Origin of the sequence: Streptomyces sp. NPDC012510, assembly GCF_042955065.1 — a bacterium.
GTDB lineage: Bacteria > Actinomycetota > Actinomycetes > Streptomycetales > Streptomycetaceae > Streptomyces.
This window is the reverse complement of sequence record NZ_JBIBEN010000011.1, coordinates 207874-265544: the sequence shown is the minus strand read 5'-3', so window position 1 is coordinate 265544 and position 57671 is coordinate 207874. Positions and strand designations below refer to the sequence as shown.

The following is a 57671-nucleotide window of genomic DNA, read 5'->3' as shown; positions in this document are numbered from 1 at the left end:
CAGCCAGGTGGTCAGGGAGACGTTCAAGGTTCCTCCGGGTGCGGGTGGTGCACAGCAAGCGTCACCGGCCGCCTGCGCGACCACCACCCGGTTCCGGTGAAGAACTTTCGAAGGTCTGGTGTGTTCCGTGGTGGAAGACCCCTCTCACGGGGGCCTTCCGCCTGGTGAGGGAGATCTCGGGGAGGCGGTTACTCGCCCGCGTACGCCTTCTCCAGAGCGGCGATGTCGAGTTTGCCCATCGACATCATCGCCGCGGTCGCGCGCGCCGCCTTCTGCGGGTCCGGGTCGCTGATCATGTCGATGAGCCGGCTGGGGACGACCTGCCAGGACACGCCGAACCTGTCCTTGAGCCAGCCGCACGGGCCGCCCTCGCCGCCACCCTCGGTCAGTTTGCCCCAGTAGTGGTCGACCTCGTCCTGGTCCTCGCAGAGGATCTGGAAGGAGATGGCCTCGTTGAACGTGAACTCCGGGCCGCCGTTCAGCGCGACGAACCGCTGGCCGTTGGCCACGAACTCCACGGTGAGCACGGAGCCGGCCGGCCGGGGCGCGCCCTCGCCGTAGTGGATGACCCGGCCGACCCGGGAGTTCTTGAAGATCGAGACGTAGTGGGCGGCCGCCTCCTCGGCCTGGCCGTCGAACCACAGGCAGGTGGTGAATCCGTCGCTGGACATGTGCGCCTCCTTCGGCGGGGTGTGTCGTCCCTGTGTCGACCGATCCTGGTCCGGAAACTCATCGGTGGCGCGGGCACGAGTCGCGGCGGACGAGGCCGGCCGGGCGGCGCTCTGCTGTCGGCGAATCTGCCGCGGGCAGAGAAGGACCAGGTGAGGGGCTGTTCCTGGGGAGAGTGGAGAAAGCGGCCACCGAGGTCGCGTCCATCCGCAGGGAGGAACCGTGGCTCCACTGATCACGGGCCGGGCACCGACGCTCGCCCCGCGCGCCGAGGAGGGCGACACCCCGCCGTCGCGCTTCGACGACCATCTCGCCGCACAACTGCTCGCACAGCGGATCGTCTTCCTCGGCACCCAGGTCGACGAGGTCTCTGCGAACCGGGTCTGCGCGCAGTTGCTGCTGCTGTCGGCGGAGGACCCGCGTACCGACATCAGCCTCTACATCAACAGTCCGGGCGGCTCGGTGACCGCCGGCCTGGCCATCTACGACACGATGCGGCTGATCCCGAACGACGTGTCGACGCTGGCGATGGGCTTCGCCGCGAGCATGGGCCAGTTCCTGCTGAGCGTGGGCACGCACGGCAAGCGGTTCGCGCTGCCCAACGCGCGGATCATGATGCACCAGCCGTCGGCGGGCATCGGCGGCACCACCGCCGACATCGAGATCCAGGCGGAGAACCTGGAGTTCACCAAGAGGGCGATCGAGCGGATCACCGCGGAGCACACCGGCCAGACGGAGGAGACGATCTCCCGGGACGGCGACCGCGACCGCTGGTTCACGGCCGAGCAGGCCCGTGAGTACGGAATGGTCGACCGGGTCGTGGAGTCCCTCGACGACGTGCGGCCGGCCTCTTCACGACGACGTATGGGACTGCAGTGATGGGGACGTACACGATTCCGAACGTGGTCGAGCGGACCCCGCAGGGCGAGCGGTCGTACGACGTGTTCAGCCGGCTGCTGTCCGAGCGGATCATCTTCCTCGGTACGGAGATCGACGACGGGGTGGCGAACGTCGTCATCGCCCAACTGCTCCATCTGGAGGCGTCGGCGTCGGAGAGCGAGATCGCGGTCTACATCAACTCGCCCGGGGGGTCGTTCACTTCGCTGATGGCGATCTACGACACGATGACGTTCGTGAAGGCTCCGATCTCCACGGTCTGTGTCGGGCAGGCGGCCTCCACGGCGGCGGTGCTGCTGGCGGGCGGGGACCCGGGGCGGCGGTTCGTGCTGGAGCACGCGCGGGTGCTGCTCGGCCAGCCGGCGAGCGGTGGCCGTCAGGGGACGGTCTCCGATCTCGCCCTCCAGGCCAAGGAGATGGTCCGGATCCGGGCCCAGGTGGAGCAGGTCCTCGCCCGGCACACGCGTCGCGAGGTGACGGAGCTGCGGGCCGACATGGACCGGGACAAGGTCTTCACGGCGGAGGAGGCGGTGGCGTACGGGCTTGCTGACGAGGTGTTGAGTCGGCGGGCGGTGGGAGTCTGAGGCTGCGCCGACCGAGGAGAGTTCCTCGGTCATGCGGCGACCACGGGTCGCATGGGTCGCTCGCGCGGTCCCCGCGCCTCTTCATGGGGCGCGGGGGGAGCGTCAGGCTACGAGGCACAGTCCGTTGTAGGGAGTCCCGGCCGGGTTGCGGGGAGCCTCGGCCGGGTTGCGGGAAGCCTCGGACCTCTTGCGGGTCAGTTCCGTCCCGGCCAGTGACAGCAGGTCGCCCAAACCCAGGCCGAGGGCTTGGGCCGCTGCCGCGAGAACCTCCGACGAGGCCTCCTTGCGGCCTCGTTCCACCTCGGAGAGGTACGGCATGGAGATACGGGCCTCGTCCGCCACGTCCTTCAGCGTGCGGTCCTGGGCGAGCCGCTCACGCCGCAGGACGTCGCCGACCAGGTCGCGCCACAGGGGTTCCTTTGCGGGTGGGCCCACGGGTGGGGCCGCTGCCGGACGCAGGGGGATGACTCGGGCTTCGTTCGACGCTTGTTGGCTCACTACTCCAGCCTAGGAACCGCGGCCCGCAGGGGAAGGGGGCGGCGTTGCGCCCTCAGGGAAATCCGGTCAGGGAGCGTCGGGTTCGAGGACGTCACTCGCCGATGCGGCCGTCGACGCGTTCGCGCAGGAGGTCGGCGTGACCGTTGTGGCGGGCGTACTCCTCGATCAGATGGACCAGGACCTCGCGCAGGGCGATGGGTTCGTCGTCGTGCCGGCCGGTGATCCCGAGGTCGGGGGCGGAGGCCACGAGGCGTTCGGCGAAGGCGACTTCCGAGCGCCAGGTCCGCCATGCGTCGGCGACCGCTTCGGGATCGGCCACGGCGCCGTTGAAGTCGCCGTCGGGGTCGTCGCCCGCGCGGTAGTGACGCGGCGCCGGCTCGCCCGCCAACGCCTCACGGAACCAGTACTGTTCCACGCCGGCCAGATGGCGTACTAGCCCGAGCAGCGACATGTTCGACGGCGGGACGGAACGGCGGGCCAGGGCCTCGGCGTCGAGTCCGGCGCACTTCAGCTCCAGGGTCAGCCGCTGGTTGCGCAGATACCCGACCAGCGTGGCCCGCTCCCCTTCGAAGCCTCCGTCACCGCGTGGGTCCGCTTCGGGGCCGACGAACCTGTCGCCCCACCCCGGCTTCCGCTCCGGCAGAGGTCCTTCGTCGAGCCCTGTTCCAAGACTGTCGCTCATGCGGAGGAGCATCGGCCGTCACCGCGTGGGTCCGCCACCGCTTTTCACGGTCGGAAGTTCGGTGGACTCCCGTACAACCCTTGTGACCCATGCGATGTCAAACAGGGCGCCGGACAAGGAACGGGCCCTTTCCGGACACCCCCGCGCTGCCCGGCCGTTTTTACCGTCTGGAGCCGAACATGCGCAAGAACCGTTCGACCGCCCTCGCGGCGGCCACTTTTCTTCTCGTCACCGGCGCTGCGATTGCCGCCGCGCCGTCCGCGTACGCCGGGGTGCCCGGCGGGACGCAAGCCAGTGACCGCAACAGCGACTTCAACGGCGACGGGTACGAGGACGTGCTGGTCGGCGCGCCCGGTGCCACCGTCAGCGGCAAGAGCGGCGCGGGTCTGGTGACCGTGCAGTACGGCTCGGCCAAGGGCATCGGCACCAGTGCTGTCGCCCGGTTCAGCCAGTCGACGGCCGGGGTCGCGGGCGCGGCCGAGGCCGGCGACGGCTTCGGCCGGGCCGTGGCGACCGGTGACCTGGACGGCGACGGGTTCGACGACGCGGTGGTCGGCATCCCCGGCGAGGACCTCGGAACCGTGAAGGACGCGGGCGGCGTTGCCGTCCTGTGGGGCTCGAAGGCCGGGCTGAAGGGTGCGGAGAGCGACTGGCTGCAGACCGAGGAGCCCGCCCAGAACGAGCGGTTCGGCCTCGGCCTGGCCGCCGCGCGCTTCACCGCGGAGACCGACGGGGACCTTCTCGCCGTCCTCGACGGGTACGGCGTGGAACTGTTCGCGTACGACGCCGCGGCGCCGAGCTCGATGCGCCGGGAGTCCACCCAGCGGCTCGGCGCGAAGGCGGAGGACGGCACCGAGGCCCGCGACATCCAGCCCAAGTCCATGACCACCGGCGACTACGACGAGAACGGATTCGCCGATCTGGTCGTGTCGGGGCTGAGCACCGGTGACGAGCCGGGTCACGGTTGGTCCACGTATCTGTCGGGGAACGCCGACGGGCTCAAGTACGAGCGTGATCTGCGCGGTGGACCGGTCGCGGCGTCCGGGGACATCAACGACGACGGCTATGACGACCTGGTGACCGGCGAGCCGAACTCACCGGACGACCAGCCCGGTGAGACGCAGACCGGCGGTCTGGTCGGTGTGCGCCTCGGCGGCCCGGACGGCCCGGCGGCGGAGCCCGACTGGTGGGTGCAGGACTCCCCCGGTGTGCCGGGGGTCGCCGAGGCCGGGGACGGCTGGGGTTCGGACCTGTCGGTCGCGGACACCGACGGGGACGGGTACGCGGACGTCGCGATCGGCGCCGCGGGCGAGGACATCGGCACGGTGGCGGACGCGGGAGCCGTGTGGGTGCTGCGCGGCTCGGCCTCCGGACTGACCTCGAGCGGCGCGAAGTCGTGGGACCAGAACTCGGCGAACGTGCCGGGCGTCGCCGAGAAGGGCGACAAGTGGGGCGCCCAGGTCCGGCTGACCGACCCGAACAGCGACGGCCGCTTCGGACTGCTGGCCGCCGCGCCGGGCGAGAACACCGGTGACGGCCATGTCTGGGTGCTCTCGGCGGGCACGGGCGGCGTCACGGCCTCGGGGTCGTGGACGTACAACGGCGCGTCCCTCGGGGCGCCTCACGTGGACGCGCTGTTCGGGTCGGCCATCGACGAGTGAGGAGTGAGTCACGGGGCGCCGGGCCGCTTCCGTGACCGGTCAGGAGCCCGGGGTGCCGGTCGGCTCCGGGAGGCGGTGCAGGGATGCCGACCCGGTCGTCGTGGTGTCGCCCGGTGGCTCCTCCGTCTCGGGGCTCTGCGACTCCGGCTCCGGCTCCGGCGCGGGCTCGGAGGTGTCCGGCTCCGGCTTCGGTTCCGCCGAGGTGGACGTGGGCGGTGGCACCGAGGACGACGAGGGACACGGGCTGGTCTCGGAGGCGTCCTGGCGCCGGGCGCCCTCGGGGCACGGCTCGGGCGACTTCGAGGGGGGTTCCTCGGAGAACGACGTCGACGCGGACGGGGAGGGCTGGTTGACGGGCGGGTTCGTCTTCTTGTCCTTCCCGCCCGTGTCGCCGGAGGGGCGGGTGAACCAGTCGTCGTGCTCGGGGTCGTAGAGGACGAACACATCGATGATCGTCGTCGAGGGCTCGACGACCACGACGTTCTGCGGCCGGTACGACGGCCAGGAGTCGCCCTTCGGCTCGGGGGTGGTCCTCAGTGCCACCGGTGGCTTCAGCGGGTTGCCGCAGGCGCAGCGCACCCGGGGCACCCCTCGGTCGTCGACGAGGACGGCGGTGCCTGCCTGGAGGACGGCCTGGTAGCTGGTGGCGGCGCCGTCGCGGTAGCCGTGATTGGTGACGCGGGTGTCCATGCGCAACTGCACCGGGGTGTACGAGCGCAGACGGGCCGGCACGTCGGAGGACCTGATGCCGAGGACGGCGGCGAACGCGTCGTTCTTGGCCGGGTTCGCCCGCAGGGCCTTGATCTGTTTCTCGACGTCGCAACTCGCGACGTTACGCGTGCCGCCGTAGAGACCGGGCGCCGAACCGTCCACGGCGCGGGTCACGTTGGCGGGTTCCGTCCTGCTCGGTGTCGTCGTGGGCGTCTCGGGCGGGGTGGAACTGTCCTTCGCTGTCGACTCGGTGAACGGGTCGGGGCCGGTCTTCCCGGCGGCCTGGAGGAAGACCTCGCCGTCGGCGGAGCCGCCCGAGTCGTCCGAGCGGGTGAGGACCACGATCAGCACCACGGCGACGACGGCCGCGGCGGCGATGAGGGCGATCCGGGGAGCGGACCGCCACCACGGACGGCCGGTCGGGCCGCCGGGGCCCTGCCCGGAGTCGTGGGAGCCTCCGCCCGACCCGCCCGACCCGCCCGACCCTTCGCCCGGGCCGCCGGGCCCTCCCCCCGGGCCCGAGGCGTCGCTCGGCGGTTCCGGGGGCACCTGGTCACTCGGCCGCGTCGGGCCGTGTGGGGTGGGGCTGGGTCGCGACGGACCGGACAGGGGGCCGGAGGGCGGTCCTGTCGGGCGGCCGGAGGACGGCTGATCGACGCTCACGGGGCTTCTCCCGCCGTAGGGATTCTGCGGCGATTCACACGCTTCATGTCATGTTTTTTGTCGTTTTCTTCCACGACAGGGCCATTGTGTGCTCCGCTCCCGTGCCGCCCGCAAGCCGAGGCAGCGAGCCGTCGGCGGGCCGAGGGGCGCGTTCCTCCCGGCGCGCGGAGTGCCTTCGCCGTGCTTAGCGTGTCAAGAGTGAGTCCCCAGACCCCGCGTCCGCGGCGGACGCCGGCGCCCGAGCGGGCGGCCGCCCACCACGGCTGGCTCCAGGCCCTCGGCACAGTCCTGGCCGGGCTTCTCGCGATGATCGTGACGGCGTCCCTCGGACTGTGGGCGGCGGGCGCGGCGGACCTCCCGGACAACGCGTTCCCCCGGGTCGTGGCAGCGACCGTCGTGACGGCAGTCGGGGGAACGATCGAGCTCTCCGGCGACGCCGGGCCCTTCGCCGACACCGACGCGGACCTGACCGTGATCCCGCTGTCGGTGCCCCTGGTCGGCGCGCTGGTGATCGCCTCCGGGTTCCTGCGGCCCCTGCGCCACCGGGCGGTCGCCGGCGCGGCCGAACTCGCGGGCTGGGCCGCCCGGATCGCCGCCCTGTGGCTGGCTGCCCTGATCGGGCTGGCGCTGACGGCCCGGCAGACCTTCGACATCCCCCTCGGGGACGTGGGCGATCTCTTCGGCACCTCCGCCCGGGTGGGCTTCGAGACGGCCGTGGCCCCGACCGTCTTCTTCGGGCTGCTGTGGCTGGCCGGGGTCCTCGTCCTGGCGCTGCTGGTGTCGCGCGGGGCACCGCTGCCGGCTCGTCTGCTGCGGTTGCAGGAGTCCGTCCGCCCGGCCGCCTACGCGATGGTCGGGCTGCTGCTGGCGTACGTCGGTCTGGGGCTGGTGATCGGGGTGGTCGTGGCGTTGACGCGCGGGCACGCCGCCGAGACGGCCGCGGTGCTCCTGCTGGGCCTGCCGAACCTGGTGTGGCTGACCTTCACGATCGGCCTGGGAGCGACCTGGGACAGCCAGGTCGAGGGACCGTTCGGGCTACCGATGCCGCAGTTGCTGGACGAGGTGATGCGCGGGCCCGATGTGTCGACCCTGGATCTGGGCTCGCTCGCCGAGCACGACGGCAGGGTGTGGTGGCTGGTGGTCGTGAACGCCGTACTGCTGCTCGTCGCCGCGTTCGTGATGGCGGCCCGCTCCCCCGCCCGGGTACGTCTGTGGCAGCACGCCGTGCACATGGCGGTCGCCCTTCTGCTCGCCGTCCTGATGGTCTGTCTCGTCGCCCGGGTCTCCGCGCACTACGGGCTGTCGGTTCTCGGCATCGGCGACCTCGGCGGCGACCTGGGCGGAGAGCTGTATCTGCGGCCCCGCACGGGGTCCGCCCTGGGGTTCGCCGTCCTGTGGGGACTGGTGACCGGCTTTCTCGGCGGGGTGCTGGCGAAGGGGGTGCGGCGACGGGGCGCGGTCGACGCGGGCGTCGACCGCCGGTAGTCGCCAGCCGGTGGCCGGCAGATGGGGGCGAAATCGCCGATCGCGATGGGTGGGGCAGGCGCTGTACAGCGCCCGCCTCCGGGTCAGCCGATGCGCGGGCCGGTCGGACCGCGGCATGATGCCGACTCCGCAGACGGTGTCGCGTGGGGCCGGGAGGGACGGCCGGACCGGAGGGAGGGGCCCTCGGCCCGGACCTGCTGGAACAGGAATGCCCCGTGGGCGACTGACGACCGGTCGGTCAGGGTGGTCAGCGGCGCGCCGGCGTTCCCACGGTCGGCGCAAGCCCGCAGCTGCGACTGCGCCGCGTGGACCGCCCGGCCGATCACAACGCCCGCGTCGGGGGCGGCCGCGCGGCCCGTCCGCCTCCGTCCGACCGCCGTCCTCCGTCCTCCGTCCGACCGCCGTCCTCCGTCCGTCGGCGTCAGGGCCGTCGGCGTCAGGGCCGTTGCGTCAGGTCCGTCGGACGGCGGGCGAGGAGGGAGGCGCAGATCTCGCCGGCCCGTACGGCGGTGGTGGACAGCAGGGTCGAGGTGAGGCCGTGGGTGTGTTCGGTGCCGCCCTGGAGGTAGATGTCTGCGGTGACATTGGGGGCGGTGGCCACACGGTGGTCGCGGCCCACCCTGAGCGCGTCCTCGTCGTCGCGCAGACAGAGCTTGCCGATCTCCCCCAGGTTGTCGCCGACGCCCTGGGGTTGATAGCCGGTGGCGTAGACGAGCAGGTCGGAGGAGAGGACCTCGCGCTCGCCCGTCGGCAGGAACTCCACGGTCACCTTGACGTCGTCGGTGCCCGTCTCGACCTCGCGCAGGCGGGAGACGTTCATCATCCGCAGTCGCTCCCTGCCCTGGACCTGCTCCTGGTACATCGTCCGGGACAGGGACTCGATCAAGTCCATGTCCACGACGGAGTAGTTGGTGCTGCGGTGGTAGTCGAACAGCGACTGTTTCACCTCGCGGGGCGCGCCGTAGTAGAGGTCGACGGCCTCGGGGTCGAAGATCTTGTTGGCGAAGGGGCTGTCGTCGGCGGGCGTGTAGCCGTACTTGGCGAAGACGGAGCAGATCTCGGCCTCGGGGAAGCTGCGGTGGAGGTAGTCGACGGCCTCTGCCGCGCTCTGGCCGGCACCGAGGACGACGGCGCGGCGTACCGGCCGTCCGGAGCGCTGGGCCTGAGCGACGCGGGGCAGCAACTCGCTGTTGTGCCAGACCCGTTCGGACAGGGCGGCGCCGGGCGGGAGGTGTGGCTCCAGGCCGGTGGCGACACAGATGCTGCGGGCGCGGCGGACCGTGAGCCGTTCCGGGTCGCCGGGTACGCGGCTGGTGACGTCGAAGAAGCGGATCTCCCCGTCCCGGGTGACGGGGCGCACGGAGACGACCTCGGCGGAGTACTCGACGAGGTGCGAGACGCGTGCGGCGGCCCATTCGAAGTAGTCGTGGAACTCGATGCGGAGGGGGAAGAGGGTCTTGAGGTTGAGGAAGTCGACGAGCCGGCCCCGGTCGCGCAGGTAGCACAGAAAGCTGAAGTCGCTGGTGGGGTCACGCATCGTCACCAGGTCCTTCAGGAAGGAAACTTGCATCGTGGCGTCGTCGATGAGCATGCCGCGGTGCCATCCGAAGCGGGGTTGCCTCTCCAGGAACCCGACCCGAAGTCCGTCCCCGGCCACGGAGTCGACGGAGTGTTCGTGCAATGCGATGGCGAGTGCGAGATTCGATGGCCCGAATCCGATGCCCAGTATGTCGTAGATGGAATCAGGACCGGTCTGCAGCGTCGTCACCGCGTCATCGCCTCCCATAGGCAGGGGTCACAGAGTTTCCGAAGCTGGAACACAACCTCCCCCAAGCAGAGCCATGTTAGATAAGGTTAGCCTTACCTAGCAACGGCTGAGGAGGGCTCATATGCGGGTCGTCATGTTCGGGTACCAGACCTGGGGACACCGAACGCTGCAGGCTCTGCTGGACTCCGGACACGAGGTGGTTCTCGCCGTCACCCATCCGAAGAGCGACCACGCGTACGAGAAGATCTGGAGCGACTCGGTCGCCGATCTCGCCGAACAGCACGGTGTGCCGGTGCTGTTGCGCAACCGTCCGGGCGACGAGGAACTGCTGCGCACGCTCAAGGAGGCCGATCCGGACCTCATCGTGGCGAACAACTGGCGTACCTGGCTGCCGCCCGAGATCTTCGACCTGCCGCCCCACGGCACCCTCAACATCCATGACTCGCTGCTGCCGCGGTACGCCGGCTTCTCGCCCCTCATCTGGGCGCTCATCAACGGCGAGCAGGAGGTCGGTGTCACCGCCCACCGCATGGACGCCGAACTCGACATGGGCGACGTCCTGTTGCAGCGCTCGGTGCCGGTCGGACCGCACGACACGGCGACGGACCTGTTCCACCGCACGGTCGACCTGATCGGCCCGCTCGTCACCGACTCGCTCGAACTCATCGCTTCCGGACGGGCCGTGTGGACGCCCCAGGACCGCTCCCGGGCGAGTTTCTTCCACAAGCGGTCCCCCGGGGACAGCCGGATCGACTGGACGTGGACAGCTCAGGAGCTGGAACGATTCGTCCGGGCCCAGTCCGACCCGTACCCCAACGCGTTCACCCACCACCGGGGCGAACGGCTCCGGATCGTCTCCGCCGCCGTCTCCGAGGGCCGTTACGGCGGCACACCTGGGCGGATCTTCATCAAGGAGGGCGACGGTGTCGTCATCGTCGCCGGTGCCGAGGCACGCTCCGGGCGGCTGCCCGGCCTGGTGGTCAAGCGGGTACGGACGGAGGACGGCACCGAGCACGCGGCGACGGACTACTTCCGCACGATGGGCGGTTACCTGACCGACCTCCCGTAGGCAGGAGCCGGGGCACCGCCGGTCCGTCAGCCGGTGGTGCCCGACACGGACACCGCGGCGGGGTCCGTGCCCTCGTGGTGGCGGCCCATAGGGATGACCATGGGGGTGCGGCTGACGGGGTCCTCGCCGACGACGCAGCGCAGTCCGAAGACGTCCTCGACCATCGTGGCGGTGATGACGTCGGCGGGGGCGCCCTCCCCCGCGATCCGCCCGTTCTTCATCGCGATGATGTGGTCGGCGTACCGGCAGGCCTGGTTGAGGTCGTGCAGCACCATGACGACCGTGCGCCCCTGGTGCCGGTTGAGGTCGGTGACCAGGTCGAGGACGTCGATCTGGTGGGCGAGGTCGAGATACGTCGTCGGCTCGTCCAACAGCATCACGGGGGTGCCCTGGGCCACGGCCATGGCGATCCAGGCGCGCTGGCGCTGTCCGCCGGAGAGCTCGTCGACGGGCCGGTGGGCGAGGTCGGTCATCGCGGTCGCTCTGAGCGCCTCGTGCACGGCCTCCTCGTCGCCCTGCGACCACTGCCGCCACCATGTCTGGTGCGGTGAACGGCCACGCCCGACCAGGTCGATGACGGTCAGCCCCTCCGGTGCGACGGGTGTCTGGGGGAGGATGCCGAGCCGCTGGGCGAGGGTGCGGGTGGGGATGGAGTGCACCGAGCGGCCGTCGAGGTGGACCGCCCCCGCCTTGGGGGTGAGCAGCCGGGCCAGGGCGCGCAGCAGGGTCGACTTGCCACAGGCGTTGGCGCCGACGATCGCGGTGACCCGGCCGGTGGGGATCGCCAGGTCGAGGTTCTCGACGACGATCCGGTCGTCGTAGGCCAGGCACAGGCCCTCCGCCCGCAGGTCGGGTCCGTCGACGCGGCCGGCACGCGCCGCCGTGGACGGTGCGCGCTCGGCGGCGGGTCCGTGTTCCGTGGCGAGTCCGTGTTCAGTGACGGGTCCGTGTTCCGTGGCGAGTCCGTGTTCAGTGACGGGTCCGTGTTCCGTGGCGAGTCCGTGTTCGGTGACGGGCTCGTGCTTCTCGGTGGCAGGTCCGTGTTCGGTGACGGGCTCGTGCTTCTCGGTGGCCGGCCCGCGTTCGGTGACGGGCTCGTGCTTCTCGGTGGCCGGTTCGTACTTCGATGACACGTCTTCAGCCTCCTGAACCGGCGCGGTTGGCGCGGACGAGCAGCCACAGCAGGACGGGGGCGCCGAGCACACCGGTGACGACCCCGACCGGGAGTTCCGTGTCCGGTACGACCTTCCGGGCGGCGAGGTCGGACACGAGTACCATCACGGCGCCGGTGAGCCCGGCGGCGGCGGGCGGTGGGAACGGGGTGCCGGCCAGGCGCTGGGCGACCTGGGGCGCGGCGAGCGCCACGAAGGCGACCGGCCCGGCGGTGGCCGTACCGAACGCCACGAGTCCGACGGCGATGAGCAGGACGGCCACCCGGACGATCTGCACGCGGGTGCCGAGGCCTCGGGCGACGTCGTCCCCGAGTTGCAGGATCCGGAGCTGCCGGCCGAGCAGGATCGCCGTCGGCACCAGCACGGCCATGGTGACGACGAGTGGGCCGATCTGCTCCCACGTGCGGCCGTTGAGGTTGCCGACGAGCCAGCCGAGGGCTGCCTGCGCCTGGAAGCGCTGGCCCCGGGCCATGAGGTAGTCGGTGACGCTGGTGCAGATCCAGGCGATGCCGATGCCGACGAGGACGATGCGGTACCCGGTGGTGCCGCGCTTCCAGGCCAGTACGTACACCAGCAGCCCGGTGACGAGCGCGCCGAGCAGGCCCAGGGCCTGGGTGCTCAGGCCGGCGTCCCAGCCTAGGACGATCCCCGCGACGACCGCCGTGCCGGCGCCCTGGGTGATGCCCATCATGTCCGGGCTGGCCAGCGGGTTGAGCGTCACGGTCTGGAGCAGGGCCCCGGAGATGCCGAAGGCGATCCCCACGAGCAGGCCCGCCAAGGCACGCGGCAACCGCAGTTCGTGGACGATCAGCTCGGTGGCGGGATCCCCCGTGCCCACCAGGGCCTTCATCACATCGGTGAGCGGGAGTGCGATGTCCCCGACGGAGGTCTCGACGGCGAACGCCACGAACGCGGCGACCGCGAGCAGCACACAGACGGCCAGCAGCCGGGGCCGCAGCACACCGGAAACCGGCGGTGCCGGGAGCCGGAAGGCGATGCGGTGAGCCGTGCGGCGTTTCGGAGGCGGGTCCGCAGCGCCTCTCGGGGGCGGCACGGGCGCGAGGTCGGTCGTCATCGGCTCACTGCTCCACGGGTTCGGTCGTCGGGGCCGACGGTACGACGGGGGCGGTGGGGATGGGGGTGGGGGTCAGAGTGGGGGTGGAGCGCCACGCGATCCTCCACCCACGGCCCGACACACACGCCGCAGCACGCCACCCACGGCCCGACACGCACGCCCCAGCACGCCGCCCACGGCCCGTCACCCGTACGGCCCGTCGCCCGTACGCCTCGTCGCCCGTACGGCTCGTCGGCCACAGCCGCACGTGCGCCCCGTCGAGTCGTCATGGTTCACAGCTCCGCGAGGCGTCGGCGGCGGACGAGGGCGATGAAGAAGGGGCCGCCGATGAAGGCGACGAGGATGCCGGCCTGGACCTCGGTCGGGCGGGCGATCAGGCGGCCGGTGATGTCGGCGGCGAGCAGGAGGCAGGGGGCGAGGACGGCGGACAGCGGCAGCAGCCAACGGTGGTCGGGGCCGATCCCGGCCAGGGCGGCGAGGACGCGGGCGATGTGCGGGACGACCAGGCCGACGAAGACGACGGGCCCGATGACGGCGACCGCTCCCCCGGTGAGCAGGGTGATGGCCACGACGCCCTGCACGCGGACCAGCCCGAGCCTGAGCCCCAGCGACTTCGCCACGTCGTCGCCGAGCGCCAGCCTGTTGAGGGCCGGGGCGCAGGCGAGGGCGAGGACCGCGCCGACGGCCAGGAACGGCAGGACGCGCAGGAGGACCTGCTCGTCCTGGTTGGCGAGGGAGCCCGCGTTCCAGAAGCGGTAGCGGTTGAGGGCGTCCGGGTCGGTGAGGGCGATGGCGCTGGTCAGGGAGAACAGCAGGGAGGTCACGGCGACGCCGGCCAGGGCCAGTTTGACCGGGGTGGAGCCGGACCGGCCGAGCCCGCCGAGGAGGTACACCAGGACGCTGGCGACGAACGCGCCGCCGAAGGCGAACCAGATGTACCCGTACAGCGAGGAGATGCCCAGGACGCCGACCGACAGGACGACCGCGAAGGCCGCGCCCGCGCTGACGCCGAGGATGCCGGGGTCGGCGAGCGGATTGCGGGTCAGGGCCTGCATCAACGCGCCCGAGAGGCCGAGGGCGGCGCCGGTGGCGAGACCCAGGGCCGTGCGTGGCAGGCGTACGGACCAGATGACGTTGTCGATACGGGAGTCGGGGGCGTCGCCGAGCAGTGTGTGCCACACCTGGTCGAGGGGGACGCCGAGCGCGCCGAACGCCATCGACAGGGCGCACAGCGTGAGCAGGGCCGCGCCCGAGAGCGTCAGCAGCAGTACCGCGCGGGGGCCTTTCGCCGCCCGGACCGTCGAGGTCCCCACGTCTTCAACTTCCTTTGATGAGGCTTGCCTTAACTGTAGGGCGAGTGCGGGTTGAACTGTAGGTCTTCCGTGGATTGCCGTCCCGCCTCGCGGGTAACCCTCCATGAGCACCCTGTGAATTAGGTAACCCTTACCTTAGTATGTCGGCGACCCCGGCCCAGGGCCGGGACCCCGACCCGCTGGGGAGGCTCACTGCTGTGTGCGGTTCCGAGGAAGTCCTGGCCCATTGGCGGCGGTTGCTCACACCGCTTCCGCTGGAGATCTCACTGCCCGCCGATCGGCCCCACCCGCCGCAGCCGCTCCCCGAACGGGACACGCGCGTGCTGGCGGATGTCCCGGACGCCCCCGACGCCGTACGACTCGCGGCGTTCGTCGCCCTGCTGCACCGCTACACCGGGGCGACGGATCTGACCGTGGGCCATGACGGGCTCCCCCTGCGGGTGTCCGTCGAACACGAGCCCACCTTCGCCGAGTTGACGCGGCGGGTGTCGCAGGCCTGGGAGGAGGCGCAGACCCACCGGATACCGATCGGCCTGCTGGTCGAGGAGCTGCGGCCCCGGCCGACGCGTGGCGGCGGGCTGTTCTTCAACACGGCGTTCGCCACGGCCGACCGGCCCGCCGGTGAGCTGCCTGCCCCCGTGGATGTGCTGCTGGAGGTGGGCGGGGGCTCGGCGCGGGCGTCGTACCACCCCGGGCTCTTCGACGGCACGACGATCGAGCGGCTCCTCGGCCACTACCGGACCCTTCTCGCCGACGGCCTCGCCCGGCCGGAGACACCCGTGGCCCGTCTCGATCTGATGGGGCCCGAGGAGTACCGCCAGGTCGTCCTCGACTGGAACGACACCGCGCACTCGGTGCCGGCGGACACCTGGCCCGCGATGTTCGCCGGGCAGGTGCGGGAGCGACCGGACGCGGTGGCGCTGGTCTTCGAGGAGGAGGAACTCACCTACGCCGAACTGGACGAGCGCGCGAACCGCCTGGCCCACGCGCTGATCGCGCGGGGAGCCGGTCCCGAGCGGATCGTCGCCCTCGCGCTGCCGCGTTCCGCCGAGCTGATCGTGGCGGAGGTGGCCGTCATGAAGGCGGGTGCCGCGTATCTGCCGATCGACCACGACTATCCGGCGGACCGGATCGCCTACATGCTGGGCGACGCGCGACCCGTGTGCATGGTGACCACCGGGGAGACCGCGCGGGAACTCCCCGAGTCGGCCGACGGCATGACGCTCCTGGAGCTCGACTCCCCCGCCACGGCGGCCGAGTTGGCGGAGCGGCCGGTCCACGACCCCACCGAGGCGGATCGTGGGGCACCCCTCACCGTCCTCAACGCCGCTTACGTGATCTACACCTCCGGCTCGACCGGCCGGCCCAAGGGTGTCGTCCTCGCGCACTCCGGGGTGGCGAAGCTGGTGGCCACGCAGAGCGAGCGGTTCGGCATCGGCCCGCACAGCCGGGTCTTGCAGTTCGCCTCACCGAGCTTCGACGTCGCCTTCTGGGACCTGTGCCTCGGGCTGCTGTCCGGCGGCCGGCTCGTCGTCGTCCCGGCGGAGCGGCGGGTGCCCGGGGCACCCCTCGCCGACTACGCGAACGCCCACGGCGTCACCTTCATGATCCTGCCGCCCGCCCTGCTCGCCGCCATGCCGGACGACGTCGAACTCCCGACGGCCGCGACCCTGTTGGCCGGCACCGAACGCGTCTCCCCCGAGCTGGTGGGACGGTACGCGCGCGGGCGGATGATGTTCAACGCGTACGGCCCTACCGAGGCCACCACCAACTCCACGCTGGGGCTGTGCGATCCGGACATCCCGGCCGGGGCGATCGTCCCGATCGGCGTGCCCGACCCGGGGACCCGGGCGCATGTCCTCGACGCGTTCCTGCGGCCCGTCCCCGCCGGGGTCACCGGTGAGCTGTACCTGGGCGGGGCCGGCCTGGCGCGGGGCTATCTCGGACGTCCGGATCTGACCGCCGAGCGCTTCGTCGCCGATCCGTTCGGGGAGCCCGGCGAGCGGCTCTACCGCACCGGTGACCTGGTCCGCAGGCGCGCGGACGGGCGCCTGGAGTTTCTGGGCCGCGCCGACGCGCAGGTGAAGATCCGTGGCTTCCGTGTCGAACCCGGTGAGATCGAGTCGGTGCTGCGCGGCCATCCGGCCGTCGACCAGGTCACCGTCGTCGTCCGCGAGGACCGGCCGGGCGACCGGCGCCTCGCCGCCTATGTCGTCCCCGCTCTCGACGGGCCGCGCGAGGCCGACGCCGACACGCGGGTCGAGGAGTGGAAGGAACTGCACGAACTCCTCTACGGCGCCGCCGGGACCGAGGACGCGCGCGGACGGCACTCCGACGGTTCCGGCGTCCGCGAGAACTACGCGGGCTGGAACAGCATGTACGACGGCACTCCGATCCCCGTCGAGGAGATGCGCGAGTGGCGCGAGGCGACCGTCGAGCGCATCAGGGAACTCGGGCCGGTGCGGCGGGTGTTGGAGATCGGCGTCGGCAGCGGTCTGATCCTCTCCCGGATCGCGCCCGACTGCGAGGAGTACTGGGGCACCGATCTCTCGGCCCAGGCCGTCGCCGCGTTGCGTGCGCAGGTCGACACCGACCCCGAGCTGGCCGCCAAGGTCGAGCTGCGGGCGCGACCCGCCCACGACACCGACGGGCTGCCGGCCGGGCACTTCGACACGGTCGTCATCAACTCGGTCGCCCAGTACTTCCCGAGCGGGGAGTACCTGACCGACGTACTGCGCCGGGCGTCGGGGCTGTTGGCGCCCGGCGGGCGGATCTTCGTCGGGGACGTCCGCAATCTGCGGCTGCTGCGCACGCTGCGCGCGGCGGTGGAGGCCCGGCGTGCCACCGGTGACGAGAGCGAGGACAAGAGCGCGCTGCGGGCGGCCGTCGAGCGGTCCGTGCGCTGGGAGGGTGAACTCCTCCTGGACCCGGACTACTTCGCTGCGCTGGACGGCTTCGACGCCGATATCCGGATCAAGCGGGCCACGCACCACAACGAGCTGAGCCGTTACCGGTACGACGTGGTGCTGCGCCCCGGGGCTCCGGCAGCCGTTCAGAACCTGCCGGAGGTCGACTGGGCGGCGGTCGGCGGTCTCGACGGTCTGGCGGCGCTGCTGGCCGAACGGCCGGGCGGGCTGCGGGTGACCGGTGTGCCCAACGCACGGCTCACGGACGACCTGGCGGACCTGCGGCGGGCGGAGGGCAGCAGCCGGGAGGCGGCGCCCGGCACCGATCCGGAGGACGTGCACGCCCTGGCGGCGGAGCGCGGCTACCGGGCGGCTCTCACCTGGCACGCCGCCGCCGACGACGGGGCTTTCGACGCCGTGCTCGTCCCCGAGCGTGCCCTCGCTCACGCCGCCGGGGAGGGCCCCGCCGCCGGAGGCTGCCCCGACGCCGGGGACGGCCCCGACGGTGAGTTCGGTCCTCTCTACCGGACGGTCGGCGCCTACCCGCACGCCAACCGGCCCGCTCCCTTCCGTGACGTCGGCGCGCTCATGCGGACCCTGCGCGCGCATGCCGCCGAGTGGCTGCCGGACCACATGGTCCCGTCGGCGTTCGTCCCGCTGCACAGCCTGCCGGTCACCCCCAGCGGCAAGATCGACGCCAGGGCGCTTCCCGCCCCCGACTACGCGGCGATGAGCTCGGGCCGCGCGCCGCGCACTCCCCGCGAGAAGCTGCTGTGCTCGCTGTACGCCGAGGTGCTGGGGCTGGAGGCGGTGACGGCCGAGGACGACTTCCTCGCCCTCGGCGGTGACAGCATCAGCGCCATCCGACTCCTCATCCGCGCACGGGAGTCCGGCCTCAGGCTCACCACCCGTGACGTGTTCCGGCACCGTACGGCCGAGGCACTGGCCGAGGCCGCCGTCGAGCGCGTCGCCGAGCACACCGCCGACGCCCCTCTGCTGGAGGTCGACGAGGCCGAACTGGCCGAGATCCAGGGCACGCGCCCGCTGCAGGTCGAGGAACTGCTGCCGCTCACCCCGCTGCAGCAGGGTTTCTTCTTCCACGCGCTCACCGGCGGCGCCGACGGGGACACGTACGTCGTCCAGCAGGTCATCGACCTCGCCGGGCCGGTGGACGGTTCGGTGCTGCGTCGCGCCGCGCAACACCTGCTGGACCGGCACGCACCGCTGCGGGCCGCGTTCCGGCAGCGCCCGGACGGCACGCCCGTACAGATCATCACGCGGGAAGCGGAACTGCCGTGGCGCGAGGTCGATCTCGCGTCGCAGGACGGGCGGGTGCGGGAGGCGCTGGGCGACGCGGTGGCCGCCGACGAGCGGGCCCTGGGCTTCGACCTGGCCGCGCCGCCGCTGCTGCGCTGTGCCCTGATCCGGCTCGGCGCCGAGCGCAGCCGACTGGTGCTGACCTTCCACCACATCGTGGCCGACGGCTGGTCGTTGCCGGTACTGCACCGCGAACTCATGGCGTGCTACGGCACCGACACTCCGCCGCTGCCGGAAGTCGCCCCCTACCGGGGCTTCCTGCACCGACACGCCGGACAGGACCGGGACGCGGCCCGCGAGGCGTGGCGGGACGCGCTCGCCGGACTGGACGAACCCACCCGGTTGGTCGACGTCCCGGCCGACGGGTCTGCCGTACGGCCGGAGCACGTGCGGGTCGAGCTGTCCGAGGAGACCACCGCGCGGCTCGCCGAGCGGGCCCGTGAGCACGGGGTCACCCTCGGCACGGTGGTGCAGAGCGCCTGGGGTCTGCTGCTGGGCAGGCTGACCGGCCGGGACGACGTCGTGTTCGGCACGACGGTCTCGGGGCGTGACGGCGAGGTCGACGGCATCGCCTCGATGGTCGGCCTGTTCATCAACACCCTCCCGACCCGGTTCCGTTGGGCGCCCGGGGCATCCCTCGCCGCGCTGCTGGTCCGTCTCCAGGAGGAACAGGCCCGGCTGCTCGACCACCAGCACCTGGGTCTGGCCGAGATCCAGCGGCTCACCGGGCACGCCGGCTCCGGCGAACTCTTCGACACACTCGTGGTGTTCGAGAACTACCCCGCCGAGACGGACCTCGAGGACGCCACGGGCGCCGTACGGATCACGGGCGACGCCTTCCACGACGCCGTGCACTATCCCCTCGCCCTCGTCGTCAAGCCCGGCCGGCGGCTCGACCTGCGGCTCAAGCACCACGCGGAACGCCTCGACGGCGACACCGTCCGGGCCCTGGGCGACCGGCTGGTCCGCGTCCTGGAAGCCGTCGCCGAGGCACCGGACCGCACGGCCGCCTCGATCGAACTGCTCTCCCCCGACGAGGCACTGGACGCCCACCCCACCGGCGAGGAGCGTCTCGTGCCGGAGACGACCCTGGCCGAGGCCTTCGCCGCGCAGGTGGCCCGTACGCCGGACGCGACGGCCGTCGTGTTCGAGGGCGAGCGGCTGAGCTATGCGGAACTGGACGGGCGGGCCGAGGCGTTGGCCGCTCGGCTGCGGGGACGTGACGCCGGGCCGGGGACGTTCGTGGCGGTCGCCGTGCCCCGCTCGGCGGAACTGATGGTGGCGCTGCTGGGCGTACTGAAGTCCGGAGCCGCCTATCTGCCGGTGGACCTGGACTACCCCGCCGACCGGGTGGCCCATATGCTCACCGACTCGGGCGCCACGACGGTGGTCACACTGTCCGCGACGGCCGACCGGGTGCCCGAGCCGTCCCGGTCGCCCGAGCGGCACGTTCCTTCAGTGCTGCTGCTCGACGTGCCCGACGACCAGCCCTCCCGGACGGCCGGGGCGACCGAGGCACCGGCGACAGCACAACTGCCCGTCGCCGCACGGCCCGACGACCCCGCCTATCTGATCTACACCTCCGGCTCGACCGGCCTCCCCAAGGGCGTCGTCGTCACCCACCGCGCCATCGTGAACCGGCTCGTGTGGATGCAGGGCGAGTACGGGCTGGGCGCGGACGACCGCGTGCTGCAGAAGACACCGTCCAGCTTCGACGTGTCGGTGTGGGAGTTCTTCTGGCCGCTCCTGGAGGGCGCGGCCGTGGTGCTCGCGCGGCCGGACGGTCACCGCGACCCCGCCCACCTCGCGGAACTCGTCCGCGAGCAGGCCGTCACGACCATGCACTTCGTGCCGTCGATGCTGGAGGCCTTCCTCCAGCACGACGAGGTCACCGGCGACCCCACCTGGTCCGCCTCCCTGCGCCGGGTACTGAGCAGCGGCGAGGCGCTCCCGGTCACCGCAGCGAGCCGCTGGCACGCGCTGACGGGCGTGCCACTGCACAACCTGTACGGCCCGACCGAGGCCGCCGTGGACGTCACGTACCACGCGTACACCTCCGAGACGGACCGTGGCGCGTCCGTGCCGATCGGGCGTCCCGTGTGGAACACCGGCCTGCGCGTCCTGGACACCTGCCTGCGGCCCGTGCCCGAGGGCGTCCCCGGAGAGCTGTACCTGACCGGTGTGCAGCTTGCCCGTGGTTATCACGCCCGTCCGGCGCTGACGTCGGAGCGGTTCACCGCGGACCCGTACGGGCCGCCCGGCAGCCGTATGTACCGCACCGGTGACCTCGTCCGGCGCCGCGCGGACGGGACGGTCGAGTACCTGGCCCGCACGGACCGGCAGGTCAAGCTGCGCGGCAACCGGATCGAACTCGGCGAGATCGAGGCCGAGCTCGTCCGTCTGCCCGAGGTCGCCCAGGCCGCCGTGACGGTACGGGACGAGGCGCTGGTCGCCTATGTGGTGCCCGTGGGCGGCGCCGGGGTCACGGACCTTCGCGACGCCCTGGCCGGCTCCCTGCCCTCCCCCATGGTCCCCGGCGCCTGGGTGGTCCTCGACGCGCTGCCGCTCACCCCCAGCGGCAAGCTGGACCGGGCAGCGCTGCCCGCCCCGCGGGCCGTACGGGCCACCGTCACCCGCGCCCCCGGCAGCCCCCGGGAGCAGGTGCTCACCGAGATCTTCGCGGCGGTGCTGAAGCTGCCGGAGGTCGGTGTCGAGGACGACTTCTTCCTGCTCGGCGGCGACAGCATCAGCTCGATCGCCCTCTGCAGCCGGGCCCGCCGCGCGGGTCTGGTCATCGGTCCGCGCGACGTGTTCGCGCACCGCACCCCGGCCGCGCTCGCGGCGACGGCCGGTGTCGAGGAGACCACGACCGGGTCCGCGCCCGCCGGTTCCGCGTTCACGCCGACCGAGGAGGAGCGGGAGCGGGTCGAGCGGCTGGCGCCGGGCCCGATCGAGGAGGTGTGGCCCCTCGCCCCGCTCCAGGAGGGCTTGTTCTTCCACTCGAACTTCGACGACAGCTCGCTCGACGTCTACACGGTCCACGAGTCCTTCGACTTCGCCGGACGCGTGGACGCCGAGCGGCTGTCTGCGGCCGTGCGCACGCTGCTGGCCCGCAATCCGAGCCTGCGTGCCGGGTTCACCAGCGAGGGGCTGCGCCGGCCGGTGCAGTTCATCGTGCGGGACGCCGAGATCCCGCTGACGGAGGTGGACCTGGCGGGGCTTCCGGCGGCCGAGCAGGACCGGCGGATGCGGGAGTTGCTGGAGGAGTCGCGGTCGCGGCGCTTCGATCTCACCCGGCCGCTGCTCTTCCGGATGCTGCTCGTGCGACTCGGGGACGAGCGTGGCGACCGGCTGATCGTCGGCCGCCATCTGATCCTGTGGGACGGCTGGTCCGCGTGGCTCTTCCTGGACCAGTTGTTCGCCCTGTACGAGAACGGCGGCGATCCGGAGGGTCTCGCGCGTCCCGGCTCCTACCGCGACTATCTGACCTGGCTGGAGCGGCAGGACGACACCGAGGCGACCCGGGCGTGGCGCGCCGCCCTGTCCGGTTTCGAGGAGCCGACGCTTCTCGTGCCCACCGCCTCCGACCGGGGCCGGGAGCCGGTGATCCCGGAACACCTGGACGCCGTGCTCGACGCGGCGGTCGCCGAGCGGCTGCGGGACACCGCCCGGGGCCACGGTCTGACCCTCAACACCGTGCTCAACGCGGCCTGGGGTCTGGTGCTGGCCGGCGCGACGGGGCGCACGGACGTCGCGTTCGGCACGACGGTCGCCGGACGGCCGAGCGAGGTGCCGGACGTCGAGAACGTCATCGGCATGTTCCTCAACACCGTGCCCGCGCGGATCGCCTTCGATCCACGTGAGCCGGTCGTCGATCTGCTGCGACGGATCCAGGGCGAGCGGCTGGAGGTCATGCCGTACGAGTACCTGGGGCTGGGTGTGCTGCAGGCCGAGTCGGGTCACCGGCGGCTGTTCGACACACTGTTCGTGCTGCGCAACGCCGACACCGACGAGCGGCTCGCCGAGCTGCGCGAGCGGCACGGCGCGACGGCCGTGGCCAACGTGGACGCCACGCACTACCCGGCGAACCTGGTGGTCACGCCCGGCGAGCGGGTCCGGGTGACGCTCGCCTACCGTCCCGACCTGCTGGAAGACGCGTACGCTCAGCGCCTGTTGGACCGGTTCGTGCTGCTGGTGGACCGGCTGGTGGCCGACCCGTCCGCGCCCGTCGGGTCACTCGACCCCCGGTTGCCCGCCGAGGTGGTCGCCCTCGCCCGTGAGGAGGCCGAGCAGCGGCAACCCGTGCCGCACGAGACGGTGGCGGACATGCTGGCCGCGCAGGCCGCCCGTACACCGGACGCGACCGCCCTCGTCTTCGGCGCACAGACCCTCACGTACGCCGAATTGCACGAGCGGTGCGACCGCTTGGCGCGGCTGCTGATCGCGCGAGGTGCCGGACCCGAGAAGGTCGTCGCCCTCGGGCTGCCCCGGTCCATCGACATGGTGGTGGCGCTGTTCGCGGTGCTGCGCACCGGCTCGGCGTATCTGCCGTTGGAGCTGGACCACCCGGCCGAGCGGCTGTCACTGATGCTGGCGGACGCCCGCCCGCTGCTTCTGCTCTCCACGGACAGCGTGTCGCGGACGCTGACCGGCGACACGCCGCGCGTGCTGCTGGACGACCCGGAGGTGGTGGCCGAGTTGGCGGGCTTCCCGGCCGGCCCGGTGTCCGTGTCCTTCAGCCTGGACCATCCGGCGTACGTGATCTACACCTCCGGCTCCACGGGCCGCCCCAAGGGTGTCGTCACCCCGTATGTCGGGCTGACGAACATGCAGCTCAACCACCAGAAGGAGATCTTCGCCCCGGCGATCGCGTCGGCGGGCGGGCGGCGGCTGCGGATCGCGCACACCGTGTCGTTCGCGTTCGACATGTCCTGGGAGGAGCTGCTGTGGCTCGTCGAGGGACATGAGGTCCATGTCTGCGACGAGGAGTTGCGGCGGGACGCGACGGCCCTGGTGGCGTACTGCGAGGAGCATCGCGTCGACGTGGTGAACGTGACGCCGACGTACGCCCATCTCCTCATCGAGGAGGGCCTGTTGGAGGGGCACCGGCCGCCGCTGGTGCTGCTCGGCGGGGAGGCCGTCACCGAGACGGTGTGGAACACGCTGCGGGACACGGAGGGGACGTACGGCTACAACCTGTACGGCCCGACCGAGTACACGATCAACACGCTCGGCGGCGGTACGGAGGACAGTGCGACGCCGACCGTGGGGCGCCCGATCCGGGCGACCCGGGCGCGGATCCTCGACACCTGGATGCGGCCGGTGCCGGACGGGGTGGCGGGCGAGCTGTACATCGCGGGTGTCGGTCTGGCGCGCGGTTATCTCGACCGGCCCGGTCTGACCGCCGAGCGGTTCGTGGCGGACCCGTACGGGCGGCCGGGCGAGCGTATGTACCGCACCGGTGACCTGGTACGACGGCGTCCGGACGGCAATCTGGACTTCCTCGGCCGTACCGACGACCAGGTCAAGATCCGGGGTTACCGGGTGGAGCTGGGCGAGATCGAGACCGCGCTCGCGCAGCACCCCGAGGTGTCCCAGGCCGCCGTGATCGCCCGTGACGACACCTCCGCGCCCGGCACCAAGCGGCTGGTCGGGTACGTCGTACCGGCCGAACCCGACGAGGCCGCGCGAGAGTCGGCCGAGCGGGAGCAGATCGGCGAATGGCGGGAGATCTACTCCGCCGAGTACACCGAGATCGGCACGGCCCTGTTCACCGAGGACTTCGCCGGCTGGGACAGTTCCTACGACGGGGAGCCGATTCCGCTGGAGCACATGCGGGAGTGGCGCGAGGCGACCGTCGAGCGCGTCCGCGAGCTGCGGCCTCGTCGCATTCTGGAGATCGGCGTCGGCTCCGGTCTGCTGCTGTCGCGTCTGGCCCCGGCCGCCGAGGCGTACTGGGCCACCGACTTCGCGGAGCCCGTGGTCCTCAAGCTGGCTGCGGAGATCGAGGCCGATCCGGAGCTGGCGCGGAAGGTCGAGCTGCGCTGCCTGCCGGCCGAGGTGACCGACGGGCTGCCGACCGGGTTCTTCGATACGGTCGTGATCAACTCCGTGGTCCAGTACTTCCCGAGCCTGGACCATCTGCGCAAGGTGATCCGGGGCGCGATGGGGCTGCTGGCACCGGGCGGCGCGCTGTTCCTCGGCGATGTACGCGATCTGCGGCAGGCCCGGGTCTTCCAGACGGGCATCCAGCTCGCCCGCGCGGGTACCGGCGCGGACCCCGAGGGCCTGAGCCGGGCCGTGGACCGGGGCCTCGCCCTGGAGAAGGAACTGCTCGTCGACCCCGACTGGTTCACGACCCTCGGTGTGGGCGTGGAGGTGCGCACCAAGGCGGGACGGCACCGGAACGAGCTGACGCGGTACCGGTACGACGTGGTCCTGTACCAGGAGTCGACGGCGTACGACGCGCTGCGGCTGGGTGGCGCCCCGGTGCACGAGTGGTCCGGCCCGGGCGCGCTGCTCGCCCGTCTCGACGGACGGGAGCTGCTGCGGGTGCGGCGGATTCCGGACGCGCGGACGGCGGACGATCTCGGCGCGATGCGGGCGATGGACGCCGGCCGGATGCCGGCAGGCGTCCAGGCGGGTGTGGAGCCGGAGGATCTGCGCGCGCTGGGCGCGGCCCACGGCTACGGCGTTCTGACCACCTGGTCCGACGAGCCGGGGTTCTTCGACGCGGTCCTCGTCCGGGGCGCGGCCGCACCGCGCACGGTGGACCTGTACCTGCCGCGTCCGGACCGTGGTGGCGCCCCGTACGCGAACACCCCGACGGCCACGCGCGGCAACGGGGCCCTGGTGCGGCGGCTGCGCGAGGACCTGGGGCAGCGGCTGCCGGGGTACATGGTCCCGGCCGCCTTCGTGGTGCTGCCCCGGCTGCCGATGAACGACAACGGCAAGCTCGACGTCCGGGCGCTCCCGGACGCCGAGCCCGCGGTGGCCCTGTCGGAGGGCCGTGGCCCGGCGAACGCCGTCGAGGAGGTGCTGTGCCGGCTCTTCGCCGAGGTGCTGGGCCTGCCTGGGACCGGCGCGGAGGACAACTTCTTCGACCTGGGCGGTCATTCGCTGCTCGCGACGCGGTTGATCAGCCGGGCCCGTACGGAACTGGGCGCGGAGCTGGCGATCCGTGACCTGTTCGAAGCGCCCACCCCCGAGACGCTGGCCCTGCGGGCGGAGGCGGGACGACCCGCCCGGCCCGTTCTGCGGCCGGTGTCCGAGCGGCCCGCGCGCGTTCCGCTGTCGGCGGCCCAGCGAAGGCTGTGGCTGGTGGAGCGGATCACCGGTGGCGGTGTGGCCTACAACTTCCCGCTCGTTGTCCGGCTCCGCGGTGAGCTGGACCTCGACGCGCTCCGGGCCGCCGTGTCGGACGTGACGGATCGGCACGAGTCCTTGCGTACACGGTTCTCGGAGGAGGACGGCGAGCCCTACCAGTGGATCGTGCCGCCGGGGACGGCCGCGCCGGCGTTCCGGGTCGACGATGTCACCGAGGACGGGCTGGCCGCGCGGATCGAGGAGGCTCAGCGACGTCCGTTCGACCTCGGCGCCGAACTGCCCGTACGGGTGGAGGTGTTCAGGATCGGACCCGGCGACCACGTGGTGGCGCTGGTGCTGCACCACATCACCACCGACGAGTGGTCGGACCGGCCGTTCCTCGGCGATCTCACCACCGCCTACCGTGCCCGGACCGAGGGCCGCGCACCGCAGTGGGCGCCGTTGCCGGTGCAGTACGCCGACTACGCTCTGTGGCAGGAGACGCTGCTCGGGCAGGTCGGCGAAGCCCAGCTCGGGTACTGGACCGAGACGCTGCGGGAGCTTCCGGAGGAGCTGTCCCTGCCCCTGGACCGGCCCCGGCCGGAAGAGCCCACGGGGCGTGGCGGCAAGGTGCGTCTGGGCCTCTCCCCCGCCACCGGACGTGCGCTGCGGGAACTGTCCGGCGCCACCAACACCAGTATGTTCATGCTGTTGCAGGCGGCCACGGCGACGCTGCTGCACCGGCTCGGCGCCGGGGACGACATTCCGCTGGGCGCGCCGATCGCGGGGCGTACCGACGACGCGCTGGACGATCTGGTCGGCTTCTTCGTGAACACGCTCGTGCTGCGCACCGACCTGTCGGGCGGCGCGTCCGACCTGACGTTCACCCGACTCCTCGGGCGTGTCCGGGAGTCGGCCCTGGCGGCGTTCGAGAACCAGGACCTGCCCTTCGACCATGTCGTCGAGGCCGTGAATCCCCCCAGGGTGGCCGGCCGCAATCCGCTCTTCCAGGTCATGCTCGGCTACCACTACCGGCCCGACGGCGACCCGGACGTGCTCGGCTTGGAGACCGAGTGGTTCGACATGGACACGGGGATGGCCAAGTTCGATCTCCACTTCACCTTCGTGGACGAGGTCGGCCGGGATCGCCTGACCCTGCTGTTGGAGTACGCGGTCGACCTGTGCGACGAGGCGACGGCCCGGCGACTGGCGGGGCGGCTGGTGAGGCTGCTGGAGCGGGTGGCCGCCGAACCGGGCGTCCGGGTGCGGGATCTGGACGTACTGGAGGAGGACGAGCGCGAGTCGGTGCTCGTCCGGTGGAACGACACCGGCCACGACGTACCGGCCACCACCCTGCCGGAGCTGTTCCGTGCGCAGGTGGCACGGACACCGGACGCCCTCGCTCTCGTCGACGGCGAACAGCGGCTGACGTACACCGAGTTGGACGCGCGGGTCGAGAGGACGGCGCGGGTGCTGGCCGGGATGGGCGTGGGCCCGGAGCGCACGGTGGCGGTGGCGTTGCCGCGCTCGGTGGACCTGGTCGTCGCCCTGCTGGCGGTGCACCGGGCCGGTGGCGCCTATCTGCCGCTGGACACCGATCAGCCACGGGAGCGGCGGGCGCTCATGCTGGAGGAGGCGCGGCCCGTGTGTGTCGTGGAGGACGCTCTGCCGCAGGGCCCCGAGGGTGAACTTCCCGCTGTCCACGACCCGTCGAGCCCGGCCTATGTGATCTACACCTCCGGCTCGACCGGCCGCCCCAAGGGTGTCGTCGTACCGCACGAGGGCATCGTGAACCGGCTGCTGTGGATGCAGGACACGTACGGCCTCGCCCCCGACGACCGGGTGCTGCAGAAGACCCCGTCCGGTTTCGACGTGTCGGTGTGGGAGTTCTTCTGGCCGCTGATCACCGGCGCCGCGCTGGTGGTCGCCCGGCCGGAGGGGCACAGGAATCCGGCGTACCTGGCGGAGCTGATCCGTGAACAGGGCGTGACGACGGCGCACTTCGTGCCGTCGATGCTCCAGGTGTTCCTGGAGGAGCCGACCGCCGCGCGGTGCGCGGGTCTGCGGCGGGTGCTGTGCAGTGGAGAGGCACTGCCCCTGCCGGTGGCGGAGCGGTTCCACGAGGTGCTGTCGCCCGAGCTGCACAATCTGTACGGGCCGACGGAGGCCTCGGTCGACGTCACCGCCGGTCAGGTGGTTCCGGGTGCCGACCGGGTGGTGATCGGGCGTCCCGTGTGGAACACCCGGGCGTACGTCCTCGACGCGACGCTGCGGCCGGTGCCCCCGGGCGTGGCGGGTGAGCTGTATCTGGCGGGCGTCCAGCTCGCCCGTGGCTATCTCGACCGGCCGGGCCTCACGGCGGAGCGGTTCGTCGCGGACCCGTACGGCGCAAGGGGCGCCCGGATGTACCGCACGGGTGACCTCGCCCGATGGCGGCCGGACGGCACGCTCGACTTTCTCGGCCGCACCGACCACCAGGTCAAGATCCGCGGTGTGCGCGTCGAGCCCGGTGAGATCGAGGCCGTGCTCGTCCGGCACGAGTCGGTGGCCCACGCGGTCGTCGTCCCGCACGAGCAGCGGCTCGTCGCCTACGTGGTCGCCGCCACCGGGCAGGTCACCGGCCCGGCGGTGCTGCGTGCCCACAGCACGGCCTTCCTGCCCGAGCACATGGTCCCCACGGCCGTCGTCGTCCTCGACGCGCTTCCGCTGACACCCAACGGCAAGCTTGACCGCGGTGCCCTGCCCGCACCCGACTTCGCGGCGGGCGGCGGCACCGGCGGTCGGGGGCGTGATCCCCGTGAGGAGATCCTCTGCGGTCTGTTCGCGGAGGTGCTGGGAGTGGACCGTGTCGGCGTCGACGACGACTTCTTCGTCCTGGGCGGCCACTCGCTGCTGGCCATGCGGCTGGTGGCCGGGGTCCGGGCCGCGTTCGGCATCGAGGTGTCGCTGCGTACGGTGTTCGACGCGCCGACGGTGTCCCGGCTCGCCCGGCGGTTGGCGGGCGGGTCCGCGGCCGGTGTCCTGCAACGGCCGGCCCTCGCGGTGCGGAATCGTCCCGGGCGGCTGCCGCTGTCGTCCGCGCAACAGCGCCTGTGGGTGCTGTACCAGGTGGAGGGCCCGAGTGCGACGTACAACATCCCCTCGGCGTGGCGGCTGACCGGTGAGCTGGACGTCGAGGCGCTGCGGGCTGCCGTGCATGATCTGGTCGTCCGGCACGAGTCGTTGCGCACCGTCTTCCCCGACGAGGAGGGCCGGGCCTTCCAGCGGGTGCTGGACGCGGCCGAGGTCCGCGTGCCGTTCGAGGTGGCGGACACGGATGCGGGACAGCTCGCCGAGCGATTGACCCGGGCGTGCGCGTACGGCTTCGAGCTGCACCGTGAACCGCCGTTGCGGGTGCATGTGTTCCGCACGGGTGGACGGGAGTGGACGTTGCTGCTCCTGCTGCACCACATCGCCGGTGACGAGTGGTCGCAGGGCCCGCTGCACCGGGATCTGGCGGTCGCCTACGCGGCCCGTACGGCGGGGCGGGCGCCCGCGTGGGAGCCGCTGCCCGTCCAGTACGCCGACTACACCCTGTGGCAGCGGGATGTCCTCGGCGACGAGAAGGATCCGCAGAGCCTGGCGGCACGTCAGATCGTTTACTGGCGGGAGGCGTTGGACGGTCTGCCTGAGGAGCTGGCCCTGCCCGTCGACCGGCCGCGTCCGCTGGAGTCGACCTACCGGGGCGGGGCGGCCGATCTGTCGCTCGACGTCGAACTGGCGGGCGGTCTGCACCGATTGGCTCGCGCGAGCGGCGTCAGTGTGTTCATGGTGATGCAGGCCGCCGTGGCGACCCTGCTCAGCCGACTGGGCGCCGGGCACGACATCCCGATCGGCAGCCCGATCTCCGGGCGGACCGACGCGGCCCTGGAGGACATGGTCGGGTTCTTCCTCAACACGCTGGTGCTGCGAACGGACACCTCCGGTGAGCCGACGTTCCGGGAACTGCTCGCCCGGGTGCGGGAGACCGATCTGGCCGCCTTCGACCACCAGGAGGTGCCGTTCGAGAGGCTGGTGGAGGTGCTCAACCCGGCCCGGTCGCTGGCCCGCCACCCGCTGTTCCAGGTGATGGTCGTGTATCTGGCGGCCGGCGGCGAGGACACCGGGCTGCCGGGCCTACGGGCCCACCGGACCGACGTCGCGGGCACCACCGCCAAGTTCGACCTGTCCTTCGACTTCGTGGAGCGGGGCGACGGAGGCGTCGACGGCGTGTTGGAGTACAGCGCCGATCTGTTCGACCACGCGACCGCGCAGTCCTTCGCGGAACGGCTGCGGCGGGTCCTGCGGGCCGTGGTGGCCGACCCGGACCTGGTGATCGGACGCGTCGACATCCTCGACGCGGAGGAACGGCGGCAGCTGACGGACGGCTGGCGGAGCCGGCCGCTCATCGCCCCGCCGACCACCGTGGCCGCGCTCTTCGAGGAGCGCGTGCGACTGCACCCCGAGCTGCCCGCCGTCGCCTCCGACGGCGTCGAGCTGACCTTCGCCGAGCTGAACGCCGAGGCCAACCGCCTGGCCCGGCTCCTGGTCGAACTCGGCGCCGGCCCCGAGCGGTTCGTGGCCCTCGCTCTGCCCCGCACCGCACGGTTCCTGGCGGCGGTGCTGGCCGTGCACAAGGCGGGCGCCGCCTATGTGCCGCTCGACCCCGACGCCCCCGTGGAGCGCACGGCGAACGTCCTGGACGACGCCCGGCCGGTGCTGACGCTGACCACCCGGGAGCTGCTGCCGGCCCTTCCGCCGGACGCCGAGCGCTTGGTGCTCGACGATCCCGCCACCGCCGGCCGGATCGCCGCCCGGGAGGCCACGGATCTCACCGACACCGACCGGACCAACCCCCTGACGCCCCGCCACCCGGCATACGTCATCCACACCTCCGGTTCCACCGGCCGCCCCAAGGGGGTGGTGATCACCCACGAGACCCTCGGCAACCTCTTCCACAGCCACCGCGAGACGCTCTACGCACCGGCGATCGAGGCGACGGGGCGGCGGCATCTGCGGGCGGGGCACGCCTGGTCGTTCTTCTTCGACGCGTCCTGGCAGCCCCAGTTGTGGCTGTTGGACGGGCACTGTGTGCACATCGTGTCGGAGGAGGTGCGGCGTGATCCCGAACTGCTCGCCGCGGCCGTGGTCGAGCACGGCTTCGACTTCCTTGAGGTCACCCCCTCGTTCTTCGCGCAGATGGCCGAGAGCGGTCTGCTGCGTGGCGACGACTGCCCGCTCGCCGTGGTCGGCGTGGGCGGCGAGGCCGTCCCGCTCGCGCTGTGGCGGCGGCTGGCCGCGCTGCGCGACACCGAGGCGTTCAACCTGTACGGGCCGACCGAGTCGACCGTGGACGCCCTGGTGGGACGGGTCGGGGACAGCGAACGCCCGCTCGTGGGACGTCCGGTGGCCGGCACCCGGGCATACGTCCTCGACGGTTTCCTGCAGCCCGTACCGCCCGGTGTCACCGGTGAGCTGTATCTGGCGGGTGGCGGTCTGGCCCGTGGCTATCTGGGCGCCCCCGGGCTGACGGCCGAGCGGTTCGTGGCCGACCCGTTCGGGGACCCCGGCTCCCGGCTGTACCGGACCGGCGACCTGGCCCGATGGACGGCCGACGGCAGGCTGGACTACCTCGGCCGGGCCGACGACCAGGTGAAGATCCGTGGCTTCCGTATCGAACCGGCAGAGATCGAGTCCGCGCTGACAGCTCATCCGGCAGTCGGACAGGCCCTGGTGACGGTGTTTCAGGAGGGTGCGCGCAAGCTGCTGGTCGCCCATGTGATCCCGTCGTCCGCGGGTACCGTGCCCGACCCGGCCGCTCTGCGCGCCCACGTCGCCGCCCGGCTCCCCGACCACATGGTCCCCGCGGCCGTCGTGGCCCTCGACCGGTTCCCGGAGCTGGCCAACGGCAAGCTGGACCGGGCCACGCTGCCCGCGCCCGACTTCTCGGCGCTGTCCTCCGGCCGCGCACCCGCCACGCCGGTGGAGCGGACGCTGTGCGCGGTCTTCGCCGACGTTCTGGGGCTCGAAACGGTCGGTGTGGACGACGACTTCTTCACCCTCGGCGGTGACAGCATCGTCGCGATGCAACTGGTCGGCCGGGCACGCGCGGCGGGCGTGCGCATCACTCCCCGGCTGGTGTTCCGCCATCGCACGGTGGCGGCGCTGGGCACGGTCGCCGAGACGCTCGACGCGGCGGCACGCCTCCCCGAGGACGACGGCACCGGCGTCGTGCCGCTCACCCCGGTCATGCACTGGCTGCGCGAACTGGGCGGCCCGTTCGCCTCGTACCACCAGTCGGCGCTCGTCCGCACCCCCGCCGCACTGGACCTGCCCGGTCTGACCGCCGTGCTCCAGGCCCTCGCCGACCGGCACGACCTGCTGCGGGCGACCCTGGTACGGCCGTCGCCCGACGCCGGCGACGACTGGTCACTGCACGTCCCGGCGGTCGGGGCGGTCGACGCCGCCGGGTGGATCGACCGGGTGGACGTGGCCGGTCTGGACGCCGTGGCTCTCGGCGAGGTGGTGGCGGAACGGGCGCGTGCCGCCCGGGGGCTGCTCGATCCGGACGCCGGGGTGATGGTCAGGGCCGTGTGGTTCGACGCGGGCGACGCGCCCGGCCGACTGCTGCTGATGGCCCACCACCTGGTGGTGGACGGCGTGTCGTGGCGCGTGCTGCTGCCGGACCTGGCCGCCGCCTGGCAGGACGTCTCCGCCGGACGGCCGGTGCGGCTCGACCCGGTCGGGGCCTCGTTCGCGAGCTGGTCGCGGCTGCTCGCCGAGCTGGCGCGGGATCCGTCCCGCGAGGCCGAACTCCCGCTCTGGGCAAACGTTCTGGAGGGCGGCTCCGAGCCCTTCCCGCTGCTCCGGGAGCCCGATCCGGACCGTGACACCACCGCCACCCGGCGTGAAGTGGTGCTCCGGATGCCCGCCGAGCACACCGGGCCGCTGCTGTCGGCCGTGCCGGCCGCGTTCGGGGCCGCCGTCAACGACGTGCTGCTCGCCGGGCTCGGCCTGGCCTTCGCCGACCGGCGGCGCGGGGACGGCGGTTCGGACACCTCGGTCCTGGTCGATCTCGAAGGCCACGGCCGTGAGGAGGAGCTGGGCGGCGACGGGATCGACCTGTCCCGTACGGTCGGCTGGTTCACCAGCGTCCACCCGGTACGGCTCGACCCCGGCCCCGTCGACACGGCCGAGGCCTTCGCGGGCGGCCCGGCCGCCGAGCAAGCCGTACGACGGGTGCGCGAGCATCTGGCGTCGCTGCCCGCGAACGGCGTCGGGTACGGTCTGCTGCGCCACCTCGCCCCCCGTGCGCGCGAGGTGCTGTCGGCCCATGAGCCGCCTCGTGTGGAGTTCAACTACCTGGGCCGGTTCGGCATCCCGGAGGAGACGGACTGGTCGTACGCGCCGGAGGAGGACGCGGCGGACATCGGACCGGAGGGTTCGATGCGGGAAGGTCACGCGCTGGAGATCAACGTGGTGACGGAGGACCGTGCGGACGGGCCGGTGCTGGCCGCGCACTGGTCGTATCTGGAAGGGCTGGTGCCGCGCGAGACGGTCCAGGATCTCGCCGAGACCTGGTTCCGGGCCCTGCGCGGGCTGGTCGCGTGGGCGGAACGAAACCCCGAGTGAGGAAGAGGAGTGGCATGAGCAACCCGTTCGAGGACCCCGAGGGCACCTACCTGGTGCTGGTCAACGACGAGAACCAGCACAGCCTGTGGCCGGACTTCGTGGAGGTGCCGGCCGGCTGGCGGGTGGTCCACGGACCCGACTCGCGCCAGTCCTGCCTGGACCACGTCGAGACCCACTGGACGGACATGCGGCCACGCAGCCTGGCCGAGTCGATGGACGGCTGACAGGGGTGAGGGGGCCGGTCGGTGACCGGCCCCCTCACCCCCGTCCCTTCCGCGTCAGGACGCGGGCTGCTTCACCTCGGTGTCCGTCTTGCCGTCGACGGCGGCCGCCAGCTGCGGCACCAGGCGTTCGATGACGTACCGCAGGCTGAGGACGGTGCCCATGGAAAGGGCGTTGCCGTAGTCGCTGGTCTCGTTGACGTAGACCTCGCGACCCTCCTCGACCACGTTCAGGTCCTTGTAGGAGGCGTCCTTGTGCAGTTTGTCGGCGTCCTTGGTGACGTCGGCGACCTGCCACACGACGGTGTCCTGGTCGAGCAGGTCGGTGCGCTCCTTGCTGATGTTGGCACCGAACTGGTCGCCGATCACCTTGTCGAGGTCGGCGGGCAGGGTGAAGCCGAGGTCGGTGAGCAGGTGGGATCGCGGGTCCTGGCTGCCGAAGACGAAGATGCCCTCGTACGGGGTGGCCATGACCGCGCTCCGGCCCTTGAACTCGGGGTGTTCCTTCACGGCCCCGGCGATGGCGTCCTCGGTCTCCTTGACCGCCGCCGCGGCCTCCTCCGGCTTGCCGAGCGCCTTGCCGATGGTCTCGGCCTGCTCCTGCCACGGGACGCCGTAGTCGTTGTACTTCTTCGGCTGGGCGACGACCGGGGCGAACTTGGACAGGGACTCGTACTGCTCCTTGGTGAGTCCGCCGTACACCGCGAGGATCAGGTCGGGCTTGAGCGCGGCGATCTTCTCGACCTGCGGGCCGGTGCCCGTGTCCTTCAGGACGGTGGGTGCCTCGGCGCCGGCGAGCTTGTCCTCCGCCCAGGGGCCGACGGCGCCCTTGTAGCCGCCGAGCCATTCCGTGGTGCCGACGGGGACCTTGCCGAGGGCGAGGACGGCGTCCTGGTCGGTGAGGCCGACGGTGACGATCCGCTGGGGCTCGGCCTTGATAGTGGTGCTGCCGTACTTGTGGTCGAGGGAGACGGGGAAGGCGGATCCGCCGGAGGTGCTCGCCTCCGCGCCGGCGTCCGAGGCGTCGGAGTCGTCGCCGGAGCCGCCGCCACAGGCGGTGGCGAGGAGCAGGGTGGCGGAGGCGAGCGCGACGGCGAGCCGTGGCGCTCTACGGGAGCGGAACATCAGCGGTCCTTCGGTTCGGGTTCCTGTGGAGCGGTGCGTGTGGGGGTCTCGGGGTCCGGCCGGGGGCCGGTGTCGCGGGCGGGCGGCCGGGGGCCGGTGTCGCGGGCGTCGGACCAGGCCGCCCAGAGGGCGGCGTAGGGGCCGCGGGCGGCGCGCAGTTCGTCGTGGGTGCCGCTCTCGACGATCCGGCCGGCGTCCATGACGACCACGCGGTCGGCGCCGGCGGCCTGGCTGAGGCGGTGGGCGACGATCAGGGCGGTGCGGCCGTCGACGGCGCGGGCGACGGCCTTCTCCAGGGTGCGCGCTCCGGCGCTGCCCGCCTCGGCGGTGGCCTCGTCGAGGATCACCAGCGGCGGATCGGCCAGGATCAGCCGGGCCAGGGCGAGGGCCTGGGTCCGCTCGCCGCTCAGCCGGTGGCCGCCGTCGCCGACGACCGTGGCGAGTCCGTCGGGCAGGGCCTCGGCCCAGACGAGGGCGTCGACGCGGTCGAGGGCGGCACGCAGTTCGTCGTCGGTGGCGTCGGGCCTGGCGAGCCGCAGGTCGTCGGCGAGGGGGCCCGCGAAGACATGGGTCTCCTGGGTGATCAGGGCGATCGTGCGGGAGGCGGCGGAGCCGAGTTCGGTGGGCGGGACGCCACCGACCAGGACGGTGCCGGTGGTGGGCGGTTGGATGCCCGCCACGAGCCGGGCCAGAGTGGTCTTGCCGGCTCCACTGGCGCCGACGAGAGCCACGCGTTCGCCGTGGTGGATCGTCAGGTCGATGTCGTGCAGGACGGGGTGCCCCGTCCGGTAGGCGTGACCGAGGCCTCGGACGGTGACGTCGACGCCGGCCTCGACGGTGTGGCTCGGCCGCTGAGGCACCGGTTCGTCCGTGACGCCGATGAGCCGGGCGAGGCCCGCCGTCGCCGACTGGGCGTCGTCGAGGAGGGCGAGGGCCGCGTTGACGGGGCCGAAGAGACTGTGGAAGTACAGCGCGGCGGCGGTCGCCGTACCGATGCCGGCTGAGCCGTCGCGGACCAGCCAGTAGCCGGTGACCAGGACGGCGGCCAGCCCGATGTACTCGGCGACGTGCAGTCGGCTGTAGAAGCCGAGGACGAGCCGTACGCCCCGCATGGTCAGCGCCACCACGGACCACGACCGCTCGGTGACCCGCTCGGTGTGCTCCCGCCCCAGTCGGAACGCCCGCACGGTGGAGGCGCCGCCGATGGTGTCGAGCATCTGCTGCTGCTGGGCTCCCGCGGCGACCCGCTGCTCGGCGTAAAGGGGGATCGCGCGGGCGACGTACCAACGGGCGGTGGCGATCTGTACGGGGACGGCGAGCAGCGCGGCCAGCAGGAAGCGCCAGTCCAGCAGCGCCATGGCCCCGAGGGTCAGGAGAATGGTGAGCAGGGAACGTCCCAGCGCGGGCAGCGCGTTGCGTACGGCGTCGGCGATGAGGGACACGTCGGCGGTGACCCGCGCGGTCAGGTCGCCGGCGCCGGCCTTCTCCACCCGGTCCAGGGGCAACGCCAGCGCGCGCTCGACGAACCGTTCACGCAGCCGGGCCAGTGTCGTCTCACCGAGCCGGGCGATCAGCGACAACCCGAACCCGGCGGTGACGCCCTGGACCACGGCGACGGCCACCAGCAGCGCGGCGGTGCCCGTGATGGCGTCGACGGACCCGCGCCCGGCGGCCAGGTCGACGATCCGGCCCAGCAGGGGCGGCACGAGCAGACCGACGGCTGTGGAACCCACCATGACGGCGAACGCGCCGAGCGCCGACCGCCGTTGCGGGCGCAGGAGTTCCGCGACTGCGGCCCGGGTACGGGCGGGAGTGGCGACGGCCAGCAGAACGGGACCGCCACGGCCCCCGCCCCCGCTCCGGCGCGCGCCCTTCGTGCCGGCGCCGGGGGCGGCCTCCGGGAGCTCTCCGGGGGCGGTTCGCAGGGACTCGCCGGGAACGGCCTCCGGCGTCTCGCCGAGAGCAGCTTGCTTCCTCGTCTCACCGGGCGGGGCGGCCCGGGTCTCGGCGGCTTCGGTCGCGCCGGGTACGGCGGGCGCGGCGGGCACGGGCCGCAGGGACCCTCCGGGCGCGGTCCCCGCGGTTTCCCCGGGCGCGGCGCCCGCGGTTTCCCCGGGCGCGGCCTCGTTGGGCTCGGTCATGTGAGCACCGCCGTGCGGTAGTCCGCGCTGTCGCGGACGAGTCGGCCGTGGTCGCCGGTCGCGGTGACCCGGCCGTCGTGCAGGAGTACGACCCGGTCGGTGACGGCGAGCAGGGCGGGGCTGTTGGTCACCAGCACGGTGGTGCGTCCTCGGCGCATGTCCCTGATCCCGGTGGCGATCCGCGTCTCCGTGACGGCGTCGACGGCGGTGGCGGGTTCGTGCACGACGAGGACGGGTGCGTCTGCGGCGAGGGCCCGGGCCAGGGCGACCCGTTGCCGCTGACCACCGGAGAGCGAACGGCCGCGTGCGCTCACGGCGGTGTCGACGCCGTGGGGCAGCGTGGCTGTGACCTCGTCGGCGCAGGAGGCGCCCATCGCGGCTGTGACCCTCGCCGGCGCGGCGGCGCCGACCGCCGCCGTGACGTTGTCGAGGACCGTGCCCTCGAAGAGGTCGGCGTCGTGCTCGGCGACCAGGACGGCCGCGCGTACGTCCGCGAGACCGAGCGCGGTGAGGGGCGTACCGTCCAGTTCGACGGCGCCGTCCTCGGGGTCGACGCGGCGGCCGAGGCAGCGCAGCAGCGCGAAGGCGTCGGCGGGACCGGTGGTGGCGATGCCGACGGTCTCACCGGGGGCGATGTCGACGTCCAGACCACGCAGGGTGCCGTGGGAGAGGGCGCGGAGCCTCAGCCGTCCCTGGAAGCCGCTCGACGGGGTGCCGTGTGCCGAGGGGCCCGGGGTTACGGCGCCGGGGGCGTTCAGCACTCCCGTGATGCGGGCGGCGGAGGCGCGCCCCTGGGCCAACTCGGCATTCACCCAGGCGAATTCGGTGAGGGGGCCGACGAGGAAGAGGGCGAGCCCGACGGAGGAGACGAGTTCACCGAGGCCGATGTCGCCGTGCGCGGCGAGGCGTCCACCGACGAGGGCCACCAGGGCGATGAAGGCCCCGGTGAGGATGGTGACGACGCCGTTCTGCCAGGCCTCGGCGCGGGCGGCCCGCAGGGTGGCGGAGAGGGAGTCCTGGCTGACACGGCGGTAGCGGGCGACGGCCGCGTTCTCGGCACCGATGCCCTTGAGGACGCGCACTCCGGCCACCAGGTCCGCCGCCACACCGGAGGCCTGCGCCGCGCGTTCCTGTTCGGTCTCGCTGCGCCGTTCCAGCGGCTTGCTAAACAGGTGTCCGAGCCACAGCAGCAGCGGGGTGCCGAGGAGGACGAGCAGGCCGAGGACGAGCGAGACCCGTAGCAGCGCCACCGCGCTGACGACGAGGCCCGCCGTAGCCGCGAAGGCGACGATCAGAGCCATGGCCACGGCGCCGACCCGCTTGGCGTCCTCGGTGGCGATGTTCGTCAACTCGCCTGGCAGGCGCCCCTCTTCGGCGCCGCCCTCGGGGGCTAGGACGCGGCCGACGATCTCGGTTCTGAGATGGTGCGCGGCGGTCACCGAGGCACGCTCCCCCGCCCTCGCGCTGAGGCGGAAGCTGAGGGAGAGTCCGACGTACACGGCGGCGAGGACGGCCAGCCACCGGAGCAGTCCGGGGATGTCCCCGTCCACGACTCCGCGCTCGATGGCAAGACCGATGAGCACCGGCACAAGGGCCTCGCCCGTCTGGTGCCCCATCCCCAGAACCGCTCCCAGCGCGACGTCCCGACGCTGTCCGCCGACCGCGCGCCACAGGACGTTCCGTCCCGGCGGGCCCGTTCTCCTCACGCATCCCTCCGGACCGGTTTCACCAACACAGCGGACGTACAAAAAACTTAGGTAAGGCTAACTACATTTGCCTTCCTGGACCAGTCCTGACCGCCGCCGAGACGGGCCGAACCTCCGCCGAACGCCGGGACATTATCCGACCGACACCTCAACTGACCTACAAAACAAGGCAGTTCACCAAGACGAGACGCCAACGGCGCGACCGCCCCGCACGAAAGGACCCGTACCTGCTCAGCACCAGGATCACCAATGCCCGCATCATCACGATGGACCCCGGACCGCCCGGAAGGCCGGGAGCCGGGTATCTGGCACGGGCGCACAGTCGGCCAGGACGAGGACCAGGCGGGGGTGCCGGCGCCGCCGGGGGCGGCATTCGAGCCCTCATCGCTGTGTACGCGGGAGACCCGCACGCCCAATACTGTGCGCAGACGGCACCAGGGGGCGTGGATGAGGTGGTTTCAGCGTGACCGGGCGAAGCAGCGGGCCGAAGTGGCGCCGCTCCCCGGGGTCGGCACGAGCGACGAGCCACCCGGGCAGGCGCCCCCGCTGCTCACCGGCGGCGGCCCGGCTCTTCAACAGCTCGGCGGTGACGGTGACCAGGTCGCCCAACTGACCACCGGGCCGGGGCCCGTCATCCTCGACATCACGCACTCGGGGACGGGCCACTTCGTCGTGGACGCCCTGGACGGGCGGCTGCACTCCCAGAGCCAACTCGTCTACACCGACGGGCCGTTCTCCTGCCGCGCCCTGGTGAACGCCGACGACCGGCCGGTGCGCGCGCTCCGTGTGCAGGCGGACGGCCCGTGGACGGTGGACGTGAGTCCGGTGTCGAGCGCGCTGGCCTGCGACGGCCATGCGCGCCGCCCTGCCTCGGACGTACTGCGCCACACCGGCGGCCCGGCGACCGCGATCCTGCGCTACGAGGGCGACCGACAGGCCGACGACGGTGGTTACTTCCTCGTCGACGCCTTCGAACCGGACGGCACCGGTTTCCTCGACGAGCTCGCCAACCACGTCGGCCCCTGGCACGGCGAGGCGCCGCTCACCGGTCCCTGCCTCATCTACGCCCGCTCCGACGGACCGTGGTCCCTCAGCGTGCGCCCCCTGGCCTCCCCCGGATCGCCCTGAGCGGCCATCAGCGAACTGAGCGACGCCTTCGGCCTCGACGCCTCCACCCTGCGCCGGCAGACCGCCGCCACTCTGCGGGCGGGCTGATCGAGCCCATCCTCGCCCCGGAGGGCGGCGTGGCAGCAAGATCCGTCTCACCGAGGAGGGCGAGCGCCGTCCGGGCGACGAGCGGGGGCGACGCCCGCACTCTCGCCCTGGCGCTGGGGGGCTGGTCCGAGGAGGACATCGCCGGGTTCGCCGACCACCTCGAACGCAACACGAGCATCGAGCGGCTGCACGGCAAGCCGTGGCCTCGCCCGGAGCGGCTGCCGGCGAGCGGGTAGCCTCGGAGGCATGCGGATCTCCGTCTCCTCGGACATGGACGAGCCCGTCGCCCGCCTCCTGGTCCAGGAGCTGCGCGACCGGGGCCACGAAGTGGTGACCCACGGCGCGCTGCGCCACGGGGACGACCCCCAGTGGGCGGCCTGCTCGGAGGCGGCGGCGCGCGAGGTCGCCTCCGGCGCGTCGGACCAGGCCGTCGTGTGCTGCTGGACGGGCACCGGTGCGTCGATCGCCGCGAACAAGGTGCCCGGGGTACGTGCGGCCCTGTGCACGGACGCGTACACGGCCGACGGCGCCCGGCGCTGGAACGACGCCAATGTCCTGGCCGTCGGTCTGCGGCTGACCTCCCAGCCGCTGCTCAAGGAGATCCTGGACGCCTGGTTCGCCGCCGAGGCCGGCCAGGACGCCGACGACCGGGAGAACGTGGCCCGAATCGAGCGGCTCGACGTCATGCGGGGGGCAGTCGGCCGGGCCGAGTGAAGACGGGACTGGCCCACAGCGGCGGTTCCGGCGGGGGTTCGGGCGATCGGGGCGTCGTCGTCGCGACCGGCACGGCCGCGGCCTGCGCGTGCCCCGACGGGAGACCGCCCCGCGTACCCGCGACCCTCAGCGCGGCTACGAAGGACAGGCAGGAGTCGTACCGGTCGTCCGGGGACTTGGCCAGCGCCGTCGCCAAAACCTGGTCCACGGCCCGCGGCAGATCGGGGCGCCCGGCGGTCAGCGGGGGCGGCTCGTCGTACTGGTGGGCCCACAACAGGGCCATGTCGTCGTCCCGTTGGAAGGGCGGCCGGCCGGAGAGCGTCTCGTGGACGACGCAGGCGAGGCTGTACACATCGCAGCGGCCGTCCACGGGCTTTCCGGAGATCTGTTCCGGCGCCACGTAGTCGAGCGTCCCCACGAACTGGCCGACGCTCGTGAAACCCGTCAGGGACAGTGACTTCTTGGTCAGACCGAAGTCGGTGAGGTAGACGTGCTCGGGATGGTCGCTGTCGGTGCCCCGCGCGACCAGGATGTTGCCGGGTTTCACGTCCCGGTGCACCAGACCGTGGTCGTGCGCCGCGTCGAGCGCGGAGGCGACCTGGGTGGCGATCCTGGTCGCGGTCATGACCGGCAACGGGCCCTGACGGTCCAGGAGGTGCCGCAGATCGCTGCCCGCGACGTAGCGCATGGCGATGTAGAGGACCCCGTCCGTCTCCCCCGCCTCGAAGACCGGCACGATGTGCGGATGGTCGATGGCCGCGGCGACCCGGGACTCGTGGGTGAAGCGGCGCCGGAAGGTGTCGTTGCGGGCCAGTTCGGGGGCGAGCAGCTTCAGTGCGACCGTACGCTCCAGACGCAGGTCCAGGGCCTGGTAGACGACGGCCATACCGCCGCGGCCGATCTCGCGTTCGATGCGGTAGCCCGCGATCTGTCGTCCCACGAGCTCCGACGGGCGTCCCGCGTACGGTTGCGTCTCACCCATCGGGTGTCACCGGGGGAACCAGGCGGGTGGGTTCGTCATCGCTCGGCCGTCGGTCCACCGGTCCGGGCCCCGGTTCGCCCACGACGCGGGTCGGCTCCGGGGTCGGTGCGGCGGCCGGTGGCACCTGCGGGGCGGGGGGCACCTGCGGGGCGGACGGTGGGACCCGTGGTGTGTCGTGGGCCGTCCCGTGCGGCTCCTGCCCCACGGCGAACGTGCTCAGCCGTGTCCCGTCGCAGTACACCCACCTCTCGTGCGCCGCGTCGAACAGCCACAGCGACTCGCCGTCCACGACCACGCCGATCCGCAGTCCCTTCGTACGGTCGCGGAAGGTCTCCCGGTCGCGGTGTCCGGCGGCCAGGGCCTCCGCCTCGGTGCGGTAGCGGGTCAGCGCCTCCTCGGCGCGGGCCAGCAGGGGGCGGGGGTCGGCGGTGCGGGCGGGAGCGGCGCCGGCGGCCGGCGGGTCCTGGGGTACGGCCACGAGGAGGCGTCCGTCGACCCAGGCGGACCAGCCGTTGGCGCACAGCACATGACCCCAGTCGCCCCGCCGGTCCAGGAGCTGGACGGGCAGCAACGCGTCGAGGGGCACGGTGGGGCGGGACGGATCGGGGGCCTCCCAGGTGGGCAGTCCGCCCGGCGGGACGACATGTGTGGGAAGGAAACCGGGGGTCGTCATCGCGGCTACTTCCGCATCACCGCGGGTTCGCGGCGGCGCAGCAGTCGGGCGACGAGGTAGCCGCACAGCAGCGAGAGGACGAGGAGCATCCCCATGTCGAGCAGCCAGGTGCCCGCGGAGTGCCCGAACAGCGGGTCCGACGTGTCCGGGACGATCCGTTCGAGGTCGATCGTGCCGGCCATCGCGGCGAACGCCCACCGTGAGGGCACCAGCCATGCCAACTGTTCGAGGACGATCGTGCCCCTGACGTCCAGCAGCGCGCCGCAGAACACGACCTGGACGATCGCGAGGAGCACCAGCAGCGGCATCGTGACCTCCTCCTTGCGGACGAGCGCGGACACGACGAGACCGAGCATCATCGCGGTGAAGGCGAGCAGCGCCACGGCGACCGTGATCTCGGCCAGGGGTGGCATCAACACGCCGTCGCCACCGGGGGCGTTGAGGTCGACGCCGAGCAGGGCGACCAGGGTGAGGACGACCGCCTGGAGGACGGTGACGGTGCCGAGGACGACGACCTTGGACATGAGGTAGGCGGATCTGGACAGGCCGACGGCGCGTTCACGCCGGTAGATCACCCGTTCCTTGACCAGTTCGCGCACGGCGTTCGCGGCGCCGGTCAGGACGCCGCCCACGCACAGGATGAGCAGCGTGTTCATGGCGGTCTCACGGTCCAGTTCGCCGCCCGCGAGAGCCCTTGCCATCGCGCCCATGACGAAGGGCAGCGCGATCATGATGGCGAGGAAGGTCCGGTCGGCACTGAGCGCGGCCGCGTACCGGCGGACGAGGGTGCCCAGTTGGGCGCCCCAGCTCTGCGGCTTGGGCGGCGGCACCACGGCGACCGGCTCCGCGTCGGGCAGATACGGCTGGCTCATGGACGCGGTGACGTAGTGACGGTGGAAGGGCGAGTCGCGGTACTCCCTCGCCCAGTCCCGGTCCTCGTCCCGTTCGAAGGCCTCGAACGCCTCCGGCCACTGCTCGAAGCCGAAGAAGGCGAGGGCGTCGTCGGGCGGCCCGTAGTAGGCGACCTTGCCGCCGGGCGCGAGGACCAGGAGCCGGTCGCAGACGTCGAGGCTGAGGACACTGTGGGTGACGACGATGACGGTACGGCCGTCGTCGGCGAGGCCGCGCAGCATGTGCATCACCGAGCGGTCCATGCCGGGGTCGAGACCGGAGGTCGGTTCGTCCAGGAACAGCAGCGACGGTTTCGTCAGCAGCTCCAGGGCCACACTGACCCGCTTGCGCTGGCCGCCGGAGAGGCTGTGGATGGGCTGCCCGGCACGCTGTTCGAGGCCCAGTTCGCCGGCCACCTCGTCGACCCGCGCCTGCCGCTCGGCCTTCGCGGTGTCCTGGGGGAAGCGCAGTTCGGCGGCGTAGGCCAGGGCCCTGCGCACGGTCAGCTGGGCGTGCAGGATGTCGTCCTGCGGAACCAGGCCGATGCGCTGGCGCAGTTCGGCGTAGTCGTGGTAGAGGTCGCGGCCGTCGTAGAGGACCGTACCGCTGTCGGCGGGGCGCTGTCCGGTCAGGGCGTTCAGGAGGGTGGACTTGCCGGCGCCGCTGGGGCCGACGACGGCCAGGAGGCATTTCTCGCCGACCGGAAAGGTGACCTCGTCCAGCAGCGTCCTTCGGCCTCGGTCGACGGCGACGGTCAGTTCCTGGACGTCGAGGGAGACCTCACCGGTGTCCACGTACTCCTGGAGTTCGTCCCCGACCAGGCAGAACGCGGAGTGGCCGATGCCGACGATGTCACCGACGGTGACCGGCGCGCTGTCGACGGGCGTGCCGTTGAGGAAGGTGCCGTTGTGGCTGCCGAGGTCGACGATCTCGTACGTGCCGTCCGGGCGCGCTCGTAGTTCGGCGTGCCGACGGGAGACGACGAGGTCGTCGATGACCAGGTCGTTGTCGGCGGCGCGGCCGATGCGGACGGTCCGCTCGGGCAGCGGGCGGACGCTGCTGGGTTGCCGGAAGGTGCCGGTGGACGCGGGGCGGAAGACGCCGGAGGGACGCTCGGGGGCGAGGCCGGTGAGCACCACGCGGGGGCCGTCCGGGAGGCTTCCGAAGTGGATGACGCTGCCGGGACCCACGTCCCACTCGTGGACGCGGTGGCCGTCGGCGTAGGTGCCGTTGGTGCTGTTCTCGTCCTCGACGGTCCAGTGGTCGTCCTGGGCCCGGAGCACGGCGTGGTGCCACGAGACCCGGTCGTCGTCGAGGACGACGTCGCTGAGCGGGTCGCGCCCCACGTGGTACTCGCGGCTCGGGGTCATCACCGTGGAGCCCGCCTCGGTTTCCAGCACGAGTTCGGGCGCAGTCGGTGCGATCGACCGCTCTGCCATACGAAAATTCTACCGATTCGCCCGACTGTGTGCCCGGTCGCCGTGGCGCCCGGGCACTCGGCGTCGGGTGCCCGGCCACTCGGCGTCGACGTCAGGCGGCCGGCGCGGCGATTCTCTGGGCGATGCGCTGCATGCGCACGGCGTCGACCGACTCCGCGAGCAGCTCGTACTCAGTGGTGTCGTCGTTGGTGGCGATCCGGACCAGGTTCCCGGCCGCCAACTCCTCGGCGACCAAATCCTGTTGTACGCCGTCGGCGGACCAGGCGCGCAGCAGGCTCGGCACGTCCGGGACGGTGTCGGCGACGGGAACGACCGCGTTCGGGGGAAAGTTGGGGTTCTCGGGCCGGGGGTCGAGGCGTTCGGCGATCCATAACGCACGGTCGCGCATCCACCACAACGCCAGTGCCAGCGTGGGGGCGCGATAGGTGCCGAGGGGCACTCCGACGCGCCGGCCGTCGCACATGCCGTACGCGGTGACATGGCACAGGAATTCGTCGTGCACGCTTCGCTCCCCCGATCGCACCGCCGCCCCGCCCGGCCTCTTTCGCCGCGCGGACTTGCCCTCGCCTCACAGACTTGCTGGTCGTGCGCGTCCGGCGACGAGAACGTCACACACAGTGACGTCGTGTACGCGCATGGGTGCGCGTTGGTTCATGCCTCAATCGCCCTGTCACTCGAGTATCGCCACTACTGACACTCTGTCACCATGCCAATTCAGCCAGTCTCCTGGCATATGCGTGGGCGTGAATGGCCGAAACGGTTCTACAGACCCTCCGACCGGGACTTCTCCGGGGCGACCCCGGCATGACCTCCGGGGTAATCGACGCCCCCGGGTAAGCACGGGCAACGTGTGCGGTGCCGGTTCACGAGGAGGCCGCGGACGGCTCCGGATCCGGTCCCCCTCCCCTACGTATGTCCTCGACGAAGGGTTCAACGATCATGTCCACGCTTGGGAACCGCAAGGAGCAGGACCGCTACGAGACCGCCGTCGCCCGGTACTTCGGGGCCTGGAACGCCGGCGGCGAGGAGGCGCTGGCGGCGGCGGTGGCCGCCGCATGGGCCGACGACGGCGGTTACACCGATCCGCTGGCCGACGTGCGCGGACACGAGGAGATCGCCGCCCTGATCACGGCGACCCGGAAGCAGTTCCCCGGCCTGGCCTTCCACCTGGTCACGGCGGTCGACGGCCACCACGACACCGCCCGTTTCGGATGGGAGCTGGTGGACGAGGCGGGCGGGGCCGCCCCGGTCGCCGGCTTCGATGTGATCACGCTCGACACGCAGGGCCGTATCCGGAGCGTGTACGGCTTCCTGGACCGGGTGCCGGCACCGGAGGCGTGACCCCGGTCCCCGGGGTGCTCACCGTCTCGCGATGAGTTCGACCGCTCCCGGCGGTCTCTTCTCCGTGGAGGACCACCGGGAGCGGAAGGCGACATCATGAGCACACTCGACGAGCAGTTCACCGCGGAGCTGCGCAAGAGCCCCGCCAAGGGCGGCTGGACCTACCTCGTCTGGCCCGAGTCCGTCGCGTTCTTCGGCACCGGGGGCCTGGTCAGGGTCCGGGGCACGATCGACGGACACCCTTTCCGCAGCTCCTTCATGGCCTTGGGCGACGGCACCCACAAGCTGCCCGTCAGGGAGGATGTGCGCAAGGCGATCGGCAAGGAGGCGAGCCAGTCGGTGACCGTACGGCTGGAGGAGCGCATCGAGGGGTAGGGGCTGTCGGTGCCGGGGCCGGGCCGCGCCCCCGATGGGACGCTAGGCCTTGCCCTCGATGATCGCGTCGATGCGGGACAGCTCGTCCGCGTCGAAGTCGAGGTTGCCGATGGCGCCGACGCTGTCCTCGATCTGGCGGGCGCTGCTGGCGCCGACGAGGGCTGAGGTGACGCGTCCACCGCGCAGCGTCCAGGCCAGGGCGAGCTGGGCGAGGGTCTGGCCCCGGGACTTGGCGACCTCGTCGAGGGCGCGCAGTCGGCCCACCAGGTCCTCGGTGACGGCGTCGGAGTTCAGGAAGGGGCTGTCGCTCGCCGCGCGCGAGCCCTCGGGGATGCCGTCGAGGTAGCGGGAGGTCAGCAGGCCCTGCTCCAGCGGGGAGAAGACGATGGAGCCGACCTGGAGCTCGTCGAGGGCGTCGAGCAGGCCCTCGCTCTCGGGGCGCCGGTCGAGCATCGAGTAGCGCGGCTGGTGGATGAGGAGCGGGGTGCCCAGCTCGCCCAGGATGCGGGCGGCCTCCCGGGTCTGCTCGGCGGAGTAGTTGGAGACACCGACGTACAGCGCCTTGCCCTGCTGGACCGCCGAGTGCAGCGCGCCCATCGTCTCCTCCAGCGGAGTCTCGGGGTCCGGGCGGTGCGAGTAGAAGATGTCGACGTAGTCCAGGCCCATGCGCTTCAGGCTCTGGTCGAGCGAGGAGAGCAGGTACTTGCGGGAACCCCACTCGCCGTACGGGCCGGGCCACATCAGATAGCCGGCCTTGCTGGAGATGATCAGCTCGTCGCGGTACGGGGCGAAGTCGGCCTTGAGTGCCTCGCCGAGGGCGGATTCGGCGGAGCCGGGCGGCGGGCCGTAGTTGTTGGCCAGGTCGAAGTGGGTGATGCCCAGGTCGAAGGCGCGGCGCAGGATCGCGCGCTGCGTCTCCACGGACCGGTCGGGGCCGAAGTTGTGCCACAGGCCGAGCGAGAGCGCGGGCAGTTTCAGGCCGCTGCGTCCGGTGCGCCGGTAGGGCATGTCCGCGTAGCGGTCGGGGTGTGCGGTGTACAACGCGACTCCAGAGGGGTTGGCACGGGGGGACCGGAGTCCCTGAGAACCGGTGTCCACTCTTTCGCGACCTGGGGGCATTGGTCCAACAGAAGAATCCGATGGGATTCAGCGCTTACGCTTCTCAGTCATGGAACTCCGCCATCTCCAGCATTTCGTCGCGGTCGCCGAGGAGGAGCACTTCACCCGGGCCGCCGAACGGCTCCTCGTCTCCCAGTCGGGACTGTCCGCCTCCGTGCGCTCCCTGGAGCGTGAACTGCAGACGCCGCTGTTCGTGCGGACGACCCGCCGGGTGACGCTCACCCCGGCCGGCCGGGCGCTGCTGACCGAGGCGGAACGGATCCTGGCACAGGTGCGGTCGGCCCGCGAGGCCGTGGCCGCGGTGCAGGGCGTGTTGCGTGGGATGCTCGCGCTCGGGTCGGAGCAGTGCGTCGCCGGGCTGCATGTGGCGGGGCTGCTGGCCGCGTTCCGGCGGCGCCATCCGGACGTGGAGATCTGTCTGCGGCAGGCGGGTTCGGGCGCGCTCGCGGAGGAGGTCGCGAGTGGCCGCCTCGACCTGGCCTTCGCCGTGCGGACGGCGCAGGAGGACACCGATCAGCTACGGGTCGTACCGCTGTCCAGCGAGCCGATGACCGTCCTGTGCCACCCGAGTCACCGTCTGGCCGCCGTCGGCGCCGCCGTGGCCCCGGAGGAGCTGGGCGGCGAGGTCTTCGTCGACTTCCACCCGGACTGGGGCCCGCGCCGGACCACCGACGCGGTCTTCGCCGCCGCGGGCGTCCGCCGGGCCGTCGCCCTGGAGGTCAACGACGTGCACAGCCTCCTCGACCTGGTGGCCGAGAACCTCGGCATCGCCGTGGTCCCGCGCCACTTCGCCCACAAGCGCGACTCCCTCGTCGCCCTCACCGTCAAGAGCACCGACGAGTCCGTGTACGAGACGGTCGCCCTGCTCCCTCCCCCGGAGGCCACCAGCCCGGCGGCACGGGCCCTGCTGGAACTGCTCGACCCCCCGGTCGCCTGCCCCCCGATCACTCCCTGAAGGGTCGAGGGGCGGTGCGGGCGGCGGCACGATGCCCGATGGTGGACGTATGGATGTGAAGGACGTTCTCACCGACGCGTACGGCCGGATCAAGGAGGAGGTCCACGCCGCGGTGGACGGGCTGTCACCGCAGGACCTCCACGCCCGCCCCGCCCCCGACGCCAATTCCGTCGCCTGGCTGGTCTGGCACCTGACCCGGATCCAGGACGATCACGTGGCCGACGCCTCCGGACTCGACCAGGTCTGGCTGTCCCAGGGCTGGGAGAAACGCTTCGGGCTCGCTCTGCCGGCCCGTGACACGGGCTACGGGCACGGCCCGGCCCAGGTCGCCGAGGTGCGGGTCGACTCGGGTGACCTGCTGACCGGGTATTTCGACGCCGTGCACGAACAGACATTCGGGTTCGTGCACGGCCTCGGGGCGGACGACCTGGACCGGGTCGTGGACGAGCGGTGGACTCCGGCCGTCACCCTCGGCGTTCGCCTGGTCAGCGTCCTGGCCGACGATCTGCAGCATGTCGGCCAGGCCGCGTACGTACGCGGGTTGCTGCGGAGCTAGGACGCGGACGCGTAGGCCGGCAGGACGACGTCCTCGATGAGGGTGCCGCGTTCGTCGAACGGGACGAAGGCGCTCTTGAGGGCGTTGACCGTGACCGTGCGCAGGTCGTCCAGGGTCCAGCCGGCCTCCTCGACGAGCAGGGTCATCTCGCGGGTCATGGTGGTGCCCGAGACCAGACGGTTGTCCGTGTTGAGCGTGACACGGAAGCCGAGGTCCTTCAGGGCCGTGATCGGGTGGTCGGCGATGGAGGTGGCCGCGCCGGTCTGGAGGTTGGAGGTGGGGCACATCTCCAGGGCGATACGGCGGTCGCGGACCCAGGAGGCGAGGCGGCCGAGCTTGCCGTCGACCATGTCCTCGGTGATGCGGACGCCGTGGCCGATGCGCTGTGCGCCGCAGACCTGGAGGGCCTGGTGGATGCTGGGCAGACCGTGGGCCTCGCCGGCGTGGATGGTGAAGGGGACACTCTCGCGGCGCAGGTGCTCGAAGGCGGCGAGGTGGTCGGCGGGCGGGAAGCCGTCCTCGGCACCCGCGATGTCGAAGCCGACGACGCCGGCGTCGCGGAAGGCCACGGCGAGGTCGGCTGCCTCGCGGACCCGGTCGAACATGCGCATGCCGCACAGCAGGGTGCCGACCCGGACCGGGGTGCCCTGGGCGGCCGCCTTGGCCATACCTCCGGCCAGGCCCTCCTGCACGGTCTCGACGACCTCGGCCATGGTCAGCCCGCCGTTGACGTTCAGCTCGGGGGCGTACCGCACCTCGCCGTAGACGACACCGTCCGCGGCCAGGTCGAGCACGTACTCCTCGGCCGCGCGCAGCAGACCCTCACGGGTCTGCAGCACCGCGAGGGTGTGCTCGAACGTGGCTATGTACCGCACCAGGTCACCGGAGTTCGCGGCCTCGTAGAACCAGGCGGCGAGGCCCTCCGGGTCGGTCTCCGGGAGGGTGTGGCCGACCTCGGCGGCCAGTTCCACGAGCGTGGCGGGGCGCAGCCCGCCGTCGAGGTGGTCGTGCAGGACGGCCTTGGGGAGGCGGCGGATGGTGTCGGCGTCGATGCGGGGTGCGGTCATGGCGTTCGTTCCTCGGCAGGTGGTGCGGTGGTGGGAGCGGTAGGGGGCGGTGGAGGGAAGCGATGGTTGGGTGGGAGCGGGTGACCGAGCCGGCTCGGTCGGCCGGGGAGGCCGGGCGGTTCGGCCGGCGTCGGTGTGGCCGGGCGGCCGACGGGTTCAGGCGGCGGGTTCAGGCGGCGGGTACAGGCGGCGGGTACAGGCGGCGGGTACAGGCGGCGGGCTCAGGCGGCGGGCTGCAGGAGATCCCAGCGGTTTCCGTACAGGTCCTCGAAGACGGCGACGGAGCCGTACGGCTCGTGCCGCGGTTCCTCCAGGAACCTGACGCCGGCGGCCACCATTCGGGCGTGGTCGCGGGCGAAGTCGTCGGTGTGCAGGAAGAAGCCCACGCGTCCGCCGGTCTGGTCGCCGATCCGGTTGCGCTGCGCCTCCCCCTTGGCCCGGGCGAGCAGCAGTCCGCCTCCCTGCCCCGCACCGCCCGGTTCGACGACGACCCAGCGGCCGCCGTCGGGCCGGGGCGTGTCCTCCACGAGCCGGAAGCCGAGCGCCTCGGTGTAGAAGCGGATCGCCTCGTCGTAGTCGTCGACCACCAGGGTGACCAGGGCCATGCGTCTCATCGGGTCCTCTCGGGTGGGCGCGGAAGTTGGGGAGAGCGGGCGGTGAGCGGGCGGAGACTGCCCGACGGCCGCTCGGGGTTCCCGGGAGGTTATACGTAACACTCACCGGACGCAAATGTCATTTCTCCGAGTGCCGCACAGGACGCTCCTGACCCACGGCCGAGGCCTCCCGCGCCACCTTCGAGGTGGTCGCGGGAGGCCTCGTCTCGCGGGTGGGCCGGAGCCCTGGGTCACTCGCCCGGTGACGCCTTGCGGAGGGCGGCGATGCAGGTGCTCAGGGCCTGCTGGAGTTCCTCCAGGCGCTGGAGCATGTCGTCCTCGTAGATGGCGTCGAGGTCGACGGCGTCGTCGAGGGTCAGCTCCTCGAAGACCTTCGTCGCCTTCTGGAGGCTGCTGTAGAACTTGGTCCGGCGTTCCTGCACCCGCAGCCCGGGGTCGGACTCCACGGTCTGGACGACGAGTTCCTTGACGGAGTCGTACGCCTCCGTCGCCCACTCGCCGGTGTCCTCGTCGTCGTCCAGCTCGTCGATGAGCGACAGGTGCCGTTCGGCCTCGGCGCGCAGTTCGGCGGTGGCGTCGATGAGCTGCCCGGCCGGGGTCTTGACCTGACCGTTCTCCACGATCTGCCGGACGTAGCCGATCCGGCTGGCCGCCTGGGTCTCGTTGGCGACCGCCTTCTTCAGCTCGTCGGTGCGGGCGATGTCCCGGGCCAGTTCCGTCTGGAGGGCGGGGTCCTCCTTGAGGCGGTCGAGGAGCGCGGTGCGGGCCGCCTGCGCGGTGGACGGGTCGGCGAGGATCGCGGCGCGCAGCGCGGTGGGGTTCTCGGCGACCTCCAGCGCCTTGGTGGGGCGGATACCCTCGGCCTCGGCGGCGGCCGTGATCGCGGTGCCCCGGTCGGAGGTCGCGCTGGAACGGGAGCTGTAGTACGTCAGCCACACGTCCGAGTCCGGCAGGTCGATCTCCTCGCCGGGGGTCAGCGCCTCGAAGTGCGGGACCATGCCGTCGTCGGCCGCCTTGTCCCACGCCTTGTAATAGCGCATGACCCGCTCCGGCGAGCATCCGGCCAGCTCGGCGAACCGCTTCGCCGACACCTTGGGCGTCTCCCCTGCCGCCTCCCCGCCGGGCCGCACACTCCGCGCCACCTTCAGCGCGAAAGCCCAGCCTCCGGTGCGCGCGTACACCCCGAACTCCCGGGCGTCACGGGCGACTTGCTCGTCCACGGCCTCGACGAGGTCATCGCCACCGGGAACCTGCGCGGGAATCCCGTCGGCGGACGGCCGTACGAGCGTCTCCTCGACGGAGGGCTGCACGGGAACCTCCCCGGACGACGGCCGTACGGGAGCCCGCTCGCCCACCGACTGCTCCGGCATGTCGGCGCCGGACTCACCCACGGGGGCCTGGGCCTCGACCGCGCCGGGCTCGACCCAGAAGCCCTCGTCCTGCGCCGGCACGCCCCCGGTGGCGGGCGTCTCGTCGGCGGGCGGTACGGCCGATGCGGAGTGGGCGGTGTCTACGCTCACGGGTGACTCTCCCGGGTGGTGACGAACGGCAGGGACAGAACAGGCAGCCTATATGAACCCGTTGGGGCCCCTTTGCCCATGGCCGCGCGTGCCGAGGGTGCCCGCGGTGGCCGGTGGCGGGACGCGGCAACCTTCCGCTTCCGCTCGGGCGAAGGAGCCCGGCATCAGGACGCGGACGGCCCCCCTCGGACGGCGTCCAGCCGGGACACCTCCTCCGCCGTGAGCCGGAGGGAACCCGCTGCGATGTTCTCCGCGAGGTGGTCCGGATCTCCCGTGCCGGGGATGGCGAGGACCTGCGGCCCCTGGTGGAGGGTCCACGCGAGCCGGATCTGGGCGGGGGTGGCGTCGTGGGCGCGGGCGACCTCGAGCAGTTCGCCGTGGTGCGCGGTGCTCGCGCCCTGAGGGCCGGCGTCACCGGCGATCGCGTAGAACGGTACGAACGCGATGCCCTGGTCGCGGCAGACGCGCAGCACCTCGTCGGCGCCGGGGTCCGGGCTGTGCAGGCCGTACTGGTTCTGGACGCACACGACGGGCGCGATCGCCCGGGCTTCGGCGAGGTGTCGGGGTTCGACGGCGGAGACACCGAGGTGGCGGATGAGCCCGGCCTCCCGCAGTTCGGCCAGCGCCCCGAAGTGCTCGGCGATGGAGTCCTGCCGCATGCGGCGGAGATTGACGACGTCCAGATGGTCGCGTCCCAACTGCCTGAGGTTCTCTTCTACTTGCCCACGCAGTTGGTCGGGGCGTGCGGCCGTGCCCCACTCCCCCGAGTACTCGCGGTGCGGTCCGACCTTGGTCACGATGACCAGGTCATCCGGATACGGCCCGCCCAACGCGCTGTTGATCAGTTCGTTGGCGGAGCGCAGCGAGGAGAAGTAGAAGGCCGCCGTGTCGATGTGGTTGACGCCCAGCTCGACCGCGCGCCGCAGCACGGCGATCGACCGCTCGCGCTCCCTGGGTGCCCCGAGGTGGAAGGCGGCGCTCCCGGTCAGCCGCATCGCCCCGAAGCCGACGCGGTGGACGGGGAGGTCGCCGAGGTTCCAGGTGCCCGAGGCGGCCGCGTCGATCGTCTTCGAGCTCATCGACGCAGTCTCGCACGCGTCGACATCGCGCCCGCCCGGCTTTACCCGGTCTTTCGACCTCAGGCTCGTCGCGCGAGGGCAGGGGCGCCGCCGGTGGATGGGCGCCACCGGCACGGGACGGTCCCAGGAGGCGGAAGCGGTCGTCGAGCCGGTCCACCACCTCTCCGCTCTCCGGCGGTCCCTTCCCTCCTTGGCCGCCGCCGGCCGGGCCGACCTCGCCTGGCACCACGCCTCGGGCGGACCTGCGAACCGAGCCCGGAACCTGCTCGCGGTGGCGCCCAACGACGGGCACCACCGGGTCTTCCGCGAGCGGCGGCCGGAAACGCTGCGGCTCTGGGACCGTCCGGTGGTTTCGCCGCGCTGCGGGAGGCCTCGTCGGCGGCGCCCCTCCTGGCCGCGCGGCGGGCCCGGTCGGCCGCCGCCGTCGACCGCGCCGGCGGCTCGCCGACGTGTCGGCGGACTCCGGCCGGGTGCCGGCCGCCCTCCTCCACATGCACCACAGCCGGCCGGCCGCCGACCCCGCGCTGCTCCCCGAGGAGCAGGTCGCCGCCCTCGCCCGAGGAGCCGTCCTTCCCGAGGAGCAGGTCGCCGCCCTCGACCGAGGAGCCGTCCAGGCACATCTGGCACGTCGTCGGGCGCACCACGATCCACTCGGCGCGTTCGACGGTCGGCGTGTGACTCCCGGAAGGGACCGTGAGCGATGACGGGTTCCCGAGGATGTGATCTCCGGGCCCGGAGCCGGGGAGAATCACCCCATGACCACGTCACCGCATCCTCTCGTCGTCCAGGCGCGCATCCTCGCCACCGAGGTGCTTGCGCCCCAGGCGGAACGGGTCGACCAGGAAGGGGTGCCCGCGAGCAGCATCCAGGCGATCAAGCGGTCCGGACTGCTCGGGGTGAGCGCGCCGGTGGCGTACGGCGGCTCGGGCGCCCCCAACTCCGTCGCCCGGGAGACCGCGGAGATCCTGGCGGGTGCGTGCTGCTCCACATGGTTCGTGCAGACCCAGCACCACACGCCGGTACTGACCCTCGTGAAGAGCGAACCGCCCGCCCGTGAAAGCCTGTTGGGCAAGCTGGCCACGGGTGAGCTGCTGTCCGGCGTGGCGTACGCCCATCTGCGGAGGTATCCGCAGGTGCCCGTGCGGGCCGTGCCTAAGCGTGGCGGCTGGCGGTTCCACGGGACGGTCCCCTGGTACACCGGGTGGGGGTTGAACGATGTGATGCTGCTGGCGGGGGTGACGGACGCGGACGAGGTGGTGTTCGCCTTCACCGAGGCCAGGCCGCAGTCCGGGCTGAAGGCGTCCGCGCCCATGCGGCTGGCGGCGCTCACGGCCGCCCGGACGGTCTCGCTCGACCTCGACGGCCTGTGGATCCCCGACGACGCCGTCGCCCTGCACGTGCCGTACGAGTCCTGGGCCGCGAGCGACCGGCCCAAGCCGACGAACGCCTCGCCCGCGGTCTTCGGGGTCGCCGAGTCGGCCCTCGGCCTGCTGGACCAGGACGATCCCACGACGAAGGCACTGCGACTGCGGCTGGACAAGGTGCGACGGCAGGCGTACGCCCTCGCTGACCATCCGGCGCCGCACGAGCACATGGAGGAGCGGCTGGCCCTCAAGACGAAGGCGTTCGACCTGATGCGCGCGGCGACGGCCGCCGCGGTCGTGGCCGGCGGCGGACGGTCCCTGGCCCTGGACAGCCGCGCCCAACGTCTGGCCCGCGAGGCGATGTTCCTGCTGGTCCAGGGCCAGACCCCGGAGGTACGCCGGGCCCACCTCGGTTCGCTGTCGGCCGCGTACTGAGCGGGAGCCCGCACGCATCTCACTGCCGGGGTCCGCACGGTACCGCGCCCGGCGCCGCCCGGCCACGAGCGCGCTCTCCCAGCGGGGACGACGCCGAGCGCGGCGAACGTCGCGGCGAGCACCACCCCCGCGGAGGGGATGACCCCACCCGTGCTCACCGGCGTGCGCGGCGCGAAGGCGAAGGCGTGCGGGTCGCCCGGTGCCGTGGAGCCACACGAGCCGCGCCTTCCCCTGTCTGCTCCGGGGCGTTCGCTGTGCCCGCCGTCAGGGGCCGCCGTACCGGTCACCCGATCGCGCGGCAGTGTCCCGTCGGCGCATCCCTGACGGCCCTGGTGGTGGAAGTGATGCGGGGTGAGCGCGGAGGCGACGACCTAGGAACCGAGGGACCCATGACGACAGACGCACACGGCGGCGGACCGCTCTGCCTGGTGACCGGTGCGACGGGATACATCGGCGGCCGACTCATTCCGGAGCTGCTGGAGGCGGGCCTACAGGTGCGCTGTCTGGCCCGCTCCCCGCAGCGGCTGCGTGACCATCCGTGGTCCGCTGCGGTCGAGGTGGTTCCCGGGGACGTCACCGACGCGGAGTCCGTCGCACGGGCGATGCGGGGCGTCGACGTCGGCTACTACCTGGTGCACGCGCTGGGCACCGGCAAGGACTTCGAGGCGACGGACCGGCGGGCCGCGCGGATCTTCGGGGAGCGGGCCCGGGCCGCCGGCCTGCGCCGCATCGTCTACCTGGGCGGTCTCACCCCGTACGGCGTGCCGGAGCGGGATTTGTCGCCGCATCTGCGCTCGCGCGCGGAGGTCGGCCGCATCCTGCTCGGCTGTGGTGTTCCCACGGCCGTGCTGCGGGCGGCGGTCGTCATCGGCTCGGGGTCGGCCTCCTTCGAGATGCTGCGCTACCTCACCGAGCGACTGCCGGTGATGATCACCCCGAGCTGGGTGCGTACCCGGATCCAGCCCGTCTCCGTCCGGGACGTCCTGCGTGCGCTCACCGGCTGCGCCCGGCTGCCGGACGACGTCAACCGGGCCTTCGACATCGGCGGTCCCGACGTCCTGACGTACCGCGAGATGATGCTGCGTTACGCCGGCCTCGCGGGACTTCCGAGCCGGCTCATCCTGCCGGTGCCGGTGCTCTCCCCGGGTCTGTCCAGCCAGTGGGTGGGGCTGGTGACACCGGTGCCGGCCTCGATCGCCCGGCCGCTCACCGAGTCGCTGCGGCACGAGGTGGTCTGCCACGAGCACGACATCGCACGGTACGTGCCGGATCCGCCCGGTCATCCGCTCGGTTTCGACGAGGCGGTGCGGCTCGCCCTGCGGCGGGTGCGTGAGGCCCGGGTGACCACCCGCTGGTCGTCGGCCTCCTCGCCTGGGGCGCCCAGCGACCCGCTGCCCACCGACCCCGACTGGGCCGGCGGCAGCCTCTACACCGACCGGCGTGAACTGCGCGTGGACGCCCCGCGCGCCTCCCTGTGGCGGGTCATCGAGGGGATCGGCGGGGACAACGGCTGGTACTCCTTCCCGCTCGCCTGGGCCATACGGGGATGGCTGGACCGGCTGGCGGGCGGGGTGGGCCTGCGCCGGGGCCGTCGGGACGCCACGCGACTGCGGGTGGGTGACTCGCTGGACTTCTGGCGGGTGGAGGAGATCGAGCGGGGGCGGCTGCTGCGGCTGCGGGCGGAGATGCGGCTGCCGGGGCTCGCGTGGCTGGAGATGTACGCGGACACGGACGACGCCGGACACACCGTGTTCCGCCAGCGTGCCCTGTTTCATCCGCGAGGACTGCTCGGTCACGCGTACTGGTGGAGTGTGGCTCCCTTCCACGCCGTCGTGTTCGGCGGTATGGCCCGCAACATCGCTCGGGCGGCGGTGGCGGACGCGACGGCCCGTGCCCGGGAACGGGCGCCCAGGCCCTGACGTACGCCCTGACGTGACCCGCGAAGTCCGCCCCCCGGCCCGCCCTGCTCCCCGCTGCCTCGCCACGCGCTTCACTCGCCCGCGACCACTACACATAAAGGCAGAATAAGCGCAGAATGGACCTACGCGGCGCTTACCGCATACCCCACCAGACGCGGTCAGGCCAGCGGAGTTCAAAGGAGTCGAGTCATGGCCAACGTCTCACACAGGAGTGACATCACCAGCCACCCCGATGCAGCCGAGATGCAGGATCGGTACTCCCGCATGCTCGGTGGCCGCGATGTGGCGCTCGTGGACGGACCGGTGTTCCTGCTCGGTCTGTACTGCGCCGTGTCCCCGTGGATTCTCCACTACACGACCAGCCAGCCGGCGCTGGTGCCCCACAACCTCATCGTGGGCATCGCGATAGGTCTGCTGGCCCTCGGCTTCACCGCCGCGCCGGAGAGGATGTACGGCCTGAGCTGGGCCATGTGCGCGCTCGGAGTCTGGATGATCATATCTGCGTGGATCGTCGGCGACAGCCCGGACGCCGGTGTCGTGGTCAACAACATCATCATCGGCTGCCTGGCGCTGCTGCTGGGGCTGGTGTGCGCCGGCGCATCCGCCAAGGGCGGCACCCGTGCGGGACGCACGCCATAGGTGTAGAACAGGACGCCCGCGAGGGGTAACGGCGGGGGGCCCCCCCCCCCGGGGGGGGGGGGGCCCCCCCCCCCCCCCCCCGGCCACCCCCCCCCCCCCCCCCCCCCCCCCCCCCCCCCCCCCCCCGCCCCCCGGGGGGGGCCGCGGCGCGGCCCC

The 57671-nt window shown here is 72.3% G+C and carries 38 protein-coding genes and 1 pseudogene (1 of these 39 running past the window's edge); 18 read left to right on the top strand and 21 right to left on the bottom strand.

What is annotated here, in order from left to right; genetic code table 11:
• Both ACFY9I_RS22160 and ACFY9I_RS22155 read right to left on the bottom strand, forming a co-directional pair.
• A protein-coding gene (locus tag ACFY9I_RS22160) for a TerC/Alx family metal homeostasis membrane protein (RefSeq protein ID WP_391004131.1) crosses the window boundary here: on the bottom strand, positions 1-27 show its start. 972 nt of this gene lie to the left of the window's left edge; 27 of the gene's 999 nt are visible here — the first part of the coding sequence; the start codon lies at positions 25-27; its stop codon lies beyond the left edge, outside the window.
• 161 nt (positions 28-188) lie between these two features.
• A complete protein-coding gene (locus ACFY9I_RS22155; RefSeq protein WP_391004129.1) occupies positions 189-671 on the bottom strand; it encodes a VOC family protein in 483 nt (160 codons plus the stop codon).
• 220 nt (positions 672-891) lie between these two features.
• Between ACFY9I_RS22155 and ACFY9I_RS22150 the strand changes: the two genes are divergently transcribed.
• Entirely contained in the window at positions 892-1548 is a 657-nt protein-coding gene (locus tag ACFY9I_RS22150; RefSeq protein ID WP_391004127.1) for an ATP-dependent Clp protease proteolytic subunit, read from the top strand.
• Complete coding sequence (locus ACFY9I_RS22145; RefSeq protein ID WP_391004124.1) at positions 1548-2150, top strand: ATP-dependent Clp protease proteolytic subunit; 603 nt, start codon at positions 1548-1550, stop codon at positions 2148-2150. Before ACFY9I_RS22150 ends, ACFY9I_RS22145 begins: the two co-directional genes overlap by 1 nt.
• Before the next feature lie 102 nt (positions 2151-2252).
• Here the strand turns inward: ACFY9I_RS22145 and ACFY9I_RS22140 are convergent, their stop codons facing one another.
• Together ACFY9I_RS22140 and ACFY9I_RS22135 are read right to left on the bottom strand one after the other, a co-directional pair.
• Entirely contained in the window at positions 2253-2648 is a 396-nt protein-coding gene (locus ACFY9I_RS22140; protein WP_391004122.1) for a helix-turn-helix domain-containing protein, read from the bottom strand.
• 91 nt (positions 2649-2739) lie between these two features.
• A complete protein-coding gene (locus ACFY9I_RS22135; RefSeq protein WP_391004120.1) occupies positions 2740-3342 on the bottom strand; it encodes a DUF664 domain-containing protein in 603 nt (200 codons plus the stop codon).
• A gap of 167 nt (positions 3343-3509) precedes the next feature.
• Here ACFY9I_RS22135 and ACFY9I_RS22130 point away from each other — a divergent pair, with 167 nt between their 5' ends.
• Positions 3510-4991: an esterase gene (locus ACFY9I_RS22130; RefSeq protein WP_391004118.1), complete on the top strand. Its 1482-nt coding sequence runs from the start codon at positions 3510-3512 to the stop codon at positions 4989-4991.
• A 39-nt stretch (positions 4992-5030) separates the two neighbouring features.
• On the opposite strand, the gene ACFY9I_RS22125 is transcribed toward ACFY9I_RS22130, so the two are convergent.
• A complete protein-coding gene (locus tag ACFY9I_RS22125; protein WP_391004115.1) occupies positions 5031-6365 on the bottom strand; it encodes a DUF6777 domain-containing protein in 1335 nt (444 codons plus the stop codon).
• A 198-nt stretch (positions 6366-6563) separates the two neighbouring features.
• Between ACFY9I_RS22125 and ACFY9I_RS22120 the strand changes: the two genes are divergently transcribed.
• Entirely contained in the window at positions 6564-7850 is a 1287-nt protein-coding gene (locus tag ACFY9I_RS22120) for a streptophobe family protein (RefSeq protein ID WP_391004113.1), read from the top strand.
• Between the two features lie 436 nt (positions 7851-8286).
• Here the strand turns inward: ACFY9I_RS22120 and ACFY9I_RS22115 are convergent, their stop codons facing one another.
• Positions 8287-9618, bottom strand: a complete 1332-nt coding sequence (locus ACFY9I_RS22115; protein WP_391004111.1) for a SidA/IucD/PvdA family monooxygenase — start codon at positions 9616-9618, stop codon at positions 8287-8289.
• Positions 9619-9739: 121 nt separating this feature from the next.
• On the opposite strand from ACFY9I_RS22115, the gene ACFY9I_RS22110 reads away from it, so the two are divergent.
• Positions 9740-10687: a formyltransferase family protein gene (locus ACFY9I_RS22110; RefSeq protein ID WP_391004108.1), complete on the top strand. Its 948-nt coding sequence runs from the start codon at positions 9740-9742 to the stop codon at positions 10685-10687.
• Positions 10688-10713: 26 nt separating this feature from the next.
• Here the strand turns inward: ACFY9I_RS22110 and ACFY9I_RS22105 are convergent, their stop codons facing one another.
• From ACFY9I_RS22105 to ACFY9I_RS22095, 3 genes are all read right to left on the bottom strand, one after another.
• A complete protein-coding gene (locus ACFY9I_RS22105; protein WP_391004267.1) occupies positions 10714-11535 on the bottom strand; it encodes an ATP-binding cassette domain-containing protein in 822 nt (273 codons plus the stop codon).
• Positions 11536-11824: 289 nt separating this feature from the next.
• Positions 11825-12934 (bottom strand): iron chelate uptake ABC transporter family permease subunit, encoded by a 1110-nt coding sequence (locus tag ACFY9I_RS22100; protein WP_391004106.1) that lies wholly within the window; start codon positions 12932-12934, stop codon positions 11825-11827.
• Positions 12935-13206: 272 nt separating this feature from the next.
• Positions 13207-14247 carry an iron chelate uptake ABC transporter family permease subunit gene (locus ACFY9I_RS22095; RefSeq protein ID WP_391004104.1) on the bottom strand — a complete coding sequence of 347 codons (1041 nt, stop codon included), beginning with the start codon at positions 14245-14247 and terminating at the stop codon, positions 13207-13209.
• 197 nt (positions 14248-14444) lie between these two features.
• On the opposite strand from ACFY9I_RS22095, the gene ACFY9I_RS22090 reads away from it, so the two are divergent.
• Positions 14445-33425, top strand: a complete 18981-nt coding sequence (locus ACFY9I_RS22090) for an amino acid adenylation domain-containing protein (protein WP_391004265.1) — start codon at positions 14445-14447, stop codon at positions 33423-33425.
• A 14-nt stretch (positions 33426-33439) separates the two neighbouring features.
• Positions 33440-33649, top strand: coding sequence for an MbtH family NRPS accessory protein (locus ACFY9I_RS22085; RefSeq protein WP_391004102.1), 210 nt, complete (start codon positions 33440-33442; stop codon positions 33647-33649).
• 54 nt (positions 33650-33703) lie between these two features.
• Here the strand turns inward: ACFY9I_RS22085 and ACFY9I_RS22080 are convergent, their stop codons facing one another.
• Genes ACFY9I_RS22080 through ACFY9I_RS22070 form a run of 3 tightly spaced genes read right to left on the bottom strand, consistent with a single transcriptional unit; the run spans position 33704 to position 38618 of the window.
• Entirely contained in the window at positions 33704-34771 is a 1068-nt protein-coding gene (locus ACFY9I_RS22080; protein WP_391004099.1) for an ABC transporter substrate-binding protein, read from the bottom strand.
• Positions 34771-36912 (bottom strand): ABC transporter transmembrane domain-containing protein, encoded by a 2142-nt coding sequence (locus tag ACFY9I_RS22075; RefSeq protein WP_391004097.1) that lies wholly within the window; start codon positions 36910-36912, stop codon positions 34771-34773. Before ACFY9I_RS22075 ends, ACFY9I_RS22080 begins: the two co-directional genes overlap by 1 nt.
• Positions 36909-38618 (bottom strand): ABC transporter transmembrane domain-containing protein, encoded by a 1710-nt coding sequence (locus tag ACFY9I_RS22070; RefSeq protein ID WP_391004095.1) that lies wholly within the window; start codon positions 38616-38618, stop codon positions 36909-36911. The genes ACFY9I_RS22075 and ACFY9I_RS22070 overlap by 4 nt, the downstream gene beginning before the upstream one ends.
• Before the next feature lie 447 nt (positions 38619-39065).
• Here ACFY9I_RS22070 and ACFY9I_RS22065 point away from each other — a divergent pair, with 447 nt between their 5' ends.
• The 3 genes and pseudogenes from ACFY9I_RS22065 to ACFY9I_RS22055 all read left to right on the top strand — a co-directional run bounded on the left by ACFY9I_RS22065 (position 39066) and on the right by ACFY9I_RS22055 (position 40547).
• Positions 39066-39746, top strand: coding sequence for a hypothetical protein (locus tag ACFY9I_RS22065; protein WP_391004093.1), 681 nt, complete (start codon positions 39066-39068; stop codon positions 39744-39746).
• Between the two features lie 3 nt (positions 39747-39749).
• Positions 39750-40069 (top strand): annotated as a pseudogene (locus ACFY9I_RS22060) (MarR family transcriptional regulator); the annotation flags it as partial.
• Between the two features lie 10 nt (positions 40070-40079).
• Positions 40080-40547 (top strand): RpiB/LacA/LacB family sugar-phosphate isomerase, encoded by a 468-nt coding sequence (locus ACFY9I_RS22055; RefSeq protein WP_391004091.1) that lies wholly within the window; start codon positions 40080-40082, stop codon positions 40545-40547.
• Here ACFY9I_RS22055 and ACFY9I_RS22050 read toward each other — a convergent pair.
• The 4 genes from ACFY9I_RS22050 to ACFY9I_RS22035 all read right to left on the bottom strand — a co-directional run bounded on the left by ACFY9I_RS22050 (position 40516) and on the right by ACFY9I_RS22035 (position 45034).
• The gene (locus ACFY9I_RS22050) at positions 40516-41529 is read right to left on the bottom strand and encodes a protein kinase (RefSeq protein ID WP_391004089.1); all 1014 of its coding nucleotides are present in this window, start codon (positions 41527-41529) and stop codon (positions 40516-40518) included. The genes ACFY9I_RS22055 and ACFY9I_RS22050 overlap by 32 nt on opposite strands.
• A complete protein-coding gene (locus tag ACFY9I_RS22045) occupies positions 41522-42202 on the bottom strand; it encodes a hypothetical protein (RefSeq protein WP_391004086.1) in 681 nt (226 codons plus the stop codon). The genes ACFY9I_RS22050 and ACFY9I_RS22045 overlap by 8 nt, the downstream gene beginning before the upstream one ends.
• A 5-nt stretch (positions 42203-42207) precedes the next feature.
• The gene (locus ACFY9I_RS22040; RefSeq protein WP_391004084.1) at positions 42208-44532 is read right to left on the bottom strand and encodes an FHA domain-containing protein; all 2325 of its coding nucleotides are present in this window, start codon (positions 44530-44532) and stop codon (positions 42208-42210) included.
• Between the two features lie 91 nt (positions 44533-44623).
• Positions 44624-45034, bottom strand: a complete 411-nt coding sequence (locus ACFY9I_RS22035) for a hypothetical protein (protein WP_391004082.1) — start codon at positions 45032-45034, stop codon at positions 44624-44626.
• A 437-nt stretch (positions 45035-45471) separates the two neighbouring features.
• Between ACFY9I_RS22035 and ACFY9I_RS22030 the strand changes: the two genes are divergently transcribed.
• Positions 45472-45873, top strand: a complete 402-nt coding sequence (locus tag ACFY9I_RS22030; RefSeq protein WP_391004080.1) for a nuclear transport factor 2 family protein — start codon at positions 45472-45474, stop codon at positions 45871-45873.
• A 96-nt stretch (positions 45874-45969) separates the two neighbouring features.
• The gene (locus ACFY9I_RS22025; protein ID WP_391004078.1) at positions 45970-46248 is read left to right on the top strand and encodes a DUF1905 domain-containing protein; all 279 of its coding nucleotides are present in this window, start codon (positions 45970-45972) and stop codon (positions 46246-46248) included.
• A 42-nt stretch (positions 46249-46290) separates the two neighbouring features.
• Here the strand turns inward: ACFY9I_RS22025 and mgrA are convergent, their stop codons facing one another.
• Positions 46291-47289: an L-glyceraldehyde 3-phosphate reductase gene (gene mgrA, locus ACFY9I_RS22020; protein ID WP_391004076.1), complete on the bottom strand. Its 999-nt coding sequence runs from the start codon at positions 47287-47289 to the stop codon at positions 46291-46293.
• 127 nt (positions 47290-47416) lie between these two features.
• Between mgrA and ACFY9I_RS22015 the strand changes: the two genes are divergently transcribed.
• On the top strand, positions 47417-48322 hold the full coding sequence (locus tag ACFY9I_RS22015; protein WP_391004074.1) for a LysR substrate-binding domain-containing protein: 906 nt from the start codon (positions 47417-47419) through the stop codon (positions 48320-48322).
• Between the two features lie 49 nt (positions 48323-48371).
• Positions 48372-48878, top strand: coding sequence for a DUF664 domain-containing protein (locus tag ACFY9I_RS22010; protein ID WP_391004072.1), 507 nt, complete (start codon positions 48372-48374; stop codon positions 48876-48878).
• Here ACFY9I_RS22010 and ACFY9I_RS22005 read toward each other — a convergent pair.
• The 4 genes from ACFY9I_RS22005 to ACFY9I_RS21990 form a co-directional block, all read right to left on the bottom strand.
• Positions 48875-49945, bottom strand: a complete 1071-nt coding sequence (locus ACFY9I_RS22005) for an adenosine deaminase (RefSeq protein WP_391004070.1) — start codon at positions 49943-49945, stop codon at positions 48875-48877. The genes ACFY9I_RS22010 and ACFY9I_RS22005 overlap by 4 nt on opposite strands.
• 221 nt (positions 49946-50166) lie before the next feature.
• On the bottom strand, positions 50167-50559 hold the full coding sequence (locus tag ACFY9I_RS22000; protein WP_391004068.1) for a VOC family protein: 393 nt from the start codon (positions 50557-50559) through the stop codon (positions 50167-50169).
• 230 nt (positions 50560-50789) lie between these two features.
• Positions 50790-52079 carry a hypothetical protein gene (locus ACFY9I_RS21995; RefSeq protein ID WP_391004066.1) on the bottom strand — a complete coding sequence of 430 codons (1290 nt, stop codon included), beginning with the start codon at positions 52077-52079 and terminating at the stop codon, positions 50790-50792.
• Between the two features lie 164 nt (positions 52080-52243).
• A complete protein-coding gene (locus tag ACFY9I_RS21990) occupies positions 52244-53158 on the bottom strand; it encodes an oxidoreductase (protein ID WP_391004063.1) in 915 nt (304 codons plus the stop codon).
• A 449-nt stretch (positions 53159-53607) separates the two neighbouring features.
• On the opposite strand from ACFY9I_RS21990, the gene ACFY9I_RS21985 reads away from it, so the two are divergent.
• The 4 genes from ACFY9I_RS21985 to ACFY9I_RS21970 all read left to right on the top strand — a co-directional run bounded on the left by ACFY9I_RS21985 (position 53608) and on the right by ACFY9I_RS21970 (position 57515).
• The gene (locus ACFY9I_RS21985; protein ID WP_391004061.1) at positions 53608-53862 is read left to right on the top strand and encodes a hypothetical protein; all 255 of its coding nucleotides are present in this window, start codon (positions 53608-53610) and stop codon (positions 53860-53862) included.
• 51 nt (positions 53863-53913) lie between these two features.
• Entirely contained in the window at positions 53914-54957 is a 1044-nt protein-coding gene (locus tag ACFY9I_RS21980) for an acyl-CoA dehydrogenase family protein (RefSeq protein WP_391004059.1), read from the top strand.
• Between the two features lie 389 nt (positions 54958-55346).
• Positions 55347-56876, top strand: coding sequence for a DUF2867 domain-containing protein (locus ACFY9I_RS21975; protein ID WP_391004057.1), 1530 nt, complete (start codon positions 55347-55349; stop codon positions 56874-56876).
• 189 nt (positions 56877-57065) lie between these two features.
• Entirely contained in the window at positions 57066-57515 is a 450-nt protein-coding gene (locus ACFY9I_RS21970; RefSeq protein ID WP_391004055.1) for an SPW repeat protein, read from the top strand.
• Positions 57516-57671: the final 156 nt, after the last annotated feature.

Bases quoted from the DNA above. Each gene is read 5' to 3' on its own strand.
- ACFY9I_RS22015 (WP_391004074.1), top strand. From the start codon at position 47,417: ATGGAACTCCGCCATCTCCAGCATTTCGTCGCGGTCGCCGAGGAGGAG.
- ACFY9I_RS22030 (WP_391004080.1), top strand. From the start codon at position 45,472: ATGTCCACGCTTGGGAACCGCAAGGAGCAGGACCGCTACGAGACCGCC.
- ACFY9I_RS22100 (WP_391004106.1), bottom strand. From the start codon at position 12,934: ATGACGACCGACCTCGCGCCCGTGCCGCCCCCGAGAGGCGCTGCGGAC.
- ACFY9I_RS22110 (WP_391004108.1), top strand. From the start codon at position 9,740: ATGCGGGTCGTCATGTTCGGGTACCAGACCTGGGGACACCGAACGCTG.
- ACFY9I_RS22045 (WP_391004086.1), bottom strand. From the start codon at position 42,202: ATGACGACCCCCGGTTTCCTTCCCACACATGTCGTCCCGCCGGGCGGA.
- ACFY9I_RS22065 (WP_391004093.1), top strand. From the start codon at position 39,066: ATGAGGTGGTTTCAGCGTGACCGGGCGAAGCAGCGGGCCGAAGTGGCG.
- ACFY9I_RS22155 (WP_391004129.1), bottom strand. From the start codon at position 671: ATGTCCAGCGACGGATTCACCACCTGCCTGTGGTTCGACGGCCAGGCC.
- ACFY9I_RS22010 (WP_391004072.1), top strand. From the start codon at position 48,372: ATGGATGTGAAGGACGTTCTCACCGACGCGTACGGCCGGATCAAGGAG.
- ACFY9I_RS21980 (WP_391004059.1), top strand. From the start codon at position 53,914: ATGACCACGTCACCGCATCCTCTCGTCGTCCAGGCGCGCATCCTCGCC.
- ACFY9I_RS22135 (WP_391004120.1), bottom strand. From the start codon at position 3,342: ATGCTCCTCCGCATGAGCGACAGTCTTGGAACAGGGCTCGACGAAGGA.
- ACFY9I_RS22080 (WP_391004099.1), bottom strand. From the start codon at position 34,771: ATGTTCCGCTCCCGTAGAGCGCCACGGCTCGCCGTCGCGCTCGCCTCC.
- ACFY9I_RS22050 (WP_391004089.1), bottom strand. From the start codon at position 41,529: ATGGGTGAGACGCAACCGTACGCGGGACGCCCGTCGGAGCTCGTGGGA.
- ACFY9I_RS22085 (WP_391004102.1), top strand. From the start codon at position 33,440: ATGAGCAACCCGTTCGAGGACCCCGAGGGCACCTACCTGGTGCTGGTC.
- ACFY9I_RS22000 (WP_391004068.1), bottom strand. From the start codon at position 50,559: ATGAGACGCATGGCCCTGGTCACCCTGGTGGTCGACGACTACGACGAG.
- ACFY9I_RS22040 (WP_391004084.1), bottom strand. From the start codon at position 44,532: ATGGCAGAGCGGTCGATCGCACCGACTGCGCCCGAACTCGTGCTGGAA.
- ACFY9I_RS22145 (WP_391004124.1), top strand. From the start codon at position 1,548: ATGGGGACGTACACGATTCCGAACGTGGTCGAGCGGACCCCGCAGGGC.
- ACFY9I_RS22055 (WP_391004091.1), top strand. From the start codon at position 40,080: ATGCGGATCTCCGTCTCCTCGGACATGGACGAGCCCGTCGCCCGCCTC.
- ACFY9I_RS22005 (WP_391004070.1), bottom strand. From the start codon at position 49,945: ATGACCGCACCCCGCATCGACGCCGACACCATCCGCCGCCTCCCCAAG.
- ACFY9I_RS22130 (WP_391004118.1), top strand. From the start codon at position 3,510: ATGCGCAAGAACCGTTCGACCGCCCTCGCGGCGGCCACTTTTCTTCTC.
- ACFY9I_RS22025 (WP_391004078.1), top strand. From the start codon at position 45,970: ATGAGCACACTCGACGAGCAGTTCACCGCGGAGCTGCGCAAGAGCCCC.
- ACFY9I_RS21975 (WP_391004057.1), top strand. From the start codon at position 55,347: ATGACGACAGACGCACACGGCGGCGGACCGCTCTGCCTGGTGACCGGT.
- ACFY9I_RS22075 (WP_391004097.1), bottom strand. From the start codon at position 36,912: ATGACCGAGCCCAACGAGGCCGCGCCCGGGGAAACCGCGGGCGCCGCG.
- ACFY9I_RS21970 (WP_391004055.1), top strand. From the start codon at position 57,066: ATGGCCAACGTCTCACACAGGAGTGACATCACCAGCCACCCCGATGCA.
- ACFY9I_RS21990 (WP_391004063.1), bottom strand. From the start codon at position 53,158: ATGAGCTCGAAGACGATCGACGCGGCCGCCTCGGGCACCTGGAACCTC.